General features: G+C 67.6%; 49 protein-coding genes (1 of these 49 only partly in view). 19 read left to right on the top strand and 30 right to left on the bottom strand.

Translation table 11 applies throughout. The features are described 5' to 3' along the window. Positions 1-352 precede the first annotated feature (352 nt). Positions 353-1,327, top strand: a complete 975-nt coding sequence (locus tag RTY46_RS10770; RefSeq protein ID WP_312708318.1) for an MBL fold metallo-hydrolase — start codon at positions 353-355, stop codon at positions 1,325-1,327. Positions 1,328-1,424: 97 nt separating this feature from the next. On the opposite strand, the gene yihA is transcribed toward RTY46_RS10770, so the two are convergent. Further along, on the bottom strand, positions 1,425-2,027 hold the full coding sequence (gene yihA / locus RTY46_RS10775) for a ribosome biogenesis GTP-binding protein YihA/YsxC (protein ID WP_108750547.1): 603 nt from the start codon (positions 2,025-2,027) through the stop codon (positions 1,425-1,427). Positions 2,028-2,184: 157 nt separating this feature from the next. Here yihA and RTY46_RS10780 point away from each other — a divergent pair, with 157 nt between their 5' ends. From RTY46_RS10780 to RTY46_RS10795, 4 genes are all read left to right on the top strand, one after another. Then, positions 2,185-2,985, top strand: a complete 801-nt coding sequence (locus tag RTY46_RS10780; protein WP_312708320.1) for a c-type cytochrome — start codon at positions 2,185-2,187, stop codon at positions 2,983-2,985. Positions 2,986-3,091: 106 nt separating this feature from the next. Continuing rightward, entirely contained in the window at positions 3,092-3,742 is a 651-nt protein-coding gene (locus RTY46_RS10785; RefSeq protein ID WP_312708322.1) for a thiol:disulfide interchange protein DsbA/DsbL, read from the top strand. A gap of 106 nt (positions 3,743-3,848) precedes the next feature. Next, a complete protein-coding gene (locus RTY46_RS10790) occupies positions 3,849-4,676 on the top strand; it encodes a thiol:disulfide interchange protein DsbA/DsbL (protein WP_312708324.1) in 828 nt (275 codons plus the stop codon). A gap of 22 nt (positions 4,677-4,698) precedes the next feature. Next, positions 4,699-5,466: an endonuclease/exonuclease/phosphatase family protein gene (locus RTY46_RS10795; protein ID WP_108754145.1), complete on the top strand. Its 768-nt coding sequence runs from the start codon at positions 4,699-4,701 to the stop codon at positions 5,464-5,466. A 78-nt stretch (positions 5,467-5,544) separates the two neighbouring features. Here the strand turns inward: RTY46_RS10795 and RTY46_RS10800 are convergent, their stop codons facing one another. After that, on the bottom strand, positions 5,545-6,420 hold the full coding sequence (locus RTY46_RS10800; RefSeq protein ID WP_312708326.1) for an EamA family transporter: 876 nt from the start codon (positions 6,418-6,420) through the stop codon (positions 5,545-5,547). Positions 6,421-6,492: 72 nt separating this feature from the next. On the opposite strand from RTY46_RS10800, the gene RTY46_RS10805 reads away from it, so the two are divergent. From RTY46_RS10805 to RTY46_RS10820, 4 genes are all read left to right on the top strand, one after another. Continuing rightward, the gene (locus RTY46_RS10805; RefSeq protein ID WP_312708423.1) at positions 6,493-6,969 is read left to right on the top strand and encodes an Lrp/AsnC family transcriptional regulator; all 477 of its coding nucleotides are present in this window, start codon (positions 6,493-6,495) and stop codon (positions 6,967-6,969) included. A gap of 167 nt (positions 6,970-7,136) precedes the next feature. Further along, the gene (locus tag RTY46_RS10810; protein WP_312708328.1) at positions 7,137-7,688 is read left to right on the top strand and encodes a M23 family metallopeptidase; all 552 of its coding nucleotides are present in this window, start codon (positions 7,137-7,139) and stop codon (positions 7,686-7,688) included. A 181-nt stretch (positions 7,689-7,869) separates the two neighbouring features. Next, complete coding sequence (gene fhuE / locus RTY46_RS10815; RefSeq protein ID WP_312708330.1) at positions 7,870-10,035, top strand: ferric-rhodotorulic acid/ferric-coprogen receptor FhuE; 2,166 nt, start codon at positions 7,870-7,872, stop codon at positions 10,033-10,035. Positions 10,036-10,188: 153 nt separating this feature from the next. Further along, positions 10,189-10,614, top strand: coding sequence for a hypothetical protein (locus RTY46_RS10820; protein WP_312708332.1), 426 nt, complete (start codon positions 10,189-10,191; stop codon positions 10,612-10,614). An 81-nt stretch (positions 10,615-10,695) separates the two neighbouring features. Here the strand turns inward: RTY46_RS10820 and RTY46_RS10825 are convergent, their stop codons facing one another. Next, positions 10,696-13,554, bottom strand: coding sequence for a TonB-dependent receptor (locus RTY46_RS10825; protein WP_312708335.1), 2,859 nt, complete (start codon positions 13,552-13,554; stop codon positions 10,696-10,698). Between the two features lie 259 nt (positions 13,555-13,813). Between RTY46_RS10825 and RTY46_RS10830 the strand changes: the two genes are divergently transcribed. After that, positions 13,814-14,704 (top strand): hypothetical protein, encoded by an 891-nt coding sequence (locus RTY46_RS10830; RefSeq protein ID WP_312708337.1) that lies wholly within the window; start codon positions 13,814-13,816, stop codon positions 14,702-14,704. Between the two features lie 52 nt (positions 14,705-14,756). Here RTY46_RS10830 and RTY46_RS10835 read toward each other — a convergent pair whose 3' ends face one another. Beyond that, positions 14,757-15,164: a biopolymer transporter ExbD gene (locus RTY46_RS10835; protein ID WP_312708339.1), complete on the bottom strand. Its 408-nt coding sequence runs from the start codon at positions 15,162-15,164 to the stop codon at positions 14,757-14,759. A gap of 164 nt (positions 15,165-15,328) precedes the next feature. Between RTY46_RS10835 and RTY46_RS10840 the strand changes: the two genes are divergently transcribed. Both RTY46_RS10840 and RTY46_RS10845 read left to right on the top strand, forming a co-directional pair. Next, positions 15,329-17,302, top strand: coding sequence for a transglycosylase SLT domain-containing protein (locus tag RTY46_RS10840; RefSeq protein ID WP_312708341.1), 1,974 nt, complete (start codon positions 15,329-15,331; stop codon positions 17,300-17,302). 126 nt (positions 17,303-17,428) lie between these two features. Further along, on the top strand, positions 17,429-18,649 hold the full coding sequence (locus tag RTY46_RS10845; protein ID WP_312708343.1) for a multifunctional CCA addition/repair protein: 1,221 nt from the start codon (positions 17,429-17,431) through the stop codon (positions 18,647-18,649). A gap of 6 nt (positions 18,650-18,655) precedes the next feature. On the opposite strand, the gene RTY46_RS10850 is transcribed toward RTY46_RS10845, so the two are convergent. From RTY46_RS10850 to RTY46_RS10895, 10 genes are all read right to left on the bottom strand, one after another. Continuing rightward, positions 18,656-19,090 carry an SseB family protein gene (locus RTY46_RS10850; RefSeq protein ID WP_312708345.1) on the bottom strand — a complete coding sequence of 145 codons (435 nt, stop codon included), beginning with the start codon at positions 19,088-19,090 and terminating at the stop codon, positions 18,656-18,658. A 50-nt stretch (positions 19,091-19,140) separates the two neighbouring features. Continuing rightward, on the bottom strand, positions 19,141-19,476 hold the full coding sequence (locus tag RTY46_RS10855) for a hypothetical protein (protein WP_312708347.1): 336 nt from the start codon (positions 19,474-19,476) through the stop codon (positions 19,141-19,143). A 3-nt stretch (positions 19,477-19,479) separates the two neighbouring features. Beyond that, the gene (locus RTY46_RS10860; protein WP_312708349.1) at positions 19,480-20,433 is read right to left on the bottom strand and encodes a S41 family peptidase; all 954 of its coding nucleotides are present in this window, start codon (positions 20,431-20,433) and stop codon (positions 19,480-19,482) included. A 139-nt stretch (positions 20,434-20,572) separates the two neighbouring features. Further along, positions 20,573-21,607 carry a S41 family peptidase gene (locus tag RTY46_RS10865; RefSeq protein WP_312708350.1) on the bottom strand — a complete coding sequence of 345 codons (1,035 nt, stop codon included), beginning with the start codon at positions 21,605-21,607 and terminating at the stop codon, positions 20,573-20,575. Between the two features lie 110 nt (positions 21,608-21,717). Continuing rightward, a complete protein-coding gene (locus RTY46_RS10870; RefSeq protein WP_312708352.1) occupies positions 21,718-24,801 on the bottom strand; it encodes an autotransporter domain-containing protein in 3,084 nt (1,027 codons plus the stop codon). A 218-nt stretch (positions 24,802-25,019) separates the two neighbouring features. After that, complete coding sequence (locus RTY46_RS10875) at positions 25,020-26,087, bottom strand: heparan-alpha-glucosaminide N-acetyltransferase domain-containing protein (protein WP_312708426.1); 1,068 nt, start codon at positions 26,085-26,087, stop codon at positions 25,020-25,022. Next, complete coding sequence (gene nagA, locus RTY46_RS10880) at positions 26,087-27,250, bottom strand: N-acetylglucosamine-6-phosphate deacetylase (protein WP_312708354.1); 1,164 nt, start codon at positions 27,248-27,250, stop codon at positions 26,087-26,089. The genes RTY46_RS10875 and nagA overlap by 1 nt, the downstream gene beginning before the upstream one ends. Continuing rightward, a complete protein-coding gene (locus RTY46_RS10885; protein ID WP_312708356.1) occupies positions 27,250-28,278 on the bottom strand; it encodes an SIS domain-containing protein in 1,029 nt (342 codons plus the stop codon). Before RTY46_RS10885 ends, nagA begins: the two co-directional genes overlap by 1 nt. 7 nt (positions 28,279-28,285) lie before the next feature. Then, a complete protein-coding gene (locus tag RTY46_RS10890) occupies positions 28,286-29,353 on the bottom strand; it encodes a LacI family DNA-binding transcriptional regulator (protein WP_312708358.1) in 1,068 nt (355 codons plus the stop codon). A gap of 39 nt (positions 29,354-29,392) precedes the next feature. Beyond that, positions 29,393-30,682, bottom strand: coding sequence for a sugar MFS transporter (locus RTY46_RS10895; protein ID WP_312708360.1), 1,290 nt, complete (start codon positions 30,680-30,682; stop codon positions 29,393-29,395). Between the two features lie 373 nt (positions 30,683-31,055). Between RTY46_RS10895 and RTY46_RS10900 the strand changes: the two genes are divergently transcribed. From RTY46_RS10900 to RTY46_RS10910, 3 genes are all read left to right on the top strand, one after another. Beyond that, positions 31,056-32,072, top strand: coding sequence for a glucokinase family protein (locus RTY46_RS10900; RefSeq protein ID WP_312708361.1), 1,017 nt, complete (start codon positions 31,056-31,058; stop codon positions 32,070-32,072). Between the two features lie 135 nt (positions 32,073-32,207). Then, the gene (locus RTY46_RS10905) at positions 32,208-34,832 is read left to right on the top strand and encodes a TonB-dependent receptor (protein ID WP_312708362.1); all 2,625 of its coding nucleotides are present in this window, start codon (positions 32,208-32,210) and stop codon (positions 34,830-34,832) included. A 128-nt stretch (positions 34,833-34,960) separates the two neighbouring features. Continuing rightward, positions 34,961-37,294 (top strand): family 20 glycosylhydrolase, encoded by a 2,334-nt coding sequence (locus RTY46_RS10910; protein WP_312708363.1) that lies wholly within the window; start codon positions 34,961-34,963, stop codon positions 37,292-37,294. 186 nt (positions 37,295-37,480) lie between these two features. On the opposite strand, the gene RTY46_RS10915 is transcribed toward RTY46_RS10910, so the two are convergent. Together RTY46_RS10915 and RTY46_RS10920 are read right to left on the bottom strand one after the other, a co-directional pair. Then, positions 37,481-37,885, bottom strand: coding sequence for a VanZ family protein (locus RTY46_RS10915; protein WP_312708364.1), 405 nt, complete (start codon positions 37,883-37,885; stop codon positions 37,481-37,483). Next, the gene (locus RTY46_RS10920) at positions 37,882-39,066 is read right to left on the bottom strand and encodes an SAM-dependent methyltransferase (protein WP_312708427.1); all 1,185 of its coding nucleotides are present in this window, start codon (positions 39,064-39,066) and stop codon (positions 37,882-37,884) included. Before RTY46_RS10920 ends, RTY46_RS10915 begins: the two co-directional genes overlap by 4 nt. Before the next feature lie 58 nt (positions 39,067-39,124). On the opposite strand from RTY46_RS10920, the gene RTY46_RS10925 reads away from it, so the two are divergent. Next, positions 39,125-39,862 (top strand): pteridine reductase, encoded by a 738-nt coding sequence (locus tag RTY46_RS10925; RefSeq protein ID WP_312708365.1) that lies wholly within the window; start codon positions 39,125-39,127, stop codon positions 39,860-39,862. A gap of 44 nt (positions 39,863-39,906) precedes the next feature. Here the strand turns inward: RTY46_RS10925 and folK are convergent, their stop codons facing one another. Next, positions 39,907-40,392 (bottom strand): 2-amino-4-hydroxy-6-hydroxymethyldihydropteridine diphosphokinase, encoded by a 486-nt coding sequence (gene folK / locus RTY46_RS10930; protein ID WP_312708366.1) that lies wholly within the window; start codon positions 40,390-40,392, stop codon positions 39,907-39,909. A gap of 88 nt (positions 40,393-40,480) precedes the next feature. Between folK and RTY46_RS10935 the strand changes: the two genes are divergently transcribed. Next, positions 40,481-41,233, top strand: coding sequence for a 20S proteasome subunit A/B (locus RTY46_RS10935; RefSeq protein WP_312708367.1), 753 nt, complete (start codon positions 40,481-40,483; stop codon positions 41,231-41,233). A 27-nt stretch (positions 41,234-41,260) separates the two neighbouring features. On the opposite strand, the gene RTY46_RS10940 is transcribed toward RTY46_RS10935, so the two are convergent. From RTY46_RS10940 to RTY46_RS10955, 4 genes are all read right to left on the bottom strand, one after another. Then, the gene (locus RTY46_RS10940; RefSeq protein ID WP_312708368.1) at positions 41,261-42,772 is read right to left on the bottom strand and encodes an ATP-binding protein; all 1,512 of its coding nucleotides are present in this window, start codon (positions 42,770-42,772) and stop codon (positions 41,261-41,263) included. 4 nt (positions 42,773-42,776) lie between these two features. Beyond that, complete coding sequence (locus RTY46_RS10945; RefSeq protein ID WP_108750515.1) at positions 42,777-43,217, bottom strand: response regulator; 441 nt, start codon at positions 43,215-43,217, stop codon at positions 42,777-42,779. Beyond that, positions 43,214-45,031: an ATP-binding protein gene (locus RTY46_RS10950; protein WP_312708370.1), complete on the bottom strand. Its 1,818-nt coding sequence runs from the start codon at positions 45,029-45,031 to the stop codon at positions 43,214-43,216. Before RTY46_RS10950 ends, RTY46_RS10945 begins: the two co-directional genes overlap by 4 nt. A 127-nt stretch (positions 45,032-45,158) precedes the next feature. After that, a complete protein-coding gene (locus RTY46_RS10955) occupies positions 45,159-45,545 on the bottom strand; it encodes a BON domain-containing protein (protein WP_312708372.1) in 387 nt (128 codons plus the stop codon). Positions 45,546-45,717: 172 nt separating this feature from the next. On the opposite strand from RTY46_RS10955, the gene RTY46_RS10960 reads away from it, so the two are divergent. Further along, on the top strand, positions 45,718-46,761 hold the full coding sequence (locus RTY46_RS10960) for an oxidoreductase (protein ID WP_312708373.1): 1,044 nt from the start codon (positions 45,718-45,720) through the stop codon (positions 46,759-46,761). A 108-nt stretch (positions 46,762-46,869) separates the two neighbouring features. Here RTY46_RS10960 and gnd read toward each other — a convergent pair whose 3' ends face one another. The 8 genes from gnd to RTY46_RS11000 all read right to left on the bottom strand — a co-directional run bounded on the left by gnd (position 46,870) and on the right by RTY46_RS11000 (position 55,495). Further along, entirely contained in the window at positions 46,870-47,775 is a 906-nt protein-coding gene (gene gnd / locus RTY46_RS10965) for a phosphogluconate dehydrogenase (NAD(+)-dependent, decarboxylating) (protein ID WP_312708375.1), read from the bottom strand. A gap of 10 nt (positions 47,776-47,785) precedes the next feature. Then, entirely contained in the window at positions 47,786-49,042 is a 1,257-nt protein-coding gene (locus RTY46_RS10970) for a hypothetical protein (RefSeq protein ID WP_312708377.1), read from the bottom strand. Between the two features lie 2 nt (positions 49,043-49,044). After that, positions 49,045-49,704, bottom strand: coding sequence for a DUF2242 domain-containing protein (locus tag RTY46_RS10975; RefSeq protein ID WP_312708378.1), 660 nt, complete (start codon positions 49,702-49,704; stop codon positions 49,045-49,047). Between the two features lie 219 nt (positions 49,705-49,923). After that, entirely contained in the window at positions 49,924-52,101 is a 2,178-nt protein-coding gene (locus RTY46_RS10980; protein ID WP_312708379.1) for a carboxy terminal-processing peptidase, read from the bottom strand. 226 nt (positions 52,102-52,327) lie between these two features. After that, the gene (gene lipA / locus RTY46_RS10985) at positions 52,328-53,338 is read right to left on the bottom strand and encodes a lipoyl synthase (RefSeq protein ID WP_108762914.1); all 1,011 of its coding nucleotides are present in this window, start codon (positions 53,336-53,338) and stop codon (positions 52,328-52,330) included. 18 nt (positions 53,339-53,356) lie between these two features. Further along, positions 53,357-54,067: a lipoyl(octanoyl) transferase LipB gene (gene lipB, locus RTY46_RS10990; protein ID WP_312708380.1), complete on the bottom strand. Its 711-nt coding sequence runs from the start codon at positions 54,065-54,067 to the stop codon at positions 53,357-53,359. Beyond that, positions 54,055-54,333 (bottom strand): DUF493 family protein, encoded by a 279-nt coding sequence (locus RTY46_RS10995; RefSeq protein WP_108750506.1) that lies wholly within the window; start codon positions 54,331-54,333, stop codon positions 54,055-54,057. The genes lipB and RTY46_RS10995 overlap by 13 nt, the downstream gene beginning before the upstream one ends. Before the next feature lie 169 nt (positions 54,334-54,502). Beyond that, positions 54,503-55,495 carry a CsgG/HfaB family protein gene (locus tag RTY46_RS11000; RefSeq protein ID WP_312708381.1) on the bottom strand — a complete coding sequence of 331 codons (993 nt, stop codon included), beginning with the start codon at positions 55,493-55,495 and terminating at the stop codon, positions 54,503-54,505. A gap of 341 nt (positions 55,496-55,836) precedes the next feature. Between RTY46_RS11000 and RTY46_RS11005 the strand changes: the two genes are divergently transcribed. Further along, a complete protein-coding gene (locus RTY46_RS11005) occupies positions 55,837-56,910 on the top strand; it encodes a lipid A deacylase LpxR family protein (protein WP_312708382.1) in 1,074 nt (357 codons plus the stop codon). 202 nt (positions 56,911-57,112) lie between these two features. Here the strand turns inward: RTY46_RS11005 and RTY46_RS11010 are convergent, their stop codons facing one another. Then, positions 57,113-57,333 carry the final stretch of a D-alanyl-D-alanine carboxypeptidase family protein gene (locus RTY46_RS11010; RefSeq protein WP_312708383.1) on the bottom strand. Its footprint extends 994 nt past the window's final position, so 221 of the gene's 1,215 nt are visible here — the last part of the coding sequence; the start codon falls outside the window, past its right edge; its stop codon occupies positions 57,113-57,115.

Below are 57,333 nucleotides of genomic sequence, written 5' to 3' on the forward strand. Positions count from 1 at the left end.
TGGGTCCGGTTGCGGGGGCGTGAGCGCCATGGATGGCGCGACCGAGGCTACATGGGTGAGGGCGCTTTGCTTGCGAAGCACTGCTTCGCAAGCGCCCGAACGCACAGCCGCCAGCGGCTGGGCCGGGCCCCGGAGGGGGACTTGCGCCGCCCCCCGCAACCGGACCCACCCCGCCATCCCACGGATACCCAGCTTTTGCCGTTGCCGTTGCTCTGAGCAGGTGCAGGGCTGCAAGCCCTGCAAACAAACTCCCCAACCCTGAGCATTGCGCGCACTGCTTTGAGCGCATCGCGCGCCGCCCACACGGCACGCTGCACAGCGACGGAATCCTCCGCCTCATCCAGGACATCCCATGACCCCGCGTCACCTGCCGCTGTGCGGCGCCCTGCTGCTGGCCGTTGCCGGCCTGCCCACCGATGCACATGCCGAAGCCACCACCCCCGCCCCCACCCAGCAGGTGCCCGGCGTCTACCACCAGCGCATCGGCAACCTGCAGGTCACCGCCCTGTTCGACGGCGTGGTGGCGCTGGGGCGACAGGAAGTGGTGGACGTACCGCCCACCCTGGTCAGCCGCCTGCTGGAAGGCCGCTACGTGCCCGAAGACAGCAAGGGCCTGCAGACCGCGGTGAACGCCTACCTGGTGCGCCAGGGCAACCACCTCACCCTGGTCGATACCGGCACCGCGCAGTGCTTCGGCCCCGGCCTGGGCCAGGTGCTGGCCAACCTGCGCGCCGCCGGCATTGATCCGGCCCAGGTCGATGACATCCTGCTGACCCACGCCCACCCCGACCACATGTGCGGCGTGCTCGATGCCCAAGGCCACCCGGCCTACCCCAATGCCACGGTGTGGCTGACCCAGGCCGATGCCGATTACTGGCTGGACCCGGCCAGCGCGGCCAGCGCACCGGAAGGCGTGCGCTTCGCCTTCCCGCTGGCCCGCAACGCGGTGGCGCCGTACCAGGCCGCCGGACGCCTGCGCACCTTCCAGCCCGGCACCGCGCTGCCCGGCGGCGCGGTGGCGATGGACACCCACGGCCATACGCCCGGCCATGTCTCCTACCGGTTCGACAGCCAGGGCCAGTCTTTGCTGGTGTGGGGTGATGTGCTGCACTTCCACGCGGTGCAGTTCGCGCACCCGGAAGCAGCGTTCGAAGCCGATGCCGATCGCCCGGCAGCGACGGCCAGCCGGCGCAGCGTGCTGCAGCAGGCCACCGCCAAGGGCTGGTGGGTGGCCGGTGCGCACCTGCCGTTCCCCGGCCTGGGCCACGTGCGCAGCGAAGGCCAGGCCTACGCCTGGGTGCCTGCGGAGTATTCGCCGCTGAAATGAGGTGCCGCCGGGCATGGCCCGGCGCTACCGGTACCCTTCAGCAGATGCCGCCCACGGCTGGCGCCGGGCCATGCCCGGCGAACGCAACGACAGCCGCTTATTCCAGCCCCAGCCAACCGCCGATCACCCCGCGCGCTTCTTCCACGCCGGTGCGGTCTTCGCCGGAAAACACCTGCACGCTCACCGTATCGCCATAGGCCGAATGCAGTTCCTTGCGCACCTTCTGCAGGGTCTGCATCTGCTGGCTGCGGCTGAGCTTGTCGGCCTTGGTCAGCAGCGCATGCGCGGGCAGGCCACGCTGCACGGCATAGGCCAGCATCTGCCGGTCGTAGTCCTTCAGCGGATGGCGGATGTCCATCACCACCACCAGGCCGCGCAGTGCTTCGCGGGTGCGGAAGTACTTGTCGATGAAGGCCTGCCAGTGCGCCTGCAGTTCCAGCGGCACCTTGGCGTAACCGTAACCGGGCAGATCGACCAGGCTGGCTTCCGGGGTGATCTGGAAGAACACCAGCTGCTGGGTGCGGCCGGGCGTCTTGGACACGCGGGCCAGCGCGTTCTGCCGGGTCAGCGCGTTGAGGGCACTGGACTTGCCAGCGTTGGAGCGGCCGGCAAAGGCCACTTCGGCCCCTTCATCGGGCGGCAGCTGCCGCGCGTTGTGGGCCGAGAGGTGGTAGCGGGCGCGTTCGATGAGCAATGACATGTGCCTAGGATCGCATGTTGCGGCGCCGCGCGCCCGCCCCGGGGCACGGGGGTCCGAAAAATGCTGCGCTGCTTCGTTGACCGTGCGCGGAAACGGCGTTGATAATCCGGGCGATGCCGGTCGCTGCCGCCCGGCCCGGTCCAAACGGAGCTTCAGCATGCGCCACGCTCGCGTTCTTGCCGTATCCGCCCTTGCCATGGCCGTGGTGGTCGCCGCCGCTGCCTTTGCGCAGACCACCCTGGTCCCGCTGCCCGACAATGGCCCGATCCAGACCGCCTCGCTCGAGGTGGATTTCAGCAAGACCACCTGGGGCAACGCCAAGGAAGGGCAGGGCAAGGCGGCCGCCTGCGCGGCCTGCCACGGCGCCGATGGCAATTCCACGGTCGAGATGTACCCGTCCATCGCCGGCCAGAGCGAACGCTACGTGGCCCAGCAGATGGCGCTGATCGCCAACGGCCAGCGCAGTTCCGGCGCCGCCGTGGCCATGGTGCCGTTCGTGCAGAACCTCAGCCCGCAGGACATGCGCGACATCGGCGCGTTCTTCGCCACCCAGAAAGCCACCGCCGGCATTGCCGACGACACGCCGGTGGCCGATGGTCCCTACAAGGGCATGAAGTTCTACGAGATCGGCCAGCAGCTGTACCGCGGCGGCGATGCCCAGCGCGGCCTGCCGGCCTGCATGGCCTGCCATGGCCCCAGTGGCGCCGGCAACCCGGGCCCGGCCTACCCGCATATCGGCGGCCAGCACGCCAGCTACGTCGCACGGCGGCTGCAGGAATACCAGGCCGGGCAGACCCATGAAAGCGACAAGGCCCACTTCCAGATCATGGCCGCCATTGCCCAGAAGCTGACCGAACAGGAAGTCCAGGCCCTGTCCAGCTACCTGCAGGGCCTGCACAACCGCGCCGACGACGTGGCCGCGCAGACCACCGCCATGCCACCGGCCGCCGCCCCCTGACGGCCATTGGTCGGCGCAGGTCGCCACGGCGGCCCGCCACTGCGGTATGTTTCCTTCACGCCGGCGGCTGCGCCGGCGTTGTTATTTTCAATGGAGATGCACGTCGATGAGGTTGATGTCCCGCCTGTTGCTGTCCCTGCTGGTGCTGCTGCCGCTGGCGGCCTGCGCCGCCACTCCCGCCAATGCGCCGCTGGTGGAAGGCAAAGATTACGAGCGCATCGCCCAGCCGGGCCCGTTCCAGCCGCTGGCCGGCAAGATCGAAGTGGTGGAAGTGTTCGGCTACACCTGCCCGCACTGCGCCCACTTCGAACCGCAACTGGCCGCCTGGGCTGCCAAGCTGCCGGCCGACGTGCGCTTCACCCCGGTCCCGGCCGCCTTCGGTGGCGCATGGGATGCCTGGGCCCTGGCCTATTACGCCGCCGATGAAGTAGGCGTCGCCAAGCGCAGCCATGCAGCGGTGTTCAAGGCCCTGCACGAAGACGGCTCGCTGCCCATGCAGAACGTGTCGGCCGATGAACTGGCGACCTTCTACACGGCCTACGGCGTGGCCCCGGACCGCTACAAGCAGGCCCTGCGCGGTGAAGCCGTGCAGCAGAAGGTCGCCGCCGCCCGCGCCTTCGCCAAGCGCACCCAGGTGCCGGGCACCCCGGCCATCATCATCAATGGCCAGTATCTGGTGCGCGGCAACAGCTTCGACGACCAGCTGCGCATTGCCTCGGCGCTGATCGCCCAGGCCCGCGCCAGCCGCGGCCGCTGAACCAATCCCGACCCTGCACACGGCGCATCCGCCGCCGCGTGTCATCATTTCCCCCTGGCCGGCGTTCGCCGCCGGCCCCACCATTCCAGATGCTGGAGACGTTTCCATGAAGACCCGTTACGCCGCCCTCGCACTCGCAGCGCTGCTGCCGATCCTGGCGGCCTGCAAGGCCGACGACGGCACCGCCAACACCACCGCACCGGCTGAACCGGCCGCCACCGAGACCCCGGCACCGGCCGCCGAGCCGGCCGCAGGCAGCGAAAGCGCCGCGCCCGCCGCAGAAGGCAGCACCACCCCGGCCGACGCCGCACCGGCGGCCGCGCCGGCCCCGACCACCACGGCGCTGACCGGCCCGGCCCCGGTGGAAGGCCCCGACTACCAGCTGATCCCGAACGGCCAGCCGTTCCAGCCGGCCGCCGGCAAGGTGGAAGTGGTGGAAATCTTCGGCTACGTCTGCCCGGCCTGTGCCGCCTTCCAGCCGCTGGTGGGTCCGTGGAAGGCTGGCCTGCCCAGCGACGTGAACTTCGTCTACGTTCCGGCCATGTTCGGCGGCACCTGGGATAACTACGGCCGCGCCTTCTATGCCGCGCAGACCCTGGGCGTGCAGGAGAAGTCGCACGAAGCCCTGTACCAGGCCATCCACGTGCAGAAGACCCTGAAGGGCGAGCGCGGTGCCGACTCGGTGGAGGACATCGCCAAGTTCTACGGCGCCTACGGCGTTGATCCCAAGCAGTTCGCCGCCACCATGGGCAGCTTCGCGGTGAACGCCAAGACCAACTCGGCCAAGCAGTTCGCCCAGCGCAGCCTGATTTCCGGCACCCCGTCGATCATCGTCAACGGCAAGTACCTGGTGAAGGGCAAGGGCTTCCCGGACATGCTGCGCATTGCCGACCACCTGATCGCCCGCGAGCGCGCGGCCGCCCTGGCTCACTGATTCCAGAGACGTTTCCCCGGCCGTGACTTCCCCCCACACACGGACCCTGCGCCTGCTGACGGCCAATATCCAGGCCGGCTCAAGCACCCGCCGCTACAGCGACTATGTGACCCGCAGCTGGTCACATGCGCTGCCGGCCGGGCGCAAGCGCAGCAGCCTGGATGCGATCGCCACCCTGGCCCGCAACCATGACATCGTCGGCCTGCAGGAGGCCGACCCGGGCAGCCTGCGCTCGGGCTTCACCAACCAGACCCACTACCTGGCCCAGCGCGCCGGCTTCAATTACTGGAGCCACCAGCCGAACCGGCGCATGGGCGGTGTGGCGTCCAGTGCCAACGGCCTGCTGAGCAAGCTGGAACCGGTGGAAGTACAGGACCACGCCCTGCCCGGCCGCATCGGCGGGCGCGGCGTGCTGCTGGCCAAGTTCGGCGATGGTGCCGACGGCCTGGCCGTGGCGGTGGCCCATCTGTCGCTGGGCGCCGGCTCGCGCATGTCGCAGCTGGGCTTCATTGCCGAACTGCTGTCCGATCATCCCAATGCGGTGCTGATGGGCGACTTCAACTGCTTGGCCGAACGCCCGGAAATGCAGGTGCTGTACCAGAAGACCCAGCTGCAACCGCCCGGCTGCGCGGTGCCCACCTTCCCCAGCTGGCGCCCGGACCGTGCGATCGACCACATCCTGGTCAGCAGCAACCTGCAGACCCGCAGCGTGGAAGCCGTGCCCGCCGCATTCTCCGATCACCTGGCCCTGGCCATGGCGATCGACGTGCCGGCCGACGCCCTGCGCTGACGGGTAGCGCCGGGCCATGCCCGGCGAACGGAATCCAATCCGCCGGGCATGGCCCGGCGCTACCAATACGGCCCGGCGCTACCCGGCCTGCACCACCGGGGTCCTCAGCCGCCGCGCGGTCATCGTGCTGCCCACCGAGGCCACCACCGTGCAGCCGATCGCCAGCCACTGCACGCCCTCCAGGTGCTCGTGCAGCAGCAGCATCGCCCACAGCGCGGCCACTGCCGGTTCCATGCTGATCAGGATGCCGAAGGTCTCTTTCGGCAGGCGCTTGAGCGCCATCATCTCCAGCGACATCGGGATCGCGCTGGACACCAGCGCCACCAGCAGGCCCGCCAGCAGGATCTTCGGCTGCAACAGCGCCATGCCGGCATGGGCCACGCCCACCGGCACCACCACCAGCGATGCGGCCAGCAGCCCCAGTGAAACCGTGTGGCCGGCATGCAGGTGGCCGGCGCGCTTGCCGAACACGATGTACAGGCCCCAGCACGCGGCCGCCCCCATCGCGTAGAGCACGCCGGCCGGGTCCAGCACCGGACCGCCGCCCAGCGGCAGCAGCAGCAACAGGCCGACCAGCGCACAGCCCACCCAGAGGAAATCGATCGGCCGCCGCGAGGACAGCATCGCCACCGTCAGCGGGCCGGTGAACTCGATGGCCACGGCGATGCCGAAGGGAATGGTGCGGATGGCCATATAGAACAGCAGGTTCATCAGGCCCAGGGTCAGCCCGTAGCGCAGGATGGTCATCGCATCCACGCGGCGGGTCTTCCAGCGCCACGGCCGCCAGAACAGCAGCAGCAACAGCGCCGAGAAGCCCACGCGCAGGGCGCTGGTGCCCTGCGCCCCGACCAGCGGAAACAGGTGTTTTGCGTAGGAGGTGCCGATGGCCAGCGCGGTAACCGAGCCGAGCACCGCCAGCGCCGGCAACATCGGCGCGAATCGGGACGTCTGCATGCGCACAGTCTATTGCGCCGGCGGCGAGCACTTGGCTCAATTGACGGCCCGTCCGTGCAATTTCTGCTCGCCATGGCCACCGCCCCCGTGCTGGACAGCTTCGACCACGCCATCCTCGACCTGCTGCAGCAGGACAACGCCCTGCCGCAGCGAGAGATCGCCGAGGCCGTGCACCTGTCCACCCCCGCCGTGCAGCGGCGCATCAAGCGCCTGCAGGACAGCGGCGTGATCGCTGCCAACGTGGCCGTGCTCGACGCGGCCAAGGTCGGGCGTCCGCTGACCATCATCGTCGAGGTGCGGGTGGTCAGCGAGCAGCGCGAAAAGGTCGCCCCGTTCCGCCGCCGCGTGCAGGACGATCCGGCCGTGCAGCAGTGCTATTCGATCACCGGCGATGGCGATTTCCTGCTGCTGCTTTCGGCGGCGTCGATGGAGGAATACGAAGCGATCACCGAGCGCCTGTTCGGCGGCGATGACAACATCGAGCGCTTCCGCACCTCGGTGGCGCTGGGCACGTTGAAGCGCAGCTTCTCGGTGCCGCTGACGTTGTAGAGTCGAGCCATGCTCGACTGCCGTTGCCCCTGCCGATGTAGAGTCGAGCCGTGCTCGACTGCATGGAAAAGCAGTCGAGCATGGCTCGACTCTACAAAACCGCCAGTCGAGCATGGCTGGACTCTACATTGCGGCCAGTCGAGCAAGCTCGACTCTACCTGGAAGCCATGACCACACCGCCCTCTCCTGCCCGACGCCTGCGCCGCTGGCTGCTGTCCGGCGTCCTGCTGCTGGCCGCCGGCATCGCCGCGCTGTCCCTGTGGAACAGCCCGTGGGCGGCGGCACCGAAGATGCTGTGGGCGCTGGGACGCATGCCACCGGCCACCGAGCTGCCCGTGCCCGTTGACGGCGTGCGCCCGCGGCAGATCGCCGACACCTTCGGTGCCCCGCGCGGCAGTGACCGCACGCATGCCGGCATCGACATCTTCGGCAAACGCGGCACGCCCGTGCGCAGCGCTACCGCAGGCGTGATCGCCGATGTGAGCGAACGCGGGCTCGGCGGCCGGCAGGTATGGGTGATCGGGCCCGGCCGCGAGCGCTACTACTACGCGCACCTGGAAGACTGGGCCGAGGGCCTGGCGCGAGGCCAGGTGGTCCAGGCCGGGCAGCTGCTGGGCCATGTAGGCGACAGCGGAAACGCCAAGGGCACGCCGCCGCACCTGCACTGGGGCATCTACGGCAAGGACGGCGCCCGCGACCCGTTGCCGCTGCTGCGTTGAGCCGCGCGTTGCCGCCACATTCCGCGCATGAATATGGGACGTTTGTAAACGGGAATTGTTCGCATTATTATTCCGGCCGTTTACGGTGGTGCCAGGACGGCCAACCATCCTCACTTCCCGATGCGCCAGGCCCCGCGGATCTCCGGCTGGCAGGACGCACATGCTCGTCCAGGAACCCCCAATGTCCCGTCTTGCTTCCCGTCTCCCGCAGCCGCGCCGGCTGTCGGCCGCCGTGTTCACTGCCCTGTGCCTGGCCGCCACGCCGGCCGCCTTCGCCGAAACCGCCGCCGACCCGACCACCCTCGACAAGGTCGTGGTGAAGGGTGAGCGTGCCGAAGGCTATTCGGTGCGCAAGACCTCGGCCGGTACCCGCTTCGATCTGGCACCGCGCGAGATTCCGCAGTCGGTCAGCATCATCAGCCACCAGCGCATCGAAGATCAGAACCTCGATGACATCATCGACGTGCTGGCCAACACCACCGGCGTCAGCAGCACCCAGTCCGATACCGAGCGCACCGAGTTCTATTCGCGCGGCTTCTACATCGACAGCTACCAGTTCGATGGCCTGCCCACGCAGATGGTGCAGAACTGGAGCTACGGCGATTCCGGCCTGGACCTGGCCCTGTACGACCGCGTGGAAGTGGTGCGCGGCGCCACCGGCCTGTTGACCGGTGCCGGCAACCCGTCGGCGTCGGTGAACCTGGTGCGCAAGCACGCCGACAGCGCCGAACTGACCGGCAGCGTGTCGGTGAACGTGGGCAGCTGGGGCCGCACCCGCAGCACCGTGGACGTGACCACTCCGTTGAACAAGAGCGGCTCGGTGCGCGCCCGCGTGATCGGCAGCTACCTGGACACCGACGCGCAGATGGACCGCTACAACCAGCACAAGACGCTGGGCTACGCCGTCATCGACGCCGACCTGACCCCGGACACCCAGCTGAGCGTGGGCTACGACTACCAGCAGAAGCGCGCCAACGGCGCCACCTGGGGTGGTTTCCCGATGCTGTTCTCCGACGGCACCAGCACCGGCTACGACGAATCGTTCAACGCCAGCCCGAACTGGACCTACTGGGACACCACCAGCAAGCGCGCGTTCGCCACGTTGGAACACGCCTTCAACGATGACTGGAAGATCCGCATCGGCGCGACCCATGACGAAACCAAGGCCGACGACAAGCTGTTCTACCCGGCCTACAACGACTGGGTCACCGGCGCTTCGTTCTTCGACAAGAACACCGGTGCCGGCATTTCGCCGTCGGCCGGCTTCTACAACACCGAACGCAAGGTCAATGCGGTGGACGGCTACTTCAGTGGCGCGTTCGAGCTGTTTGGCCTGAAGCACGAAGTGATGGGCGGCCTGAGCTACAACAAGCGCGAGTACGCCAACTACGGCGACTACCAGATCGGCGGCGCCGGTCTTGCCTGGGACCCCTTCTCCAGCTACCTGAACTGGAACGGCAACATCAGCGAACCGAACTGGAACCCGCTGGCCCTGGCCAGCGAAGGCACCATCACCCAGAAGGCCGCCTATGCCGCTGCACGCCTGTCGCTGGCTGATCCGCTGAAGCTGATCGTGGGCGCGCGCTACACCGACTGGAAGAGCGAAGGCGAAGGTGCCGACCGTTCGCACAAGGTCACCACCCCGTATGCCGGCCTGGTGTTCGACATCAACGACACCTACTCCACCTATGCCTCGTACACCGAGATCTTCCAGCCGCAGATGCTGAAGGACCGCAACGGCAGCTACCTGGACCCGGTGGACGGCAAGAGCTACGAAGTGGGCGTGAAGGGTGCCTGGTTCGACAACCGACTGAATGCCTCGGTGGCGGTGTTCCGCATCGAGCAGGACAACGTCGGCCAGTCCACCGGCGAGCCGGTCATCGGCGGCACCGGCGGCGAAACGGCCTACGTGGCCGCGCGCGGCACCGTCAGCCGTGGCTTCGAGTTCGAACTGAACGGCGAACTGGCCCCGGGCTGGAATGCCACCTTCGGTGCGTCGCGCTACGTGGCCAAGGACATCAACGACGCCGACATCAACACCAACCTGCCGCAGACCGCGCTGAAGCTGTTCACCAGCTACACCCCGCAGTCGCTGCAGGCGCTGACCGTCGGCGGTGGTGCCAACTGGCAGAACCGCATCTACTACGCGGTGCCGGCTTACGGCCGCATCGAACAGAGTGGCTACGCCCTGGTCAGCGCGTTCGTGCGTTACCGCCTGTCGCCGGAATGGAGCGTGCAGGCCAACCTGAACAATCTGCTGGACAAGAAGTACTTCTCGCAGATCAACGGCTACGGTGCCTACGGCGACGGCCGCAACGGCTCGATCACCTTCACCTGGTCGTTCTGATGCAGACGCGGCGCCGGGGCAGCCCGGCGCCGCGGTTGTGCAGTCGAGCCTGCTCGACTGGATCACGCAGCGCAGCCGAGCCCATGCTCGGCTTTTTCATCTCTGCGCCCCCCGTTATGCTGCAAGGCTCTGCCGCTCCGCCAGGAAGGCTGCATGTCACGACTCGCACGAAGCGTTGTTTCCCTGCTGTTCTGGACGCTGAGCCTGCCGGGCCTGGTCATGCATGTGGCAATGCTGTGGGGGCTGCTGCAACGTCTGCCGCGAGCCGTGCACGATCTGCCCTACCGCACGCTTGGGGATTGGGCCGAGGCCGGTATGGCCTGCCTGTTCGCCGTCAGCATCCTGTCCTGGCTGTTCCTGGCGTGGATGACCTTCGGCTGGATCTTCAACCGGCCGATCCGCCCGCTCTGGACCTGGGTGGGCACCATCCTTGCCGTGGCCTGGATGCTGCCCATTCCGGCGGCATGGATTTTTGCGGTGTGGGTAATGCCCGGCATCCTGTTTGCCACTTATCTGTGCCTGTGGCATCGCCACGCGCGGGTGCGCGATCCCTTCGGCGAAGCAGACCGCTCCCCGTAGAGGCTGTCCTGTTCGACGGCTCGACTCTGCCAAAGCACAGCAAGCACCGCGCCGGGTTGATCCCGGCGCGGTGCCCGCTCGTCAGAACCGCAGGTCCGCGCGCAGGTACCAGTAGCGGCCACGCGGAATGTCATACGTCGAGGCGTCGTAGCCGTTCAACGAGCACGACAGGCAGATGGGCGGATCCTTGTCGAACACGTTGTTCAGGCCTGCGGTCAACTGCAGCCCCTTCATCCATTCGATCCGGTAGCCCACCTGCGCATCATGGAACGTGGTGGCCGCCAGCTTGTTGGTGCCCGCAGCCTGGTCGCTGCACACCGCGAACGCCACCGCGTCGCCGCAGTCTTCGGTCAGTTCGGAGATGTGACGCATGGTCCAGTTCGCGCTCCAGTTGCCCAGCGTCCAGCCCAGCGACAGATTGCTGGTCCATTCGGGAATGGAACTGTCGGCCACTTCGATGCCCGGCCCCTGCGGCTGCTTCTGCCCGGCCGCGCCGGTGGCTTCGTAGCGGCCCACGAAGGTGTTCTGCCAGCCGATCTTGAACTGGCCGGCCGCGCTCTGCGGCAGCGTCCAATGCAGGTCCACGTCCCAGCCATCGGTCTTGATCGAGCCCAGGTTGGTCAGGCGGTTGTTGAAGCCGTTGATGCCGCCGGTGCTGGCGCGGGTGATGCCATCGCAGTACAGCGGGTCCAGCGTATCCACGCACAGGTCCAGCTGGGTCTGCGCGTTGATGGCCTGGATCGCGCCGTCAATGGTGTGCCGGTAGAAGGTCACGTCCACGTCGAAGCGTTCGGACCAGCTGGCGTTGTTGCCGAACCACGGGCTCCACACGAAGCCGGCGCTGAAGCTGCGCGAACGTTCCGGGTCCAGCTCACGGTTGCCGCCGGTGGTCACCGAGATCTGCGAATTGGCCTGCTGGAAACCGGCCGGCACGCCCAGTGCGGCACAGTTGGCCGCGCTGCCACGCGGTGCGGTGCCACCCAGCCCGATCGAGCACGGGTCGAAGATCTGCAGGTCGGCACGCGCGGCCGAACCATACAGCTCGCCGATCGACGGCGCGCGGAAGCCTTCGGCATAGGTGGTGCGCAGCACGAAGTCGTTGGTCACCTGCCAGCGCAGGCCGTACTTGGGTGTGAACTCACCACCGAAGGTGGAGTAATCCGAATAGCGGCCGGCCACGCTCAGGTCCAGCTTGCCGCCGTAGGACGGCGCGGCGAACAGCGGTACGTTCAACTCCAGGTACGCTTCATTCACGTCGTACGAACCGGACGTCGGCTGCGACGGCACGCCGTTGTAATGGCCGATCACCGTCAGCGGATCCGGCTGGTACCAGCCTTCGTACTTGCGGTGCTCCAGACCCGTGGCGAAGGACACCGCACCGGCCGGCAGGTTGAACAGTTCGCTGGACAGGTTCGCGGTGAACACGGTCAGTTCGTTCTGGCTGCGGTCGCGCACCACCGGCTGGATCCACTGCAGCATGGCCGGGGTGATCGAGCCCACACCGCCGAAGATGTCCAGCGGTACGCAGCCCGGCGTGGCCGCGCAGATGGCCGGATCGCCCAGCGCCAGGTTCACGTTGTAGATGTTGTAGCTGCCGTAGTTGGTCTGGGTGGCCTTGTTCTTGCTGTACATGCCGTTCACGTCCCAGTACCACTGGCGGTCGGCCGCCTGGAAATTGCCTTCCAGGCCGGTAGCGACGTACTGCGTGTCCACCTTCTGTTCGAATACGCGCGCACCGCCTTCCAGCGGGCGCCGGCCGATCATGATCAGGTTGTCCGACGAGTCCAGGGTGAAGCCGAACGGGTTGTAGGGGTTCAGCGCGGAAATGACGATGTTGTCGGCCAGCGGATTGCCGGTGCCCGCTTCGGGACCGAAGAACAGCGGCTCCGGCGCGGCCTGGTTGGTCGATTCGCGGCGGTTGCCCAGCGCTTTGACGTACCACTGCACGTTGTCGCTGAAGTTGAAGCGGAACTGGCCGAAGATGCCTTTGCGCTCCGACGGCGTCAGCACCATGTTGTATTCGGCGAAGTTGAAGCGGTCGGCCGTGCCGAAGCAGTGGTAGCCATCGGTACGGTCGCAGCCGTCGCCGCCGTTGTAGGTGGGCTGCGTGCCGGCGTTCGGGGTCAGGTCGTGGGTGGTGCCGGTGTTGGGGTCGGTGAAGATGAAGCGGCCATCGGGTGTGGCCGAACTGCCCAGGGCCAGACCGGTGCCCGGCACCGGGAAGCGCGACTGCTCGCGGTCACGCGCATACACCGCGTCCTGCTTGGTCCAGCTGCCGCCCACGAACAGGCTGTAGCGGTCACCGCGTGTACCCCAGGCCAGGTCCACGCCCTTCTGGGTGCCATCGCCCTTGCTGTACTCACCGTAGTTCAAGGTGACCTGGCCACCCTCGAAATCGCGACGGGTGATGATGTTGACCACGCCGGCAATCGCGTCGGAGCCGTACAGCGACGAAGCGCCGTCTTCCAGCACTTCGATGCGTTCAACAATCGCCAGCGGAATGGTGTTCAGATCGGTGGCCGCGCCCACGCCCGATGCAGACGATTCGTTGACCCAGCGGATGCCATCGACCAGCACCAGCACGCGCTTGGCACCCAGGTGTCGCAGATCGACCTGCGCCGAACCGGCGCCCACACCGCTGCCGTCCGGCGGGAAGCCGAAGTTGCCGGAGGAATTGAACTTGGCGTTGAGCGCCGAACCGGAACCGGTCAGCTGCTGCAGCACCTCGCCGATGGAGTTCAGGCCGGTGCGCTCGATCTCACTGCGGGTCAGGGTCTGGATCGGCACCTGGCCTTCCACTTCGGCGCGCTTGATGCGCGTGCCAGTCACTTCAACGCGGTCCAGATCGGTGGTGGATTGGGCCGCGGCACCCAAGGGTGCCAGTGCCGTCACGCACAGGGCGACGGCAACCGCCAGCGGGCGGTGATGCAGGTACTTCATTCGCTCTCTCTCCAAAGGAATGTCGGGACAGTGACTGCCGCGCTCCCTCCTGCATGGCGGCAGCGTCTCCTTTGTAAACAACCTGTAAAAATTACGACGTGATGAAGAACACTCTTTCACGTGCTTTTTACGAATGAACCAACCGTATCCTCAGCGGTGGCGAACGATTAGGAATTGTTTGAAACTCAAGTGTCCCAGCGAACTTGCGTGCAGCTTCATCACAGACTGATGCTTCCGACGCTAAACGCGAGGTCCCATCGTGAAAGCACTCAGTGCCGTGCTGCTGCCCGCAGCGCTCCTTGCAATTGCCCTGCTGTCATTGCCCACCAACGCCCGCGCGGGCGGGCTGGTCGAATGCAACAACTGTGTGTCCCCCCGGGATGCAGCGCTGCCATCGGGCGCTGGCCTGACGGTGGTCATGGACTTCGAGCGAGCACGACTTACTGCATTCAACGTCGAATACGATCGCGAGTTCAGAAAATGGCGGGCCCTTCCCACCCCGGTGCCCAATCAGATCCAGATGGCGTTCCTGCGCATCCTGGATGGCACCTCAGCGTTCGCAAAAGAGCGGAACCATGCCTCGCCAAACGCCGGCGGAGGGACCGTTGTTACACTGCACCCGGATAATCCCGGAAATTCGAACGGTGTGAACTTTCCGGATTCCTATAAATCATCCACCACGTTCGATATCGTCAATTCAGCCACAATGCGAACGCGACTTGGACAGTATCTGGCCACAGAACTTGCCGGCGCGAATACCGGCAGCCCGACCTGGAACGGCATTGCACTTTCAATTCAACAGGCCGCATTGAACTGGTCGAGCATGAAGGGCGGCGGATCGATCACCATTATCATTACTTGGCGGGACGGATCGAAGACGCTCTATCGAATCACGCCCGAGAATGTCGGTGAAGCCAAGTATCAGAACGGAGAGAGCCGCGACGGCACCGGAAACATGGTTCCTGACGAGTCCATTGCTGACCCGATCACCGCTCCATCGTATGCCGGCGAGTATTATTTTGGTCGAGAGGGCGATCTCGACAGGTGGGCGCGATCTGCCCAGATGTATGGCGTACCCGTGCAGCGTGGCGACAGCAGCCGCATGTCCTGTAGCTGGGACGGCCGGACGGTCTACTGCCGCCAGTACTGAGCGCCAGACCGGCGTTGAGGAAGCAGAACCCCTCAACGCCGGTCGTATCGTGTCAACGCACGAACGCGGTCCGCTGCATGCCCGTGGCCTCGACCGCGGCCAGAATGCGCGCCATGCCTTCGTACTCGGCCGAGGGGTCGCTGCTGATGCGCAGCTCCGGCAGGTTGCCTGCGTGCTCGCCGGCCTGCGCATGCAGGCGCTGCTGCAGATCACCCATGGCCATCGGCTGGCCGTTCCAGCTCAGCTGGCTGGACGCATCCAGGCGCAGCTCGATCGGCGGCGGTGGGTCGGGGCGTTGCACCGCCTCGTCGGTGGCCTGGGGCAGATCCACCGCGATCGGCCGCGCCACGATCGGTGCGGTCACGATGAAGATGATCAACAACACCAGCATCACATCCACCAGGGGCGTTACGTTGATCTCAACCAATGGTCCGCTTCGTCCTGCGCTACCGAATCCCATGTGCCGCTCCCTGCAGCCGGGCCGGTTGCCCTGCGGCTGAACTTACCGGGCCGATTGCCCGCGCTGGCAGTGCTGCGCACGCGGGCGTTCAGCCGCCGTTTGCCTGCGCCACACGTGCACGCTGCGCGAAACTGAATTCAGCCAGGGCCCGCTATGCTGGGCCCATGACCCGACGCTCTTCGACCGCCCTGATCCTGTTCCCGCTGGCCACCACGCTGCTGATCGGCTGCGCCAATGCCCAGTCCCTTGATGCCCAGAGCGGCCAGTTGAAGGCCGCGCTGGACGCCGCCGAACGCGGCCAACTGGTGCCGTCCCAGGCCGCCGCGCTCAGCCGCCATCCGGCCTATGGCTGGGTCGAGTTCGCCCAACTGCGGCGCAACATCGACAGCGTGGACACCGGCCAGGCGCAGGCCTTCCTGAAGCGCTATGACGGCCAGGCCGTGGCCAACAGCTTCCGCAGCGTGTGGCTGCCGTCGGTGGCCCGCCGCCAGGACTGGCCCACCCTGCTGGCCAACTGGGCACCGACCGAAAACCTGGGCCTGCGCTGCGCGCAGCTGACCGCCCGCCAGGCCACTGGCAAGGTGGACCCGCAGTGGATCAGCGAAGCGCAGGATCTGTGGCGCAGGAACGGCAAGTCGCTGCCCGATGCCTGTGACGCCGTGTTCGCCGTACTGCAGGCCCAGGGCGGCATGAGCGATGCCCTGCGCTGGGAACGCATCGATGCGGCCGCCGATGCGCAGCAGCCGGCAGTGATGCGCAGCGCCGCGCGTGGTCTGCCGGCCGCCGAGCTGGCCCAGGCCAACAGCTACGCCGCCTTTGTCGACCGCCCCAACGCCAGCGCCCTGAACTGGCCGCGTACCGAACGCAGCCGCCGCATCGCCACCGATGGCCTGGAAAAACTGGCCAAGGCCGACCCCGGCGCCACCGAACAGCAACTGCCGCAGTACGCGCAGGCACTGGGCCTGAGCGCCGAGCAGCAGGGCAAGGTGCGCTACCAGATCGCGCTGTGGACCGTGGCGTCGTACCTGCCGGATTCGGCGCGCCGCCTGAACGCCGTGCCCGAATCGGCCTACGACGAACGCCTGCACGAATGGCGCGCCCGCGAGGCGATGTCACGCGGCGATTGGCCGGCCGCGCTGGCCGCGATCCGCAAGATGGGCAGCAAGCAGCGCAGCGACTCGCGCTGGGCCTATTTCGAAGGGCGCATGCTGGAAAAGACCGGGCAGGCGCAGCAGGCGCAGACGTTGTTCCGCGATGCCGCGCGCGCGCCCACCTTCCACGGCTTCCTGGCCGCCGACAAGCTGCAGCAGGCGTACACGCTGTGCCCGTGGAAGCCCAACGACAGTGCCCAGGCGCAGGCCGCCGTGGCCCGCGATCCGGCCATCCAGCGCGCCATGGCGCTGTACCAGATCGACCGCACCGGCTGGGCCGTGGCCGAATGGAACAGCGCCCTGTCGCGCTTCGATGACACCCAGCGCCGGCTGGCCGTGCGCGTGGCGCAGGACAACGGCTGGTTCGACCGCGCCGTGTTCGCGCTGGGCAAACAACCGCAGGAGCAGCGCCTGTACGACCTGCGCTTCCCGCTGCACCACGACAGCACCATCCGCCGCGAATCGGCACGCAACGCCATCGACCCGGCCTGGGTGGCCGCCGAGATCCGCGCCGAGAGCACCTTCACCCCGCGCGCGCGCTCGCCTGCCAATGCCATGGGCCTGATGCAGGTGCTGCCCACCACCGGTGCCAGCGTGGCCAGGTCGATCGGCCTGACCGGCTACGGCGGCGCCGACAGCCTGTACGACCCGGACACCAACATCGCCATCGGCACTGCGTACCTGCGCCAGCTGATGAACAAGTACGACGGGTTGCCCTACGTGACCATTGCCGCCTACAACGCCGGGCCGACCCCGACCGCACGCTGGCAGACCCAGCGCCCGGGCTTCGACCCGGACCTGTGGATCGAGACCATCAGTTACAAGGAAACGCGCGAATACGTCGCCCGCGTGCTGGCCTTCAGCGTGATCTACGACTGGCGCCTCAACGGCAATGCCCTGCCGCTCAGCGACCGTTTGATGGGCCGCCTGGTGGACAAGCGCAAGGCGTTTGCCTGCGCCACCAATGCCGAGCAGGGCGGGGATTGATCGACGCGGTGGGTGCCGCCGGGCATGGCCCGGCGCTACCCCGCAATGCCATCCGAACCGGTAGCGCCGGGCCACGCCCGGCGAGCGCGCAGCGCGGCACCATACGCCCGTGCGATCATCCTCACCATGAAGATCTATCTTGTCGGCGGCGCCGTGCGCGACCGCCTGCTGCAGCGCCCCGCCGGCGACCGTGACTGGGTGGTGGTCGGCGCCACCCCCGCGCAGATGGAAGCGCAGGGTTACACCGCCGTGGGCCGCGATTTCCCGGTGTTCCTGCATCCGAAGACGGGTGAGGAATACGCACTGGCGCGCACCGAGCGCAAATCCGGCCGCGGCTATCGCGGTTTCGTGGTCGATGCCGATCCGGCAGTCACCCTGGAAGAGGATCTGCAGCGCCGCGATTTCACCATCAACGCCATTGCCTGCGACGAAGACACCGGCACCCTGGTCGACCCCTACGGCGGCGCGCGCGATCTGCAGCAGCGCGTGCTGCGGCACGTCGGCCCGGCATTCGTGGAAGACCCGCTGCGCGTGCTGCGCGCGGCACGCTTCATGGCGCGCTTCGCGCCGCTGGGCTTTACCGTCGCCGATGAAACCATGGCGCTGATGCGTGAGGTGGCCGCCAGCGGTGAACTGGATGCCCTGGTTCCCGAACGGGTGTGGCAGGAACTGCGCAAGGCGCTGGTCTGCGAACGCCCCTCCGCGTTCCTGCGCACGCTGCACGACGCGCAAGCGCTGGGCCCGATCCTGCCGGAACTGGAAGCGCTGTACGGCGTGCCGCAGCGCGCCGAGTTCCATCCGGAAGTCGACACGGGCATCCACCAGGAAATGGTCAGCGACATGGCCGCACGCCTGGCACCGGGCGATGATCTGGTTGGTTTCGCTGCCCTCACCCACGACCTCGGCAAGGGCCTGACCCCGCAGGACGAATGGCCGCGCCACATCATGCACGAGCAGCGTGGCCTGAAGCCGCTGAAGGAACTGTGCGCACGGCTGAAGATTCCCACCGAACACCAGCAGCTGGCTGAGGCGGTCTGCCGCGAGCACTTGAACGTGCACCGCATCGACGAACTGCGCGATGCCACCGTGCTGGAACTACTGGGCCGCTGCGATGCCCTGCGCCGGCCCGAGCGCGTGGCGCGCATCGCGCTGTGCTGCGAGGCTGACAAGCGCGGCCGGCTGGGTTTCGAAGACAGCGATTACCCGCAGGGGGAAACGCTCAAGCGCCTGCACCAGGCCGCGTTGTCGGTGCAGGCGCGCGACCTGGATACCACGCAGCTGAAAGGCCCGGCCATTGGCGAGGCGTTGGCCAGGGCGCGGGTGAAGGCGATTGCGGCGGCGCGCTGAGCGCGGTCAGTGCGCCATGCCGCGGGTAATCGCCGCGGCGCGCTCCTTCAGCTGGGCCACCGCATCGGGAATCATCTCCATGCCCACGTCCAGACCAGGGTTCAGCACCAGGCCAACCCCCTCGCCAATGCCTGACAGCAGCGCGTGCACGGCAATCGGCATGGCATGGGCGAACTGCGGCAACTGTTCGTGCCACAGCCCGGCCCGCTCGGGGGCGGTGAACACGGCAAACATCGGCTCGCCGCTCTCGCTGGTCAGCACCAGCGGTGAAATGCTCTCGTCCCAGGCGCCATCCTCGCCAATGGCCTTGTCCAGCAGCACGAACACCGGCGCGGTCAGCAGGCCGTCCAGGAACTGGGCAGCGGTCAGCGTGCCGTCCTGCGCCTGCAGCAGGCGGACCTCCAGGTCGTTGGTGGGTTCAAACGGCGTGTCGTGGTCCATGGTCGCTTCCGGTACGTGATTGCTGGGCACCACTTTAGCAGGCCGGGACCTCAGGCCAGATAGCCCTGCCGCCACAGCCACCCCGCCATCGCCAGCCCAGCCACCAGCACCAGCATCAACGGCAGGCCAAAACGGTGCCGGAATGGAATCGGCGCCCCGCCAAGCTGCTGGTCCAAGGTGTCTGTGTCCAGTACCCAGCCATGTCCGCAGCGGGTGCACGCCAGTTCGTAGCGGCGCTGGTAGACGAAGCCGAACAGCAGATCAATGCGCGCCATGCGGTAGCGCAGCTGCGGCACGAACTCGGTTTCCGTCCGGCAGCGCAGGCAGTGGTGGGCCTCGGTCGGGCCGACCACCACCACCCGTTCCTGCTGGCCGATCAGCAGCATCAATCAACCGCCCCTGCAGGCGGGCTGCGCCAGCAGCCAGGCCTCGGCGGCAGCCAGGGTGGCCGGTCCGCTGGCGGTCGCCTGGTCGGGCTGCAGCTGGGCGCCGTCGCCCTGGCCGCTGCGGTCGGTCATCACGTTGTGGGTCACCAGCAGAGTCGTGCCGTCCACCAGCGTCATGGGCCGATTGCCGGTGGACAAACCCGCGCTGGGTTGGCCGAAACTGCGGCTGGTCGCCTGCCCACGGAAGGCAAGCGCCACCGCCTCCCCTGCGCTCGCGGTACGCGCTCCCATCACCACGGCGACCGGCGCGCTTCCCGCACGCAGCGAATAGGCGGCCTGGCGCGAGCGCAAGGTCTCCCCACCGTCCTGCCTCACTTCGCCTTCCGCTTGCCGCCACCACTGCGGACCATCGGCACTGCGGAAGGCACCGATCCGTGCCCCCTGTGCATCCGGCGTCCCCTGCAGCAATGGCAGCAGCCCCAGCAACATGGGCCACATGTTGCCGCCACCGTTGCTGCTCACATCCACCACCCAACCGCAGCGCGTACCGTCATCCAGATCGACGATGCGCTGCTGCAGCGCCAGCGCGTGGGCCTTGCGTGCCGCATAGCGCTCCTGCGCGCTGCGCTGCAGATCCTCCAGGAAGGGGCCGACCTTCAGCACCCCGATGCGCGCGTCGACCTTCGGCGGGTCCGCCAATGCAGTGCCCTGCGCCGCATTCAGTCGCTGCGCACGCGCAGAGCGCTCGCGCTGCTGGCCGGGTGAGATCCAGCGGCCATGGCCACCGCTGCTGCGTGCGGCGGCGCCATCCAGTATCCGTCGTTGGTCTGCCCGGTCATCAACTGCGGCCGCCAACTGCATGCGAACCTCTGCCCAGTCGACGCGGTCACGGTACAGGGACTGGGTTTCCAGCACGTGCAGCATCTGTTCGCGTGCTTCGGCAGAAGGCAATTCCACGGTCGCATCCGCGGCTGCAGAGGCCGGACCAGAAAAAGCCAGGAACACGGCCATTGGCAGGATCGCGCGTGCGCATCCGTGCAGACTCATTGACGACTCCTTGTCCATGGTGAAGGCCGCAGCGTAGCGGTGAACGCCGTCAGTGACCAGCACAGGCCGGCTGGGCCAACAGCCATGCCTGTGCAGCGGCCAGAGTGGCTGCACCGCTGCGGGTGTGCTGGTCAGGCTCGATCTTCAGCCCATCGCCGTGACCGGTGCGATCCTGCATCACATGGGTGGTGAGTACCAGCGAACTGCCATCGACCAGCGATCGCAGTACGTTGGCCGTGGACACGCCGCGGGTGGGTTCACCGAAGCTGCGCGTCTGCGGGCGGCCACGGAACGCCAGTGCCGTCGCTTCGCCGGCGCTGGCGGTGTGCTGCCCGGTGAGCACGGCCACGGGCGCTGCGGTGTGTTTCAGCTGATAGCCCGGCTTGCCAAGATCAGCGATGACGCGCGTGCCCAGACGCACGTCAGAGGGTGACAGCTGCCAGCGGGACGGGCCATTGGCGCTGGCGAACGCGCCCACGGTCTCGCTGTCGCCAGCGGTGATCCGGAGCAGCGGCGCCACGCCCAGCAGCATGGGCCACATGTTGCCGCCGGTGTTGCCACGCAGATCCACGATCCAGCCGCAGCGCGTGCCGCTGTCCTGCTCACGGATCGCAGCCTGCCAGCGCGACGCGCGTTCCTGCATCTGCTGCTGCGCGGCCGCACTGGGAACAATGGCGAATCCGCCGATGCTGACCCAGCCGATACGCGGATCCAGACGCGGGGGGTCGACGGCGGGGACTGGCACAGCACGCGCATCAGGCGCAGCTGCGCCCTCGGCGTTGGCGCGGCCAGAGCGCTGGCCCTCCCGTCGCATCCGCTCCGCGCTGATCCAGGCGCCGTGCCCGCCTGAACTGCGGCCGACGGCCTCTTTCAGCACGTCGCGGATCTTTCCCGGGTTGCCCTGTGCCGCGCTCATGCGCGCACGGATCTCCGGCCAGTCCACCCGATCACGGTAGAGCGCCTCGCGCTCCAGCATATCCACCAGCTCGATCTGGGCCTGCCGCGTGGGCAGTTCGATGGCGTGGGCAGGTGCCGCCATCGTTGCGGCCAGTGCCAGAATCGTGGAGCGGAAACGCATGGGCATGCGACGGTCCTTCGCCGAAGATGGAACGAGCATACGCCCATGGACGTCGCGCGACGTGGTGTGTTCAGACCGAGGTCGACACCTGAGATTCCGCCGGGCATCGCCCGGCGCTACCAGTCGGCGCGCAGGCCGATGTTGCCTTCGATCACGCGCCGTTCTTCGTTGCGGCTTCCGCCCAGCTCACGCGTGTAGTCGGCCACGGCGTACGCGCTGATGCTGCGGTTGAAGCGCGCGACCACACCCACGCCGGCTTCCAGTGCGCGCGAGCGTTGCGTGCTGGTGATCACATCGGCATCGAACTGCACGCGATCCTCGCCGGAGCGGCCGTGCCAGTAATTCAGCTTGAAATACGGCTGCCAGCCGTTGTCGGCCAGCTGATAATCACCGGCCAGGCGCAGGCCGGCGCGGCCGGTCCAGGCGTTGTCACTGTCGAACGAGACGGCAGACACCGCGTCGCGCTGGTCATCCAGCGAACCGCGTTGCCAGATCACCTGTACCTGCGGCTCCAGCCACCAGGCCGATTGCCCGAACTGCAGCATGGGCTTGCCGGCTTCCAGCGACAAGGTCGTGCCGTCACCGCGCACATCGATGCCCAGCCCGCGCGCTGAGCGCATGCGGCCGTCGTAGCGGCTCTGCATCGCCACCACATCCAGGTAGCCTCCGTCGCTACCGCTCAGCGTCCAGTACAGGCCCACATGCTTGTCATCCAAACGGCTCTGGCCGACCTGCACGTTCTCCCAGCCCAGCGCCAGGCCGGTGACGCGGCCATCGGCGCGGGTGCGGCCAACGAACACGCCGATCTGGTTGCGGTGTGCATCACCGGCCGCGGCCCAAAGGTCCAGGCCGGCCTGCACGCCCATCACATCACCGTTGAAGCCAGCGTGTGCATCCCCCTTCCAGTGGACGTCACTGCTCTGTCCGACCAGTCTGCCCCAGGCCGTACGCAGGGCACCGTTGTTGTACAGCAGGCGCTGCTCGCCCTGGCGTTCGTGGAAGGTGCCCAGGCTTGCCAGCGACGCCTCACGCAGCAGCGGCGGCGCCACCGCATAGGCGGCGGTTTCAAGTCGGTACAACGGCACTACGTCGCCCTGCGCAGGCCGCGCACCCGCACTGGGCGGTGCCCCCAGACCCGGCAGCGCGCCACCGGTGACCGGCACCTCGGGCACCGGCAGGTCGCTGGGCGGGGCAACGTCGGCTGGCTGCGGCGGCGGTGGCGGTGGGGCGGACTCGGCCGCGGTCAGGTCCGGGTCCGCGGCCCCCTCCGGTGGCGGCGGCGGGGCCGGGGCCATCGCGGGGGGCGGTGCCACCGGCGGCGTGGGCGGCGGTGGCGCGGCGCTCACGCCGGTACCGGTGGCAGCGGCCACCGGTCCGGACACCCGCGTGGAGCGCAGGTACCAGTTTTCACCAGTGCCTGCGCTCACCCCACCCTTGAACAGGAAGTACTCGTAGGCCCCGGCCGAGACCGGGGCAAACAGTGAGAACGCACCGGGCGCGGTGGTGGCACCGTTCAGCGCCTGCACCACCAGGATGCCATCGGCGGCGGTGGTCGCGCCGCCGCCGCCGGCATTGAGGATGCCGATACCGGTCGTTCCGCTGGCCGCGCCGCCGTCGATCTCCAGGCGGTCCGTAACGGAATCGTCCGCGCCCAGCACGGTGCGCAGATACAGGGCGCCACCTTCACCACGGTAGTTGCCGCGTATCGTGAACACATCGCCGGCACCCACGCCGGTCAGATCGATGCGCCCGGCGTTGACCACGTTCACCAGCGCGCTTCCGCTGAACGGACGAACCGCATGGGAGCCACTGCCCGCGTACAGCGTGCTGGTGTCATCCAGTGTGAGCGTGCCGGTGCCGGTTACACTGTCGCCCAGCCGCAGATCGCCCTCGAAGGTCAGTTCGGTGCTGCGGACCAGGGTGATCGATTCCCAGTTCTGCACGCGGCCCACGCCGGTCATCTTGACGTTGCTGAGCACAAGCCGGTCGTTGCCACTGCCGCCGTCGAACAGCGGCACCGCGCCCAGGTTGCCCTGGTTGAGGTTGGTCAGCGTGGCGAGATCATCATCGGGACCGGCATCGATGGCGCCATAGACAATGCCACCGCCGTTCCAGTCGAAGGTATCGTTGCCGGTGCTCAGCAGCAGCTGCCCGCGCACCGTCCCTCCGGTGATGATGACGCTGTCGGCGCCACCACTGACGCTGATGTTGCCACCGATGTAGGCCGTGCCGGAAACGATGACGGTGTCGGTGTCGAAGCCGGTCACCACGTTGCCGTCCACGGTGCCGCCGGACATGTCGAACAGGTTCTTGTCCAGTTTCATGTTGACCCGGCCGATGCGGCCGCCGGTCATCCAGGCCTGGTCGCCGTCCTCGAAGGCTCCCACGATGCGACCGCCGCTCATGCGGAACGTGTCGATGTTGTCACCCTGCTGCAGCGCGCCGATGATGCCGCCACTCATGACGAAATCGTCGGCACCGCCACCCTGCACGACCAGGCCGTTCACAGTGCCACCGCGAACGGTCATCTGGTCATCGCCATCACCCTGGTCGACGCTGTCGATGGTGCCGCCACTGAGCAGCAGCACGTCGTTGCCCTCCTGCTGGCGCACGAAGCCCACCTGACCCGCCTGCATATCGAGACGGTCATTGCCAGCGCCGAATGAAATACCCCCCTGTGGCGCGCTGATCGTGCCCCGGTTTACCACGCTGCTGTCACCTGCACCATGGAAGTAGATGCCATAGTCCAGGCCGCCCTGGATCACGCCATCGTTGACCACACTGCTGCCGGCCCGCATGTATGCACCGCGGTTGGTCACTGACCGGATGATGCCGCTGGCCGTGTTGTTGAGCGCTGCCACGCTGCTGGTGTTGACGCCTGCAAAGGGCCCGGTGAGCGCCTCGATGGTGCCGGCATTGTTGATCGTGCCGCTGCTGCCGGGGTCGAAGTAGATGCCGTTGTCGCCTGTCTTGCGCTGGATCGCGCCAGGCAGCAGGTTGATGGTGACGTTGCTGACCCCAACGCCCACCCGGATCAGCACTTCATTGGGATTGGGCGCCTCTGCGGCGCAGGTGACTGTCTGGCCGCTGGCAGGCGCGGTGATGTCACAGCCCGCCCAGGCCTGTGGTGCTGCCAGCGCCAAGGCCGACGCCAGAAACAACGGCGAACGACGCACGCGGTAGAGTTCTGCATGGGACATACGGCACTCCTGGAACGGAAAGTCAGGAACTGCGGATACGGCCACTGCTGGCGCTGCGGGGGCGCCGTGAAACATTCAGATCTGACGTTATGCCGGATGCACCACGCCTCACGCGTGAGGCAATGCATGCATCACGTGGCGTGCATGTGCATGAAAGCGTTCAGGCCCATCCAGGGCAGATGTCCACCTGGGTTGGCACACAGTGCCTCCTGCCCGCGTCAGATCTTCAGGTAGATGCGTCGCCGGTCCAGCCACCACACCACGCCCCACCACAGCGCCACGAACGTGGCCGCCTGCAGCAGCGATGCCAGCTCCAGCGCCCCAGGCATCGCGATGGACAGCTGCTGCCACACCCAGCCCCAGGCTCCGCTTGCGAGCAAGGCCACCGACATCACCGACGCGCCCAGGTAGGCGGTGATCGCGTTCACCCCGAAACGTCGCCCCAACGCAGGCCAACCGCGGCGGTCGATCAGCACGTGCCCCAGCCACAAGGCGACCGCGGCCAGGCCACCCGTCCACAGCACATAGCTGGGCGTCCACAGCTGCTTGTTCAACGGCAGCACGATCGCCAGCAGCAGACCCAGCACGGCACCGCTTACGCCCGCCCCAGCCAGCGCAGCGGCGCGGCCAGCGCGCAGCAGGCCACCGGCCAGCAGGCCCAGCACAGTGGTGGCCAGCGCCCCCAGCGTGCTCAACAGGCCTTCCGGGTCGTGTCCCAGGCCGGTTTCAGGCTGCCATTGGTAGATCCACGGTGCGAACCACGCCGTGTCCAGACGACTGGCCGGGTTGGTGAACGGCGCCAGATCGCCGCTGCCCAGCAACAGCAGCGTATAACCCACCAGCAGTGCCAGCAGCAGCGCCAGTTGCGTGCGCGGCCGCGCGTACACCGCCAGCACGCCGACCAGTGCCGCACACAGCGCAATCCGCTGCAGCACGCCCCAGATGCGGAAGTGATGGGTATGCAGCGCCCACCACACCAGCAGGTGCAGCAGCACGCCGGCGATGGCGATGCGCAGCGCGCGCTCCAGCACGCCCTTGGCCAGGGCCGGGCGCGCAGCGGCGTCCTGCGCGCGTGGGGCCACGCTGAAGGCCATCGACACGCCCACCAGGAACAGGAAAAACGGGAACACCAGATCGGTGGGCGTGCAGCCGTGCCATTCGGCATGCTGCAACGGTGCGAACACCGCGCTCCAATCACCGGGGTTGTTGACCAGCAGCATGCCGGCCACGGTCAGGCCACGCAGGGCATCGATCGAGCCCAGCCGCACCGACGGCGCTGCCCCCATCATGCGGCCTCGTAGTGGCCGGCAATCCAGGTACCGCGCACCTGCAGCGCCTCGTCCAGCAGCACCAGGTCCGCCTGGTAGCCCTCGGCGATGTGGCCCAGGCGGTCATCCACGTTGAGGAACTGCGCCGGGTAGGTGGAGGCCATGCGCGCGGCCTCGGCCAGCGGCTGGCCGAGCAGCTGCACGGTGTTGCGCACGGCGGTGGCCATGTCCAGCGCCGAACCAGCCAGCGCACCGGCGGCGTTGCGCACCACGCCATCGACGGCGGTGATGGTTTCGCCGTACAGCACGTAGCTTGGGTCGTCGGCACCGACCGGCGGCATCGCGTCGGTCACCAGCAGCAGGCGGCCGCGCGGTTTGGCCGCCAGCGCCACGCGCAGGCTGGCCGGGTGCACGTGCACGCCATCGACAATGATGCCGATCCAGCTGTCACGGTCTTCCAGCGCGGCACCCACTGCACCGGGCTCGCGCCCCTGCAGCGGCGACATCGCGTTGTACAGATGGGTGAAGCCGCGCACGCCGGCATCCAGGCCGGCGCGGATCTCTTCATAGCTGCCGGCCGTGTGCCCGGCGGCCACGATCACCCCGCGCTCCACCAGCGCGCGGATCGTCTCCAGCGGCACTCGCTCGGGCGCCAGGGTCAGCAGGGTCACACCGTTGTCCAGCGAGGCGGCCAGCGCGATCTCGTCGGCATCGGGCACGCGGAACTTGCTGGCATCGTGCGTGCCCTTGCGCGCCGGGGCGATGTACGGGCCTTCCAGATGGATGCCGATCACGCCCGGCACGCCCTGCGCGATGGCATCGCGCATCGCCGCGATGGCCTCGCGCATCACGGTCACATCGTCACTGATCAGCGTCGGCAGCATCGCGGTGGTGCCGAAGCGCCGATGCGCCTGCGCGATGGTGCGCAGCGCGGCCACGTCGGGCGTGTTGTTGAACAGCGCACCGCCGCCGCCGTTCACCTGTACATCGATGAAGCCGGGCAGCAGCCAGCCACCGCCCAGGTCCACCTGTTCACCGGCCGCGCCCAGCTGCGGGGCGGCATCGGGCAGCAGACCGGTGATGCGACCGTCTTCGATCACGACCGCCAGATCGTCACGGAAATCATCACCGGTCAGGATGCGCGCGTTGCGCAGCACCTGTTTGTGCGGGGCAACCGCCATCAGACCGTCTCCGTAACCTTGTTCAGATGCGGCGGCAGGTCCGGGTTGAAGCCACGGCGCAGCGCCAGCGCATTGATCGCGCGGTAGAAGCTCTGCACCGTCAGCAACGGCGCGCACAGCGGGTGCGGTGCAGCGGCCACCGGCAGGTTGCCACCGGCACCGGCCAGCCACACCTGGGCACCGCGTGCGCTGAACTCATCCACCACGGCACGGGTACCGGCGCCGGTTTCATCCGGCTGGGCAAACGCCAGCACCGGGAAGCCGCGATCCACCAGCGCCATCGGGCCATGCTTCACTTCGGCCGAACTGTAGGCTTCGGCGTGCAGGCTGCAGGTTTCCTTGAACTTCAGCGCCGCTTCCTGGGCCGCCCCCAGGCCCAGGCCGCGGCCCAGCACGAACAGGTTGTGCGCATCGACCAGGCCGTCGGTCAGGGCCGTCCAGTCGCACTGCCATGCCTCGCGCAGCGCGTCGGGCAGCAGGTCCAGGGCATTGCGCAGCGCGCTGTCCTGCTTCCAGTACGCGGCCAGCTGCAGCAGCGCGGCCAGCGACGCCAGGTAGCTCTTGGTCGCCGCCACGCTCTTTTCAGCACCGGCGTGCAGCGGAATGACCGTGTCGGCCAACTGCGCCAGCGGCGAATCTTCCACGTTCACCAGCGCCACCACGCGTGCGCCGGCGGCCTTGGCGGCTTCGGCATTGCGCAGCAGGTCCGGGCTCTTGCCCGACTGCGAAATGACGATGAACAACGCACCGCGCAGCTGCAGCGGAGCGGCATAGACCGAACCCACCGACGGCGAGGCCGACGCCACCACCAGGCCCAGCTGGGTTTCCAGCAGGTACTTGCCGTAGGTCGCGGCGTGGTCGGAGCTGCCGCGCGCGCAGGTCACCACGAACGGCGGCGGCGCCGCGCGCAGGCTGGCGGCCAGGGTTTCCAGGGTGGCGTGGTTGCGGGCGAACTGGCGTGCGACCACATCGGACGCTTCGGCGGCTTCGGCAAACATCAGGGTGGCGGTGGGGTCTGACAGCGACATGGCGGACTCAGGCGGGTTCGGAAGGAAGGGGACGGGCACCGGACGGGCGCATCGGCGCCGTGGAACCGCGCACCACCAGCTGCGGCACGAAACCCTGGTTGTGCAGCGGCGCGGGCGCTTCATCGTAGGCATCGCTGCGCAGCTGGCCGATCAGCAGGCGGGCAGCATGGCGGGCGATATCTTCGGTGGCCTGCTTGGCGGTGGTCAGCGGCGGCCACGACTGGCGCGAGAACGGGCTGTCCTCGAAACCGGCGATGGACAGATCGTAGGGCACGCTCATGCCGGCCGACTTGGCCGCAGCCAGCACGCCGGCGGCGATTTCATCGTTGGAACCGAAGATGGCGGTGGGCGGTTCGCGCAGCGCCAGCAGGCGGCGCGCACCACGGAAACCATCGTCGAAGGTGTAATCGCCCTGCACCACCAAGTGCTTGTCCACGGTCATGCCGTAGTCCTTCAGCGCCGCCTCGTAACCGGCGTAACGTTCGCCGGAGGAACGGTGCGAAGTGCCACCCCAGAGGAAACCGATGCGCTGGTGGCCGAGCTGGATCAGGTGTTCGGTGATCTCGTAGGCGGCTTCGCGGTCGTCCACGAACACGCACGCGCCGTCGGCCGGGTCTTCGGTGGCGGCAATGATGCGCACCAGCTTGATGCCGCGCGCGGTCAGCGCCTGGATCAGGTCGCGGCGCTCGGACATGGGCGCGGTGAGCACCAGCCCGGCCAGGCGCGAACGCTGCACCCAGTCGGCCAGCTCGTCGGCCAGCAGCGGCGAACTGGAATCGCAGGGGTGGATCTGCAGGCCGAAGCCGGTTTCGCGGCAGGCCGCCAGCACACCGTTCTGAACACCGATGATGTGGTACGGGTTGGGGTTGTCATACACCAGCCCGATCACGAAGGTGGTGCCGCTGCGCAGGTTGCGCGCGGACGGATCGGGCTCGTAGTCCAGCTCGGCGATGGCACGCAGCACCCGCGCGCGGGTGGCCTGCATCACCGACGGCTCGTTGTTGATCACCCGCGATACCGTCTTCAGCGAGACCTTGGCCTTCTCGGCAACGTCCTTGATGGTCGCTCTGCGCATCGGTTTTTCCTGGGGTTGGCTGCCGTCCATCATCGCCGATCAGCCCTGGTCCTGCGGCAGGCCCACGCGGTGGCCCACCACCGAATAGAACAGGATGTACAGGTAGCACGGCACCATCAGCAGCACGAAGGTGAGCTGGAAATCAATGTGCTGCTTGAGCAGGGCGAACAGCTGCGGAATGATCGCGCCACCAGCAATGCCCATTACCAGCAGGGCCGAACCGGTTTCGGTGAAGCGCCCCAGGCCGCGGATGGCCAGCGGGAAGATGGCCGGCCACATCATCGCGTTGGCGAAGCCCAGCAGGGCCACGAAGGCCACCGAGACATAACCGTGCGTGGCCCAGGCGCCCAGACAGAACACCACGCCCAGCACCGCCGACAGGGTCAGGTAGCGCGACTGCGAAACCACCCGTGGAATCACCAGCAGGCCGACCACGTAACCCACCAGCATCGCGCCCAGGGTGAAGGCGGTGAACATCTTGGTCTCGTCCAGCGGCAGGTTGAAGCCGTGGCCGTAGGTGCCGATGGCATCACCGGCCATCACTTCCACGCCCACGTAGACGAACAGGCACAGCACGCCCAGCCACAGGTGCGGGAACTGGAAGATGCTGCGGCGCTCGACCGCGCCGGCGGTCACCGGCGTGGCATTGGCTTCGGACGATTTGATTTCCGGCAGCGGCGAGAAAAGCACTGCCACCGCCAGCACTACCAGCAAGCCGGCCATGGCCAGGTACGGGGCATGGATCTTGGCGGCAAACTGGTTCAGCAGCACCGCCTTGGTGGCGGCATCGGCGGCCTGCACCTGCGCGTCCAGATCACCAATGCCATGCAGCACCACCGTGCCGATCAGGATGGGCGCCAGGATGCCGGCAATCTTGTTGCAGATGCCCATCAGCGCGATGCGCCGCGCCGCCGTTTCGATCGGCCCCAGGATGGAGATGTACGGGTTGATGGCCGTCTGCAGCAGGGCCAGGCCACTGCCGATCACGAACAGGCCGCCCAGTGCACCGGGATACCAGCGCTGGGTGGCGAACTCGCCGAACAGCGCCGCGCCACCGGCCATCACCAGCAGGCTCAGGCTCAGGCCTTTCTTCATGCCGGTGCGGCGCAGGATCCACGACGACGGCAGCGCCAGGAAGAAGTAGGACAGGTAGAACACCATCAGCACCAGGAAGGCACCGACCTCGCTCAGTTCGAAAGCGAGCTTGACGAAGGTGATCAACGGGCCGTTGAGCCAGGTGAAGAAGCCGATCAGGAAGAACAGCACGCCGACGATGGCGATGGAGGTGGCCACGTTCGGGCGCGCGCTTGCAGCGGGGACGGCGGACATCAGGAAGGCTCCTGCGGCGACGGCCGCAGAACACGGCGTCGGAGAGTGGCTGGGAACAACGTTGTCACATTCTTTCGATGGACAGCGCCGGTTTGTCAACTTCCAATCTGCGCCCCGTATGCGGGGTGCTGCGCTGCGGGATGACAGGAGGAGCCGTACCGCTGAATGCGCGTCAGGCCTTGACGCTTGTAGCGCAAGGCGGCGCGGGGTGGATGGATCATCACGCGATGTAAACGTTTTCGCCGCACTTGATTCGTTGCGTCGCAGCAACGAAAGTGTCACGAACTCGTTGACATCGTTGTCAGCGCAGTTACAGACTCCGCCCCATCGCCGGGTCTTTCGTGGCCGGCCCCCACCTGCAGCAGGAGCCCGCGTGACCGCCAGCCATCCCGCCCCGGCCCATGTGCTTTCCCGTCACGCGCCCTCGTTCCTGGCCGCTGACGTGGGCGGCACCCATGTGCGCGTGGCGCGGGTGCAGGCCAGCGGCGATGCCGCCCATCCGGTGCAGGTGCTGGACTATCGCAAGTACCGCAATGCCGACCATGCCGGCCTTGCCGCCATCCTTTCCGACTTCCTGGGCGACAGCGCGCGGCCTTCGCACTGCGTGGTGGCCACCGCCGGCTACGCCCGCGAAGACGGCACGGTGATCACCGCCAACGTGCCGTGGCCGCTGTCGGCGCGGCAGATCGAAGCCGAGGTGGGCGTGCAGCGGGTGCACATCGTCAACGACTTCGAAGCGGTGGCCTATGCCGCCGCACAGGTCGATGCCAGCGGCGTGCTGCACCTGTGCGGTCCGGACAGCGCAGCGCGTGGCCCGACCCTGGTGGTCGGCCCCGGCACCGGCCTGGGTGCGGCATTGTGGATTCCCACTCCGAATGGTCCGGTCGTCCTGGCCACCGAAGCCGGCCAGCCCACGCTGGCGGCCAGCACCGCGCTGGAAATGGACATCGTGCGCCACATGCAGCACGAGCGTGCGCATGTGTCGATCGAACACGCCCTGTCCGGCCCCGGCCTGATGAACCTGTACCGCGCCGTCTGCGCCCTGCAGGGCGCTGCCCCGCAGCTGGGCAGCCCCGATGCAGTCACCGCGGCGGCCATGTCCGGCAGCGATGCGCACGCACGGCAGGCGCTGGATGTGTTCTGCGGCCTGCTGGGCAGCACCATCGGTGACATGGCGCTGTTCTACGGCGCCCACGGTGGCGTCTACCTGGCCGGCGGCATCCTGCCGCAGATCCGCGAATACCTGCGCGCCAGCACCTTCGTCGAACGCTACCTGCAGAAGGGGCCGATGGGCGAAGCGCTGGCACGCATCCCGGTGAAGGTGGTCGAGCATGGGCAGCTGGGCGTGATCGGCGCCGCCAGCTGGTTCCTGCTGCACCACCCCGCCTGATCGGCAATACGCAGTACGCAACACGCTGTACGCGCTGTATCCGCACCACCGCGCAGGTTGCTGCAGAGGCAGCCGTGCGCGTTCCTACCTACCGCACGCCGCCGACACCGCAACCCAGTGATGAGGAGAGACATCATGAACACCCGCAAGACTCTGCTTTCGGCAGCCATCGTTGGCTGCCTCGCCTTCTCGGCGCATGCACAGCAAACGACCCCGCAGGACCTGGACACCGTGCAGGTGGTGGGTATCCGTGCCAGCCTGGAAAAGTCGCTGGACACCAAGCGCAACAACGTGGGCGTGTCTGAAGCGATCACCGCCGAAGACATCGGCAAGTTCCCGAGCACCAACGTGGCCGAAGCGCTGTCGCAGATTCCGGGCGTCACCCTGGACCGCCGCTTCGGCCAGGGCGAGCGCGTCAGCATCGACGGCACCGATCCCAGCCTCAACCTGTCCTTCCTGGACAACCACCCGGTGGCGCAGGCCATCTGGCTGTACGGCGAACAGCCCAACCGCGGCTTCGACTACACCCTGCTGGCGCCGCAGATCCTGGGCCGCGCCGAGATCATCAAGTCGTCCGAAGCGCGCCTGACCGAAGGCAGCCTGGGCGGCACCGTGCTGATGCACACCCGCCAGCCGCTGGACCTGAAGCAGAACGAAGTGGCCGCCTCGGTGGGCTACAGCTACAGCCAGCAGGCCAGCGAAGGCAAGCCGAACGCGGCCGTGCTGTACAGCTGGAAGAACGATGCCGAGACCTTCGGCGTGGCCGTGTCGGCGCAGCACTATGAAGAAGCCGTGGACCGCCAGGGCAAGGAAGTGTTCGGCTACGTGAAGGCCAGCACCTTCGCCAACGCCACCGGCGTGGCCGCCGACGTGGACGTGCCCAACTCGTTCAACGCCGCCTGGTTCCAGCAGGAACGCAAGCGCGACAGCGCCGTGGTGAACCTGCAGTTCAAGCCGACCGACGAACTCGAGTTCAACCTGAGCGGCCTGTACATCAAGGAAAAGTTCGACAACTACAACCAGTCGCTCTACTCCTTCCTGACCTGGAACCCGGGCACCGTGAACGCGGTGGACCAGCTGGGCACCGTGCGCAACGGCGTGGCCACCAGCGGCCATTCCGATGCCAGCGCCACGGCCAACAGCGGCACGCTGATCTATGACAACAACGTGCGCCTGTCCGAGGTGACCACCAAGGGCGTGGACCTGCGCGGCGCGTGGAAGAGCGAATCGTGGGGCGTCAGCGGCCAGCTCGGCCAGAGCAAGTCGGAAAACAAGGATCTGGCGCAGTACTTCATCGAGCCGTTCTACAACGGCGGCTACAGCTGGAACATGGACAAGGGCATCACCTTCGATGACCCGGCCGGTGCCCGCGATCCGGCCAACTGGGGTTCGGCCGGTGGCTGGTTCGGCAACAACGGCGTGTTCTCCACCGAGAGCAAGGACACCTACGCCCAGCTCGACTTCAACGTGCAGTTCGACAGCATCTTCAACCAGCTGCAGTTCGGCGTGCGCCACGGCAAGCACGAAGAAGCCTTCACCCTGAACGTGTACGGCGGCGTGACCCCGGGCTCGCTGGCCGACGTGGGCACCATCGGCCTGACCAACATCCAGGGCTTCACCGACGACCAGGGCCGCCACGTGCAGGCCGGCCGTGACAACGTGCTGAACTGGGTGCGCAACAGCCCGATCGACTACAGCAACCCCGATCCGGCCAGCTACCTCAACAACAGCTGGGCGCTCACCCAGACCAACAACGCGGCCTACGCACAGTTGAACTTCTCCAACGGCCCGCTGCGCGGCAACCTGGGCGTGCGCTACGTCGATTCCAAGACCGAAGGCAGCGGCTTCGTCTACGGTGGCACCCCCACCCTGACCGACCTGGACAGCAAGTGGCAGACCCGCACCAAGAAGGAAGACTTCGTGCTGCCGTCGCTGAGCCTGGCCTGGGACACCGACAATGACTGGGTGTTCCGCTTCGCCGCGGCGAAGGTGATCGCCTGGGCGCCGTACAACCAGATGGTCAACAACACCTTCCTGAACGACACCACCCTGACCGGCTCGGGCGGCAACGCCGATCTGTCGCCGTATGAATCGTGGAACTTCAACGCATCGGCCGAGTACTACTACGCACCGCAGTCGGTGGTGGCCTGGTCGGTGTTCTACAAGAAGATCGACAACTACATCGACACCTCGGCCACCATCGAGCGCCAGTACAACTCGATCCGCGATACCTCGCCGGCCACCTGGGCGAACATCGTCGGTACCAGCGGCTGCACCGCCGACGGCTACTGCGATTACAGCATCCAGCGCCCGCGCAATGCCGGCAGCGGCCACGTGAAGGGCTTCAACATCAGCCTGCAGCAGCCCTTCGGTGAAAGCGGCTTCGGCCTGACCGCCAACTACACCTATGCCAACGGTGAAAACAACACTGGCGATCCGCTGCCCTACCAGTCGCGCAACGCCATCGCGCTCAGCCCGTACTTCGAAAAGGGCCCGGTCAATGCCCGCCTGACCTACAACTGGCGCGACAGCTACCTGGCCGGTGGCTACGTGGCCGGTGCGGCCCCGGCCAGCGTGGACGACTACGCTGAACTGGGTGCCAGCTTCGGCTACACCTTCAACGACAACTGGTCGTTGAACATCGACGCGCAGAACCTGCTGGACGAGACCTACTTCCAGTACCTGGGCGACAAGGAACACCTTGCCGGCAAGTACAAGAGTGGCCGCCGCTACATGGCCACCGTGCACTTCAAGTTCTAAGCCAGCGCAGTGCAACACGCGCGACGGGCCCGGTCTTCCGGGCCCGTCGTACGATGGGATACCGGTGGGCGCCCGCACAGGCGCCTGCGCGGCGGCCACTGCAGGCCGCCCACCACAGGAGTGACACGATGCGATTTTCCCCGCTTGCCCCGCTGCTGCTGGGCACCCTGTTCGCGGCCCTGCCGGCGCTGGCCGCCGATGCGCCGGCCCTGGATGCCGGCCCCGGCCCGCAACTGCGTGATGGCAGCCTGATGCTGATTCCCGCGCCGGCGCAGGTACAGCGCGGCACCGGTGCGGGTATCACCGTGCGTGCCGACACCCCGCTGCTGGCCGACGGCGAAGCCGCACAGCGCGTGGCCGCGCAGTTTGCCGACCTGCTGGCGCGCAGCGGTGGCCCGCGCCTGGCCGCAGCGCGTGAGGGCGCAGTGGCGAACACGGGCAGCATCCAGTTCCAGATCGTGCCGACCTTCCGCGACAGCGGCGAAAGCTACACGCTGGAAAGCGACGCACAGGGCGTGCGGGTGCAGGCCGGCAACGAAACCGGCCTGTTCTACGGCGCCACCACCCTGGCCCAGCTGGCCACCGGCGGCAGCAACGGCGTACTGCCGGCCGTGCAGATTTCCGACGAACCGCGCTTCAGCTGGCGCGGTTTCATGCTCGATTCGGCGCGCCATTTCCAGAGCCTGGACGAGATCAAGCGCGTGCTCGATGCGATGGCCGCGCACAAGCTCAACACCTTCCATTGGCACCTGACCGACGACCAGGGCTGGCGCATGGAAATCAAGCGCTACCCGAAGCTGACCAGCGTCGGCAGCTGCCGCCTGCCCGCCGGCGATGGCGGCGTCGATCCGGTCAGCGGCAAGCAGTACCCGTACTGCGGCTATTACACCCAGGACCAGATCCGCGAGGTGATTGCCTATGCGGCCAAGCTGCATATCCAGGTGATTCCGGAAATCGACGTGCCCGGCCACGCCACCGCCGCCATTGCGGCCTATCCCGAACTGGGCTCGATCAGCACGCCGCTGCAGCCGATCAGCGAGTGGGGCGTGTTCCCCAACCTGTTCAATACCGAAGACAGCACGGTGCAGTTCCTGGAAAACGTGCTGGAAGAAGTGATCGCGCTGTTCCCCGCGCGCTACGTGCACGTGGGCGGCGACGAAGCAGTGAAAGACCAGTGGATCGCCTCGGCGCGCGTGCAGCAGCGCATGCGCCAGCTGGGCATCAAGGATGAGATGGCCATGCAGAGCCACATCATCAAGCGCCTGGAAACCTTCCTGGAAAACCACGACCGCCGCCTGATCGGCTGGGACGAGATCCTCGAAGGCGGGCTGCCGCCGCAGGCCACGGTGATGTCCTGGCGCGGTACCGAAGGCGGCCTGGCCGCGGCCAGCGCCGGCCACGACGTGATCATGTCGCCGGTCACACACCTGTACCTGGATTACCTGCAGACGGCTTCGCCGAACGAACCGCCGGGCCGCCCGGCACAGGTGAATCTGGCCAAGCTGTACGCCTTCGAGCCGGTGCCGGCCGAACTGGCCGCCGACAAGCGCGGGCACATCCTGGGCCTGCAGGCGAACATGTTCACCGAGCACACGCGCAGCTACGCGCGCCTGCAGCACAACCTGTTCCCGCGCCTGGCAGCGGTGGCCGAAACCGGCTGGAGCCCGGTCGCGCAGCGCGACTTCCGCGATTTCCTGGCCCGCCTGCCGGCGCAGCTGCAGCGCTACCGTGCCTGGGGCCTGGCCTACGCGCAGACGCCGTTCCAGGTGGCCGTGGGTCAGACCGACAACCGCGCCGCCAACACGGTAACGGTGTCCCTGTCCAACCCGCTGGGCTACGAGGTGCGTTACCGCACCGATGGCAAGCCGGTGACCGCGCAGTCGCCGCTGTACACCACGCCGCTGACCGAAACGCTGCCGGCCACCGTGCAGGCGGCCGCGTTCTACCAGGGCCAGATGCTGGCCGCCGCCCCCACCGTGGCGGACTACAGTGCGCAGTCGCTGCTCAGCCGCCGCAGCCAGCAGCTGCTCAGCTGCGTGGGCGAAAAGGGCCTGGTGCTCCGCCTGGAAGACGACGGCCCGCGCGAAGGCGAGCGCGCGGTGTTCAACGTGGACATCTTCCAGCCGTGCTGGCGCTGGGCCGACGCACAGCTGGCCGGCATCCGCAGCATCGACGTGCGTGCCGGGCGCATTCCCTACTACTTCCAGCTGGCCCATGACGAACCGGCCCGCAAGTTCGAAAAGGCCACGCGCGCGAACGGTGAGATGCGCATCCGTCGCGGCGACTGCAGCGGCCCGGTGCTGGCCGAAGTGCCGCTGCCGGAAAAGCCCGATGCCGATGGCTTCGTGACCCTGCATGCCGCGCTGCCGGCCGGCATCACCGGTACCGATGATCTGTGCATCAACTTCACCGGCGACACCCGCCCGGCGATGTGGGTGCTGGATGAAGCCACGCTGCGGTAAGCGCCCCTGGGGTCGGATCCCTTTCCGCAGGAAAGGGCGCTGACCCCGCAGGTCGCGTTGACCCATCCACGCATGGCGTGGATCTACTACGGGGTCGCGCTGCCCCCCATCCACGCATGGCGTGGATCTACTACGGGGTCGGATCCCTTTCCGCAGGAAAGGGCTCTGACCCCGAGCCAGGAGCCCTCACCCGCGCCAGCGCAGCAGCAGGTCGCGCAGCGGGGTGAACGCGGTGCCCATGCCCGCCAGCACGCCGATCGTGTTGGCGATGGCATCCATCGCGTCGGCACTGCGGTTGCTGGTCAGCGCGCCCTGCGCGAACTCGATGCACACGCCCATCAGCACCAGGCCTACACCCGCCCACAGCAGTGGGCGGCCACGGAGGAACAACTGCACGGCGCTGCCGGCCAGGATGAAATAGGCCAGGACGTGCTCGACCTTGTCGCTGTTCTTCGGCAGGTCCAGCGGCGGCGGTGGGATCAGGCAGACCACGATCACCACCAGCACCGCCAGCGCCCACAGCGCCGCCCACAGCCGCGGCCGGCGCAGCGGCTTGAGCAGCGGCTTGAGCAGCGGCGGCGCCGCACTCACAGGCGCCAGCTCAGGTCACCCAGTTCGAAGGCCGGCTCGAAATCCACATCGCGCTGCAGGCCGATCACCTGGAAGCGCTCGCCCATCTCGGTCGGCAGGGTCAGCTTCTTCACCTGGTCGCGCAGCTGGATGCGGCCCACCTCATCGGTGCGCTCTTCGGCCAGCACCAGCACCTGGTCCAGGCCGTTGCCCAGCAGGAAGCTGGCCTGGCTGCAGTAACCGGCCAGATCGAAGCCGGCGTGCAGGCCGGCCTCGGCCATCGCGGTGAAATCCACCGACGCGGTGATGTCCTGCAGGCCCGGCCAGCGGTACACCTCGTTGTGCACGTGGTGGCGGTAGAACGCGCGTACCGTGCCGTCGTCGCGGTCGTGCTGGTAGAACTCGGCGCGGCTGTAGCCGTAATCGACGAACAACATCGCGCCACGCTGCAGGCCACCGGCCACCGCCTGCAGCCAGTACGGCAGCTGCGGCAGCACTTCGGAGCGATAGCCCTCGGCGAAGGGCTTTTCCAGATAGCGTTCGATGTGGCGCACCGCGCCGTTCAGCAGCACATCGGCAGGTTGGGCGCCGCGCATGAAGTTGCCCTGGCCATCCAGCTCCACGGTTTCTTCGTAGACCTCGCCGTCCTTCATCAGGAAGCGCGGCGTGGGCAGCGCGTCGATCACCTCGTTGGCGAACACCACGCCTTCCCAGTCATCGTCGAACGGGCGGTCGACCCACTCCACGCGCGCGGCCAGCTCGGCCGGCAGGTTCTGCTGCAGGCGCTGCTGCTGGCGCTGGCGCAGGTCGGCACTGGGCTCCAGGATCGCGTAGCGCGCCGGCAGGGCGTCCAGCTCGGCCAGGCGCAGCAGCACGGCTTCGGCGAATGCACCGGTGCCACCGCCCAGTTCCAGCAGGCGGGCGTGCGCGCCCAACTGGCCGAACACCGGCGCCAGCGCATTGGCCACGCTGCCGGCGAACAGGCCGCCCAGTTCCGGCGCGGTGGTGAAATCGCCACTGCCGCCGAACTTGCTGGCACCGGCGCTGTAATAGCCCCAGCCCGGCGCATACAGGCACAGTTCCATGAAGCGGGAGAACGGCATCGCCCCCCCCTGCGCAAGGATTTCAGCGCGCAGGGCGGCGGCCAGCTGGTCGCTGTGGGCCAGGGCATCGGCTTCGGGCAGGGGGAAGGTGGGCTGCATGGCGTCTTCGAATGCGGTGACAATGGTGCACAGGATAGCCGAGCCTTGGAGGACCCTCATGAGCGACACCGCCCCCGTGGCCCTGATCACCGGCAGCGCGCGCCGGATCGGTGCGGCCATCGCCCGCCAGTTCCACGCCTGTGGCTGGTCGGTGGTGCTGCACGCCCATACATCCAGCGCCGAACTGCAGCAGGCCGCGTTCGATCTGGAAAACGTCCGCCCCGGCAGCGTGCTGGCCCTGCAGGCCGACCTGCGCGACGCCGCCGCCCTGCCCGACCTGGTGGACCAGGCCGTGGCCCACTTCGGCCGCCTGGATGCGCTGGTGAACAACGCCTCCAACTTCTTCGCCACCCCGCTGGGCCAGGTCACCGCCGAGGCGATGGACGAACTGTATGCGGTGAACGCACGCGCCCCGCTGCTGCTGGCCCAGGCCGCGGCCCCGCACCTGCGCCGCCAGCAGGGCAGCATCGTGAACCTGACCGATCTGCATGGCACCGACCCGATGCGCGACCACGTGGCCTACACCATGGCCAAGGCCGCGCTGGAAATGGCCACCCGTTCGCTGGCGCTGGAGCTGGCACCGAAGGTGCGGGTGAACGCGGTCGCCCCCGGCGCGATCCTGTGGCCGGAACAGGGCAAGGACGATTTCGCGCGCGAAGCGCTGCTGGCGCGCACGCCATTGGCGCGGATCGGCACCGTGGAAGAGATTGCCGAGGCGGTCTATTGGCTGGTGGCCGATGCGCACTTCGTGACCGGCCACACGCTGCGCGTGGATGGCGGCCGCACCGTCAGTTGAACGTTCCGCCGGGCATGGCCCGGCGAGCGCAGCGGGAACCGCCTTTACGCGAGATCGACCACCTCGAACGCTTCACCATGCTGCCGGTGTGCCCGCCACAGCGTGGCCAGGTCCTGGCCACTGACCGGATCGATGAACCCCGGCGCGATGTCGGCCAGCGGCTTCAGCACGAAGGCATGTTTCAGTTCCGGCCGCGGAATGCGCAGGTGGCCGGGGCCTTCCACGATCAGGTCGCCGTAGAACACCACGTCGATGTCCAGCGTGCGGTCGGAAAAGCGTGGCCCGCTGCGATCGCGGCCATGCGCGTCTTCCAGCGCATGCAGCCAGTCGTCCAGTTCCTGCAGCGGCAGGTCGGTCTCGATCGCCACGGCATTGTTGAGGAAGGCCGGGCCTTCGAAGCCGACGGCGGCGGTCTGGTAGGCCGGCGACACCCGCACGGCGCCGAAACGCTCGCGCAGGGCCGCCACCGCGGCGTGGAGATAGCGGCGGGGCTGGACGTTGCTGCCCAGGCTCAGGAGCACGGTGGTCATGTGGCGGCGTTCTGGGGGGGGGGACGCGGGCATGCCGTCATCACGGCGGCCTGCCTACACTCCGGGACGCACATGATAGGGCACCGACATGACCTATTGCGTTGGAATCGAGGTGGATGAAGGCCTGGTCTTCGCTGCCGATACGCGCACCAATGCCTCGCTGGACGACGTGCGCGTGCACCGCAAGCTGCACGTGTTCGACTACCCCGGCCAGGCCGCCTTCGTGCTGATGGCCGCCGGCAACCTGGCCACCACCCAGCTGCTGGTCTCGCGCCTGACCCGCGATGCCGCCGAACGACGCACGCCGAACCTGCGCGATATGAGCCACCTGTTCGAGGCCGCGGCCTACGTCGGCCAGCTGCTGGTGGACAGCCAGGTGAAGTGCCAGCACAGCGAACACGGCCACGATGGGGTGAACACCCAGGCCACGCTGATCTTCGGCGGCCAGGTGGCGGGCGAGCGGCCCGGCCTGTACATGGTGTATCCGCTGGGCAACGCCATTGCCGCCTCACCAGAGACACCGTACCTGCAGATCGGCGAATCCAAGTACGGCAAACCAATCCTGGACCGCATCCTCAGCCCGGCCACACGCCTGGGCGATGCCGCGCGCACGGCCATCGTGTCGCTCGATTCCACCATCCGTTCGAATCTTTCGGTGGGCCTGCCGATCGACCTGGCCCTGATCCGCGACGGTGAGCTGCGGGTCGGCCAGCAGTTGCGGCTGGGCGCCGATTCGGCGCTGTATGCCGACATCCACCAGAACTGGTCGCGGCGCCTGGAACAGGCGGTGGAGAGCCTGCCGCGTTTTCCGTGGGAAACCTCACGCGGCGAAGGGGGGTAGCGCCGGGCCAGGCCCGGCGACCTGCGCTCAGGCCAGCGCCTCAGCCACCGCGCGGAACACCTGCTGCATCTGCAGCGGCTTGCGCAGCACATGCACCTGGATGCCCTGCGGAATGTCGTCGACAGGCAGCTCCACCTGCACGTCTTCCAGCACCAGCGCCGGGCCCTGATAACCCAACGCGGCCATTTCGCCCAGCAGCTCGCTGGCCGGCAACAACCGTGATCCTGCGTCGGCAATCACCAGCGCCGGCATCGCCTCCTGCTGCATCCAGCGCAGCGCCGCCGGACCGTCCGAGGCCAACTGCAACTGGTAGCCCTGGCTGGACAGCGCATTGCCCAGCAGCGACAGCCGCGTGGCTTCGCCATCCACCACCAGGATCGACTGGCCACTGCCCAGCGCCACCAGCTGTTCCACCGGTTCGCTGCGCTCGGCACGGTCGTGCATGGGCAGGTGCAGTTCGAAACAACTGCCCTGACCCGGCTGGCTGCTGACCTGGATGCTGCCGCCGGCGCCTTCCACGATGCGCTTGCACGACATCAAGCCCAGACCGGTGCCTTCGGACTTGGTGGTGAAGAAGGGATTGAACAGGTGCGACAACGTATCGGCATCCATGCCGATGCCTTCGTCGGTCACGGCAATGCGCATCCAGTCCACGCCGTCGCGATGGCCATCATGGCGCGCGGTCAGGCTCAGGCGGCCGCCGTCGGGCATGGCCTGGATCGCATTCAATGCCAGGTTCAGCAGCACCTGCTGCAGCTCGGTGGAATTGGCATCCACCGCCAGCCCGGCGTCCTGCACCTGCACGTCCAGCATCACCGCGTCGGGCACGCTGCTGCGCAACAGCAGCGCCACCGCCTGGAACAGGTCATCAATGCGGACGTGCTCGCTCGGCTTGCGCGAACCGCGCACGAACGACAGCATCGATTCGGCCATCTCGTGGCCACGCCGCCCGCACTCGGCAATCACATCGGCCAGGTGATGCAGCTGCGGGTCCTGGGTGCGTGCCTTCAACAGGTCCGGCATGATCAGCAGCGGCTGCAGGATGTTGCGCAGGTCGTGGCTCAAGCCCGCTGCCAGCAGCGACAGGCTTTCCAGACGCTGCGCGCGCATCAGTTCGGTTTCCACGCGCATGCGTTCCACCGCGCTGCGTGCCTCGCGCACCGCACGCGCCACTGCCGACGGCAAACGCGCCGGCTGGTGCTTGATGATGTAATCGTTGGCGCCCTTCTGCAGCGCTTCCACCGCATTGTCTTCGCCCATCGTGCCGGAGACGAAGATGAAGGGAACATCCGGCGCGCTCTCACGCACGATGCGCAGCGCTTCATCGCCGGAAAAACCGGGCATGCTCAGGTCTGACAGCACGATGTCGGGCAGGAATCCGGCCAGCGCCTGGCGCAGCTCGCCCGCGCTTTCCACGCGTTCGAAACGGGCCTCCAGGCCCGCATCCAGAATCTGCTCGGACATCAGCTCGGCATCTTCCGGCGAATCTTCCACCAGCAGGATGCGCAGGGGGCCGAGCGCGTGCGCGGTCAGGACCATGGCGTTACTCGCGCTCCGGCGCCTGGTTGATCAGTGCCCAGAACTTGCCCAGGGTCTGCACGGCACCGAAGAACTGGTCCACGTCCACCGGCTTCACCACGTAGGCATTCACGCCCATGTCCCAGCTGCGCGCCAGGTCACTTTCCTCGCGCGAAGAGGACAGGATGACCACGGGCAGGCGCTTGAGTTCTTCGTGTTCGCGGATCTGCCGCAGCACTTCCAGGCCATCCATGCGCGGCATCTTGATATCCAGCAGCAGCACCGCCGGCAGGCCTTCCTCGCGGTCGGCGAAGGCGCCACGGCGCAGCAGGTAATCCATCACTTCCACGCCGTCTTCCACGTGCACGATGGGGTTGGCCAGGCGCGCTTCCTGCAACGCGTCGATGGCCATTTCAGCGTCGGCCGGGCTGTCTTCGGCCAGCAGGATGGTACGCAGAGTCGTCATGCGGAAGGACCTTGGTTGACCGCGTCCAGCGCGGGAGGCAGGTAGAAGTGGAAGGTGGCGCCGGCATCGGGCTCGGCTTCGGCCCAGATGCGGCCGCCATGGCGGGTCAGCACCCGGCGCACGCTGGCCAGGCCGATACCGGTGCCCGGGTAATCGCTGGCCTTGTGCAGGCGCTGGAACACGCCGAACAGCTTGGCCGCGTAGGCCATGTCGAAGCCTGCACCATTGTCGCTGACTGTGAACTGATGACCGCCATCGGGCTGCGCCTGGTAGTCCACGCGGATCTTCGCTGGGTTTCGGTTACCTGAATACTTCACCGCGTTGCCCAGCAGGTTCAGCCACACCTGGCGCATCATGTTTTCATCGGCCACCACGATCGGCAGCGGTGCGATGGACCACTCCACGCTGTGCGCGGGCGCGCCGGCTTCAGCATCGGTCTTCAGGTTGGCATCGAGCATAGCGCGGGTGTCGGCCACCAGCGTCTGCATGTCCACGGCCTGCTGACGCATGGCCGCGCGGCCCAGCCGCGAATAGACCAGCAGATCGTCGATCAGTGCGGCCATGCGCCGCGCCGAACTGGAAATGACGTCCAGGTAGTGGCGGCTCTTCTCGTCCGCGTCGTCGCCCAGGTGGCGCGTCAGTTTGTCCGAGAAACCGGCCACGTGGCGCAGCGGTGCGCGCAGATCGTGCGATACCGAATAGCTGAAGGCTTCCAGTTCACGGTTGACCTCGGACACCTGCGCGACCTTGCCTTCCAGCTGGCGGTTCAGTTCTTCCACGCGCCACTGCACGGCACGTTGCACGGTCACATCGCTGATGGTCAGCAGCACCACTTCATCGTCGCTGTCGGGCAGTGGCATGCGCCGCGCGTTCAGCAGCATGTAGCGCACCATGCCATCGGCGGTGCGCTGTTCGTGTTCGAAATCCCACAGCTCGCGCCCGCGCAGCAGCACGTCGGCCAAGCGCTGGCGCACCACCGGGTCCTTCCACGCACCGTCGCCGACATCGCCCAGCAGCATGCCGTCGGCGCGTTCATCCTGCAGGTCGTACAGCTCGGAAAAGGCCGGGTTGTGCAGCTGCACGCGCAGTTCGCGATCCAGCAGCACGATCGGTTCACGCACGGTCTGCAGCACCGACGCCGCACGCCCGGCCGCGCGCAGCGACTGCCGCTCGGCCTGCAGGCGGCGCCCGATCTGCCGTTGCAGCAGCCACAGCACCAGGCCCAGCAGGCCCAGCTGCACCGCCAGCGAGCTCCAGGAAACGAATTCGGTCTGCCGGCGCTGGCGGCTGGCCTGCTCGGCGCGCTGGGCCAGCAGCTTCTGTTCGCTGGCCTGAAGTTCTTCCACCAACCCACGGATCGGGTAGCGGGTGCTCATGTCCTGCACCAGCTCGCGCTGGTCGGTGTTGGGTTCGGCCCGGGCCAGTTCGCGGGCCAACGCCATGCGCCCGTCCAGCATCGATTCGATGCGGCCGATGCGGATCAGCTGTTCGGGGTTGTCGCGGGTCAGGCGGCCCAGTTCGGCCAAGCGGCCGGGGATGTCCTGCGCCTTGGCCATGCGCTCGCGGAGGCCCGGCGCATCCACGCCCTTGGACAGGGTCAGCGCGGCCGACTCCACGTCGCGCACATCGGCCTGCAGCTGCTGCAGGGCCACGCCCACGGCCTGGGTATGGGTGACCCAGGCCATCGCCGCGTCGTTGTCCTGCTGCAGTTTGCGCAGGGTCAGCCACGGCACCACGATGATCGCGGCCGCCGCCAGGGCCAGCGCCGGCAGTCGCCAGCGGTCCCAGACCTCATCACTGAACACCAGCGCCATAGCCCCTCGTCAGCACCGCAGCGGAACCGGCAATATAGCGCAGACGGTCACAAGGTTCGCCGCAGCCGACAAAAAACGGGGGCGCCCGGCGGACGCCCCCGTCGTGTTGCATGGCCTGGCGCTGGAATCAGCGCTTGGCTGCGGCATTTACCTTCAGCGCCGCCGCATCCACGCGGGTCACGCCCTTGATGCCCTTGGCCGTGGTCACCGCCTTGTCATGCTCGGCCTGGGTGGCCACGGTGCCGCTCAGGCTGACCACACCGTTCACCGTTTCCACTTTCACTTCGGTGCCCGGCACGTTGCTGCTGGCCAGCAGGTCCGCCTTCACCTTGGTGGTGATCCAGCTGTCGGTCACCGGCTCGTTGGAATCGTGGCGGTCGGCATGGGTCATCGCCGAATGGTCGGTCTTCGGCGGGTTCTTCGCGGCCGGGTCCTTGGCGAAGGCAGCGGAGGAGGACAGGGCCAGGCCCAGGGTGAGGGCCGAAGCAATCATCGTGCGGGTCAGGGTGCTCATCGTGCGGTGCTCCTTCTGTGTGTGGCCCCAGTGTGCGCAGGGCCATGTGTGGCAGGCGTGGCGCCGCGGTCATGCCGCCGTGAATCAGTGCATTTCCACGGCAAACCGTTCAGTTTTGCGCAGCGCGCGTGCTCGTTTACCCTGCCCTTCCCGCCCCCAACGGAGTCGTGCCATGCGCCCGGACCTGCAACTGGCCCTGATCGGCTACGGCCTGGCCGGCCGTGTATTCCATGCACCGCTGATCCAGCACACGCCGGGCGTGGCCCTGCACAGCATCGTCAGTTCGCAGCGCGACACGTTGCTGCGCAGCTTCAGCGATGTGCACATCCGCGATACGCCGCAGCAGGTGTTCGATGATCCCGCCGTGGATGCAGTGGTGATTGCTACGCCGAATGCGCAGCATGCGCCGCTGGCGATCGCGGCGCTTGCGGCGGGCAAGCACGTGCTGGTGGACAAGCCGTTCGCGCTGGACATGGCCGAAGCCAATGCGGTCGCGGCTGCGGCCCGCGATGCCGGACGCATCGTCAGCGTGTTCCAGAACCGGCGCTTCGATGCCGATTTCCTCACCCTGCAGGCGTTGCTGGCGCAGGGCGCGCTGGGCGACGTGGCCGAATGCCATGCGCACTTCGACCGCTACCGGCCGCAGGTACGCGATCGCTGGCGCGAACAGGACGGGCCCGGCAGCGGCCTGTGGTACGACCTGGGGCCGCACCTGCTCGACCAGATGCTGGTGCTGTTCGGCTGGCCGCAGGCGATCGATGCCGACCTGGCCGTGCAACGCAGCGGTGGCAGCGGCGTGGATTATTTCCACGCGGTGCTGCACTACCCGCGCCATCGCGCCATCGTGCATGCCGGTTCGCTGGTGGCCGCGCCGACGCCGCGTTTTGCCGTGCACGGTGAACAGGCCAGCTGGGTGAAATACGGGTTGGATGTGCAGGAAGCGCAGTTGCGCCGTGGCGTGGCGCCGGGTGCGCCGGGCTGGGGCATCGACCCGCGGCATGGCGAACTGCTGCGCTGCGAGGCCGATGACAGCGTGCAGCGCAGCACCGTGGACAACCTGCCCGGCGACTATCGGCACCTGTATGCGCAGTTCGCCGCCGCGCTGCACGGCGATGGCGAACCCACGGTCAGCCTGGCGCAGGCGCTGCAGGTGATGCAGTTGCTGCAGGCGGGCATGGACAGCGCCCAGCGAGGGCGGAGGATCGAACTGGGGTGACCGGCAGGGCTGCGCCCTGCCCCCCTGTAGAGTCGAGCCATGCTCGACTGGCTTCTGCACCATGGGGTCAGAGCCCTTTCCTGCGGAAAGGGATCCGACCCCGATGGCTTACGACTTCTTGATGGCGTGGCCGCCGAATTCGTTGCGCATGGCCGACAGCAGGCGGTCGGTGAACGAGTTGGATTCGCGCGAGCGCAGCCGTTCCAGCAGCGACAGGGTGATCACCGGCGCCGGCACGTCCAATGCGATCGCTTCGGCAACGGTCCACCGGCCTTCGCCGGAATCTTCCACGTACGGGGCGATGCCATCCAGCGATGGATTGCGCTTCAGCGCTTCGGTGCTCAGGTCCAGCAGCCACGAACGCACCACGCTGCCGTGGCGCCACACTTCGGCCACCTGGGCCAGGTCCAGCTGCAGCTCGTCCTTGCGCTCCATCAGCGCGAAGCCTTCGGCATAGGCCTGCATCATTCCGTATTCGATGCCGTTGTGGACCATCTTGGTGAAATGGCCGGCACCGGACGGACCGACACGCCCCCAGCCACGGTCTTCGGCCGGCGCCAGCGTGCGCAGCAGCGGCGCGATCTGCTCGACCACCGCTTCATCGCCGCCCACCATCAGGCTGTAGCCTTCCTGCAGGCCCCACACGCCGCCACTGGTACCGCAGTCCACGTAGCCCAGGTCATCTTCGGCCAGCGCCTTGGCGCGGCGCATCGAGTCCTGGTAGTTGGAATTGCCACCGTCGATCACGATGTCCCCTTCAGCCAGGTGCGGGGTCAACAGGCCCAGCGTCTGGTCCACCGTTTCACCGGCCGGCACCATCAGCCACACCACGCGCGGCACCGGCAGCGCGGCCACCGCGGCGGCCAGCGAATCGACCACCTGCAGGCCGCCCTCGGCCGCGCGCTGGCGCGCGCCTTCGCCGGGGTCGTAACCCACCACGCGGTGGCCGCCGCGATGCAGGCGCTGGGCCATGTTGGCGCCCATGCGGCCCAGGCCGATCATTGCAATATCCATTGTTTCACCTTCAGTTGTTGTCGGAAGTCAGGCTGCCTGGCCGGCCGGTCGTCGCGCAGGCACGCAGCTGCGCCTGGCGCCAACGCCGGTAGAGCGTGGTATGCAGATTGTGCAACGCCAGGTCGATGGAAAACGCGGTACGCGGGTTCCGGTCGAGCAGGCGCACGATGTGGTAGCCGATGGGACGTATACCGCGTGGGTGCACATAGATCACGAACTGCTGGTAGAACGGATCGTCCAGCAACTGGTCCATGCGTTCCAGGGTGGGGCGGTAGCGCGGTGCCAGCTGCGCGCGCAGCGCCGGATCGCGTTCGTACAGCAGCCGCTCGAAGTAGCGCCGGCCGACCCGCGGAATGCCCTGCGCCAACCGCCACAGCTGTGCGTTGCGCTGGTCGTACCAGGCAAACCCGCCGTGGGCGGCCAGCGCCTGCGCAGCGTCGGCGCCCACATCCACCACCACGAAGTTCTCGGCCTGGTTGTTCAGATCATCCAGCAGCGCCTTGTCGTCCACGTGTTCAATGAAGCCGGGCAGGCCCATGAAGGCCTGCCGCCCCTGTGCCGACGCGCGCACCGCTTTGCCGTCGGCCACGAAGTCGCCGGCGTGTGCGCCCAGCAGGATGCTGTCGGTAGCATGCAGGCCCAGGAAGGTGCCGATGGACAGTTCGTCCGGGCTGAACTCTGCATCGAAGGCCGCATCGCCATACAGCGCGCGCTGGCTGGCCAGCTGTGCCACCTGCCGGCCCACCCCGCATTCGGCGCGCACCCGGCCGTTCTGGAAGGCCTGCAGGGCTGCGCTGTTGCTGCCCTGCGGAACATACCCACGGCCGAAACTGCGCGTGCGCTGCCAGCCCTGGGCCGGGGCGCCACCCGCGCCGAAGCCGATCCATCCCAGTTGCAGGCCGGAGAAGCGGAAGCCGGGATTGTCCTGCAGCGCCTGGGTGGCGCTGCGGGTGGCGGCGCCCAGAAGGAAGCTGTACGCACACACCGTGGCGGGGTCGTCCATCAGCTGATGCAGCAGCGCCTGCCGCGCGGCCTCGGGAAGATCCGCGGACCAGCGCACGCGCAGGTCGCCGGCAGCCTGCGCATCGGCCAGCGAGGCGCGCTGGCATACCGGCCCGCCGTGAATGTCCGGCGCTTCCAGCGCGGTGGTTTCGAAGCGCCAGCCCAACCGTTGCAGCAGGCCCTGCGTGCAGTCCACCGCCGGCGCTGCGTGGCTGCCCAGCGGCCCGGCCAGCAGCAGGCCCAGTACCAGCGCCCGCCTGCGCACCGTCAGCCCTGGACCGCCGCCGGCGCCGGCGCATCGGCCGGGATGGGTTCGGGTGGCGCAGGCTGGGCGGCGGGCGCCGCAGCAGGCACTGGCGCCGGCTCCGGCGCGCTGGCGGCCGGCGGCGCGGGTTTCGCTGCCGCCACCGGCAGGTACTGCTGCAGGCGCTGGAAGAAGCGCCGGTAGAAATCGGCATCGGTGATCGTGCTGCTGGCCACTTTCACCAGCGAATCGTCGTTGCTGCCGAACGGCAGCGACACCGAGCCCAGTGCACCCACGCCCACACTGGCCGAGGTCGGGCTCTTCTTCAGTGCGTAGCGGTCCTGCACCGCGCTGACGAACACCAGCGCCTGGTCGGCGCCGCGCGGGGCACAGGAAATGCGCAGCACCAGCTGCTCGTGGTCGTCTTCGCGCGGCTGGAAGTTCTTGTTGCCCTCCACCTGGCCGTCGTCGGCGCGGGCAATCGCGTAGCCCTGGCTGAGCAGGGTGCGGCGGGCGGCTTCGCAGGCCTCGGCCGGGCGGCCATCGACGGTGCGCGAGAAGGTGTCGCCCGAATCGAAGGATTCGCGCAGCAGCGCGTTGTCGGCGGCGCGAGTGCCACAGCCGGCCAGAGCCAAGGTACCGGCCATCGCCAGCAGGGGGAAACGGAAGCGCGGGGCCCGCATGGGTGCTCCTGCGAGAACGGAAGCCCCAAGGGTAGACCCGGCGCCGTGTGCGGCGGGTCGAGGACGGCCGGCCCGTTGCTGCCGGTTCATGCATCGATCTTCAGGCCGCTGCGCTCGCCGGGCATGGCCCGGCGCTACCGCCAGGGCGCCGACGCGCGACCGCCGAACGCAGACGGGGCCGGCATTGCCGGCCCCGTCGGGTATCACAGCGCGGTGCGATCAGTCAGCCCAGCGGCCCACGCCGGTGGACTGCGGCAGCACCTGCGCCGACAGCGGGCGGTCGCTTTCCAGCAGGTTCACTGCGTCGGCCAGGATCGCCGCCGATTCACGCAGCAGCGGGTCCGGGCGCTTCTCGGCAGCCTTCTCGCGGGCGGCATCCTTCACGATGTCGCGCTCGTTGCCGGTCAGGCCGTCATCGCTGCTGTCGTCAGCCAGAGGATCCAGGGCCAGCCCCAGTTCCTTGCGGATCACCTGGCGTTCCTTGCGCTGGGCATCCTGGCGCTCGCGCTCGGCACGGCGTGTCGCCTCGTTCAGCGACACGTACTTCTTCGCGGCCTCCGTGCGGAACTGCTGCACATCCTCGTTCCACCACTGGAATTCCTTGTCAGTGGCAATACGGGTGTCGTGGCGGGTTTCCAGCTTCGGCAGCAGCGGTGCGAAGTTGCCGTACTGGGTATGCGGCACGGCGGCGATGCGGGTCCACGGCAACGCATTGTCGTAGGTGCTTTCGCCGAATTCGGTGGCATCCACGCTGGCCGGGAAGGCCAGGTCGGGCACCACGCCCTTGTGCTGGGTGCTGCTGCCGCTGATGCGGAAGAACTGGGCAATGGTCAGCTTCACCTGGCCGAAGCGCTGGGTTTCGCCGCTCGGCCAACGGTCCAGGTCGACGATGTTCTGCACCGTGCCCTTGCCGAAGGTGGTCTCACCGATCACCAGGCCACGACCGTAATCCTGGATGGCGCCGGCGAAGATTTCCGAGGCCGAGGCCGAACCGCGGTTGATCAGCACGGCCAGCGGACCGTCCCAGGCCACGCCCTGGTTGCGATCGTTGTTCACCGTGACCCGGCCGCCGGATTCGCGCACCTGCACCACCGGACCCTGTTCGATGAACAGACCGGTCAGTTCAATGGCTTCGTCCAGCGAACCGCCGCCGTTGTTGCGCAGGTCCAGCACCACGCCGTCCAGCTTGTCGTTCTTGAAACCGGCCAGCAGCTTGGCCACGTCGCGGGTCGCCGAGGCGTAATCGGTGGCGTTGCGGCGGCGGCCTTCAAAGTCCTGGTAGAACGTCGGCAGCTTGATCACGCCGACCTTGCGCTCGGGCTCGCCGTCCTTGCCCGGAATGGTCATGGTCTCGCCCTTGGCGGCCTGCTCGGCCAGGCGCACCTTCTGCCGGGTCAGCACCAGAGTGTGATGCTTGCCGTCGGCACCTTCTTCGGCCGGAATGAATTCCAGCTTGACCTGGGTGTCCTTGGCGCCGCGGATCTTGGCCACCACATCGTCGATGCGCCAGCCGATCACATCTTCGATGGTGCCCGACTTGCCCTGGCCCACGCCCACGATGCGGTCGCCCGGCTTCAGCGTGCCGTCCACGGCCGCGGGGCCGCCGGCGATGATCTCGCGGATCACAACCACGTCGTCCTGGCGCTGCAGCTGGGCACCAATGCCTTCCAGCGACAGCGACATGGCCTGGTTGAAGTTCTCGGCCGTGCGCGGGGTGAAGTAATCGGTGTGCGGATCGACCGCGCTGGTGTAGGCGTTCATGAAGAACTGGAAGACATCTTCGCCCTTCAGCTCGTTCACCGACTTTTCCATCGTGGCGTAACGCTTGTCCAGCGTCTTGCGGATGTCGTCGGACTTCTTGCCGGCCAGCTTCAGCCGCAGCCAGTCATTCTTGACCGACTTGCGCCACAGCTCGTCCAGCTCGGCGTTGCTGGCGGCCCACGGCACGTCCTTGCGGTCGTACTCGAAGCGCTCGTCGGTGGTGAAGTCCGGCTCCTGCTTCAGCAGCTTGCGCGCGTACGCCACGCGCTCGCCCACGCGCTGCTTGTACACGGCGAAGACCTGGAAAGCCGGTTCCATCTCGCCGCCACGGATGGCGTTGGCGATGTTGGCCTCGAACGGCGCGAACCGGGTCACGTCGGCCTGGGTGAAGTACTGCTTGCCGCCATCGAGGGTGTCCAGGTAGCGCTTGAACACATCCTTGGCGGTGGCTTCGTCCAGCGCGCGCGGCCGGTAGGCGTAGCGGCTGTCGGACAGCAGGCCGTAGACCAGCTTGGAGGTGGTCACCTGGTCGGCGGTCGCCGCGGCCGGCAAGGCCGGCGAATCGGTCTTGGCCGCCAGCGCCAGCGGCGCTACCAGCGCCAGGGCCATCAGGAATGCGGGGGCTTTGAATTTCATGAACGTGCTCAAGGGCGGCTTGCCAAGGGGGAGACTGCGCGGTGCTCAGACACCACGACAGTGCCGAAAGTTGCCGGATTTGTCATCCGCCCACGATCAGTGGAAATCCAGCCTAGCCGGGCCGGTGTAGCAAATTGTGAATGGCTGGGAAGCGTCCCCCGGAACGCCGACCGTCAGATTGCCGATGGCGTCGGGTGGAGAGCCCCCTGAGTCAGGGGGCGGCCGCTTACCGGACGCCGGCGCCCTTGGCCTGCACGTCAGCGTGGTACGACGAGCGCACCATCGGGCCGGAGGCCACGTGGCTGAAGCCCAGTTCGTAGCCGTAGTCTTCCAGCGCCTTGTAGTCTTCCGGCGTCCAGTACTTCAGCACGGGGTGGTGGTGGGCGGTCGGCTGCAGGTACTGGCCGATGGTGATCATGTCCACGTCGTGGGCGCGCAGGTCACGCATGGTGGCCTTGATCTGCTCGAATTCCTCGCCCAGGCCCAGCATGATGCCGCTCTTGGTCGGCACCGACGGGTGCTGCGCCTTGAAGTTCTTCAGCAGGTTCAGCGACCACTGGTAATCGGCACCGGGGCGCACGTTGCGGTACAGGTCTGGGACGGTTTCGATGTTGTGGTTGAACACGTCCGGCGGGTTCTGCGCCAGGATCTCCAGCGCGCGCTCCATGCGGCCCTTGCCACGGAAGTCCGGGGTCAGCACTTCGATGCGGGTGCCCGGGGACTTTTCGCGGATGGCGGTGATGCAGTCGACGAAGTGCTGGGCACCGCCGTCGCGCAGGTCATCGCGGTCGACGCTGGTCACCACCACGTACTTCAGGCCCATGTCGGCCACGGTCTGGCCCAGGCTGGCCGGTTCGTTGGCGTCCGGCGGCTTGGGGCGGCCGTGAGCCACGTCGCAGAACGAGCAGCGGCGGGTACAGACCTCGCCCAGGATCATGAAGGTGGCGGTGCCGTGGCCGAAACATTCATGGATGTTCGGGCAGCTGGCTTCTTCGCACACCGTCACCAGACGATTCTCGCGCAGCTTGGCCTTCAGGTTCTGCACGGCATTGCCCGAAGGAATGCGCACGCGGATCCACGACGGCTTGCGCAGCACCGGAGCATCGGCGAACTGCACCGGCGAACGGTTGATCTTGTCCCCGCCCATCTGCTTCACGCCCACCTGCAACGGTGCGGCGGTCGGCAGGTCGGCCTGCACGATCTGCAGGGGAATGGTGCGGGCGGTGGTCTCAGTCATGGCAGTTCCGGGGGGCGGTCAGGCGGCCGCAGAAAGATCGGGCAGTTCGGGCGTGGGCTGCAGCAGCAGGCCAAACTGGCGGGCCAGGTTGTCCAGCAGCACCGGCTTGACGGCGTCCATCCCGGACGGACCGCCCAAGTCTACCACCGAGGTCACCTGCAGCCCCTGGTAGCCACAGGGATTGATGCGGTGGAAGGGTTCCAGGTCCATCGACACGTTGAAGGCCAGGCCGTGGAACGTGCAGCCGCGGCGCACGCGGATGCCGAGCGCGGCGATCTTGGCCGCCCCCACGTACACGCCGGGCGCGCCATCACGGCGCTCGGCGCCGATGTTCCAGTCGGCCAGGGTGTCGATGATGGCCTGTTCAATGCGGCACACGTAGTCGCGCACGCCAATGCCCAGCCGCGGCAGGCGCAGCAGCGGGTAGACCACGATCTGGCCGGGGCCGTGGTAGGTCACCTGGCCGCCACGGTCCACGTGCAGCACCGGAATATCGCCCGGGGCCAGCACGTGTTCGTCCTTGCCGGCCTGGCCCAGGGTGAACACCGGATCGTGTTCGACCACCCACAGTTCGTCGGCGTCGTCGTCCGTACGCTGGTCGGTGAAGCGCTGCATGGCGCGCCAGACCGGTTCATAGGCCTGGCGGCCCAGGTCACGGACCACCGCCGGGCGCGCCGGGCGGTTTTCGGGGGCGGCGTCGGCCGGGCAGCTGGCGGCTACACCGTCCACTTCACTTCCGGGTGGCCACGCAGCGCCTCATGGGCCACGTCGTACTGTTCACGGTTCTCGGCCTGGAACACCAGGCGGACCGAAACATACTTGCCGTTGGTCGAATGCTTCCAGCTGATGCGCTCGTTCACCACGGTGATGCCCGCAGCCTGCAACAGGCGCGGAAGCTCGTGCTCGAGGCCGCGGTTGGCGGCGCCCATGGCACTGAGCTCGAACTGACCGGGGAACTGGAAGCCGTGGTCGGGGTTGTCGGACTTGATTTCCATGGGCCCATTATCGGGCCGGAAGGCAACAAACCCAAGAGTATTCATCAAAGTCGAGAGCGGCACCGGCGAGCCGCTGCGTTGCGGGGGGCGCATTTACTGGACAGGCCCAGCCTGCCGGGCCGGCCCCGGCAGGCAACGCGTGCCGGCCCGACGCCGGCACGCCGGCGGCCTATTTGGCCGTTTCCATCAGGGTGGAATTGACCCACCCCTTGTTGCCCATTTCGTCTTCCACTTCCCACATGGTGCCTTCCTTCACACCGGTGGGGTACAGCAGCATGCCCGGCTCCAGCGCGCGTACCGGCGCGCCGCTGCCCTTGGCGTTGGCCAGCAGGCGGCCAGGCTTCAGCATGGTGACGGCCTGGCCCGCATTGGCGGCGGAGGCATTGGCCGGCAGGCCGCCCAGCTCGGTCACCATGTTGGTGTAGGCCTGCAGGTACGCCAGGGTGATCACCTGGCCGATTTCGGTGTTGGCATAGCCGCCCACGCCCATCGCGCCAATACCGCCCCCGCCGAACAAACCGCCACCGGCGCCCCAGCCCAGATCAGTCTTCCTGGAGTTGCCTTCAACAACCGCGACCTGCTCGGAGGAGCGCACGTCGGTCAGGGTCAAGGTCACATCTGCGGTCTTCCTGCGGAAATTCAGGCCACTGACCACCGAACCGGCCTTGCCGCCGATCAGGCCGCCCACCAGGCCCCCGATGGCAGAGCCGCCGGCGTTGCTGTTCTGCGAGATCAGGTCCGGCACCAGAACGTAGTCGGCGGCACGGATCTGGCCCTTGCCGATGTTGGAGCGACGGCGCAGCTGGCCGTCGCTGGCCAGCGCGCGCTCGGCCTGGGCCGCCGCCATGCCGACGCCACGATCGACCAGCGTGAAGCACCTGGACTTGTTGACGAATACCTTGATCAGCTTCGAAGGTGCCTGCAGCTGCTGGCCGGTCCACCAGTTCACCGTATCTTCCGATTCGATCACCGAGATGGAACCCAGCGGCTTGGCGCAGACCGGAATCTCGGCCTGGCCCTTCCTGCTCTGCTGCTGGGCGGAGGTACGGCTGCTGGCGAAGCTGTCGCGCAGGCCGGCCGACGCCGGGGCACTGACCGCCAGCAGAACACCGCCCAGCAGCGCGCAAGCCATCGCAGGAGGGAGCGAATTCAATTTCTTCATGTTCGTCATCCAGCACTTCGCCGACGGCGAAGCACATTCCATGGGTTGAGAAAGGGTCGTGGACCCGCATCCGTTGCGACGCCCCCCTCAGGCGTCGGCGAAGGAGATATGGCATGCCCCCACGCCACGCCACAACCGCAGCAGATAAGCCGTGCAGATGACGACGCGCGCGCCCTCCCCCTCCCGCGCGGTCGCCGTCCCGGCCGCGCCCCCGCCCCATATGACTGTGTCAGTGGGACAACGTTGTTTTCGGAACAGACATGTGAGCGTCATGTGGTCGTTTCCGACGCTGCCTGGTTGTACCGTGTCGCGGCATAAAACGACAAAAGAACCCGCACCCGATGAGCTCCCCTTCCCAACACCGTCTCGCAGCCCTGGGGCTGTCGGGCCTGCTTGCTGCCACCTTCCCCCTTTCCGCGCAGGCCGCCGAACAGTGCGGCCCGGATGCCATGCGCGACCACCCGCCACAGGTGAACTTCCGCGTCGACAACGATCTGTTCGGCGGCAAGGACCAGGACCAGGGCTACACCAATGGCGCCCAGCTCACCCTGGTGTCACCCAACCTGGTGGACTACACCGACGACCCCTGCCTGCCGAAGCTGGCACGCTGGGTGAACCGCCACCTGGAGCGCCTGCACCCGGGTGAGTTCGAGCAGCAGAACATGATCTTCAGCCTGGCCCAGGGCATCTTCACCCCCACCGATTTCACCCGGAAGGACCTGATTGAAGACGATCGGCCCTATGCCGGCGTGCTGATCGCCAGCTTCGGCTACAACGCCCGCCGCGGCGACCGCCTGCAGACCACCCAGCTGGCACTGGGCGTGGTGGGCCCATGGGCGCAGGGCAAGCAGGTACAGAACGCGGTGCACGACGTGCTGGGCGACGAAAAATTCCAGGGCTGGGACAACCAGCTGCACAACGAACCGGTGTTCATGCTGACCCATGAACGCATGCGCCGCTGGCCGCGCGATGCCACTGAAAACGCGGGCGGCTGGGGCTGGGATGCGATCACCCACTACGGCGGTGCGCTCGGTAACCTGGCCACCCACGCCAATGCCGGTGCCGAAGTGCGGTTCGGCTGGAAGCTGCCCGATGATTTCGGCAGCACCCCGCTGCGCCCGGCCGGCGAGAACACGGCCCCGACCCGCGGCGGCCGCCCGGCGGGCTGGTCGTGGCACCTGTTCGCCACCACCGATGCCTCGTGGGTAATCCGCGATATCACCCTGGACGGCAACACCTTCCGCAACAGCCACAGCGTGGACAAGCGCAACTTCGTGGCGCTGGGCGGCTACGGCCTGGCGGTGATGAAGGGGCGCTGGAAATTCGCCCTGGCCCGTTACCACAGCACCCGCGAATTCGACGGCCAGCGCGAAGCGCCGGTGTTCGGCAGCTTCACCATCAGCCGCTCGCTGTAAGCAAGCGGCTGATGGTGAAGCGGGTAGGTGCCGACCGTTGGTCGGCACACCGGTTTGAATCGCTCGCTGTAACCGGGGCGTCATTCCGCCGGGCATGGCCCGGCGCTACCGACGACGGCGTAGCGCCGGGCCATGCCCGGCGGAAATCCACGAAAAAGGCCGGCTTTCGCCGGCCTTTTCATTCACCACACCGCGGCGTGGATCATTCCGATTCCCACCACATCCAGAAACTGTCCCACAGGCGCTTGAAGAAGCCGGCCTGTTCGACAGCCGCCACGGCCACCAGCGGGGCTTCCGCCACCACCTTGCCGTCCAGGGTGACCTTCACGGTACCGATCTGCTGGCCAGCGGTGAACGGGGCTTCCAGGGTCTTGGGCACGTCGATGCTCGGCTTCAGGTCGTTGTAGCGGCCGCGCGGCACGC

The sequence above is a fragment of the Stenotrophomonas sp. genome (genome assembly GCF_032056425.1).
Taxonomy (GTDB): Bacteria; Pseudomonadota; Gammaproteobacteria; order Xanthomonadales; family Xanthomonadaceae; genus Stenotrophomonas.

What these genes read in the sequence shown, in the direction of transcription:
- RTY46_RS10800 (WP_312708326.1), bottom strand. Translation starts at nt 6,420, where the DNA reads ATGCAGACGTCCCGATTCGCGCCGATGTTGCCGGCGCTGGCGGTGCTC.
- RTY46_RS11005 (WP_312708382.1), top strand. Translation starts at nt 55,837, where the DNA reads ATGAGCTCCCCTTCCCAACACCGTCTCGCAGCCCTGGGGCTGTCGGGC.
- RTY46_RS10945 (WP_108750515.1), bottom strand. Translation starts at nt 43,217, where the DNA reads ATGACGACTCTGCGTACCATCCTGCTGGCCGAAGACAGCCCGGCCGAC.
- lipA (WP_108762914.1), bottom strand. Translation starts at nt 53,338, where the DNA reads ATGACTGAGACCACCGCCCGCACCATTCCCCTGCAGATCGTGCAGGCC.
- RTY46_RS10920 (WP_312708427.1), bottom strand. Translation starts at nt 39,066, where the DNA reads ATGCAGCCCACCTTCCCCCTGCCCGAAGCCGATGCCCTGGCCCACAGC.
- RTY46_RS10820 (WP_312708332.1), top strand. Translation starts at nt 10,189, where the DNA reads ATGTCACGACTCGCACGAAGCGTTGTTTCCCTGCTGTTCTGGACGCTG.
- RTY46_RS10925 (WP_312708365.1), top strand. Translation starts at nt 39,125, where the DNA reads ATGAGCGACACCGCCCCCGTGGCCCTGATCACCGGCAGCGCGCGCCGG.
- RTY46_RS10935 (WP_312708367.1), top strand. Translation starts at nt 40,481, where the DNA reads ATGACCTATTGCGTTGGAATCGAGGTGGATGAAGGCCTGGTCTTCGCT.
- RTY46_RS10950 (WP_312708370.1), bottom strand. Translation starts at nt 45,031, where the DNA reads ATGGCGCTGGTGTTCAGTGATGAGGTCTGGGACCGCTGGCGACTGCCG.
- RTY46_RS10940 (WP_312708368.1), bottom strand. Translation starts at nt 42,772, where the DNA reads ATGGTCCTGACCGCGCACGCGCTCGGCCCCCTGCGCATCCTGCTGGTG.
- RTY46_RS10785 (WP_312708322.1), top strand. Translation starts at nt 3,092, where the DNA reads ATGAGGTTGATGTCCCGCCTGTTGCTGTCCCTGCTGGTGCTGCTGCCG.
- RTY46_RS10890 (WP_312708358.1), bottom strand. Translation starts at nt 29,353, where the DNA reads ATGCGCAGAGCGACCATCAAGGACGTTGCCGAGAAGGCCAAGGTCTCG.
- RTY46_RS10835 (WP_312708339.1), bottom strand. Translation starts at nt 15,164, where the DNA reads ATGGGATTCGGTAGCGCAGGACGAAGCGGACCATTGGTTGAGATCAAC.
- RTY46_RS10810 (WP_312708328.1), top strand. Translation starts at nt 7,137, where the DNA reads ATGACCACACCGCCCTCTCCTGCCCGACGCCTGCGCCGCTGGCTGCTG.
- RTY46_RS10780 (WP_312708320.1), top strand. Translation starts at nt 2,185, where the DNA reads ATGCGCCACGCTCGCGTTCTTGCCGTATCCGCCCTTGCCATGGCCGTG.
- folK (WP_312708366.1), bottom strand. Translation starts at nt 40,392, where the DNA reads ATGACCACCGTGCTCCTGAGCCTGGGCAGCAACGTCCAGCCCCGCCGC.
- RTY46_RS10975 (WP_312708378.1), bottom strand. Translation starts at nt 49,704, where the DNA reads ATGCGGGCCCCGCGCTTCCGTTTCCCCCTGCTGGCGATGGCCGGTACC.
- RTY46_RS10885 (WP_312708356.1), bottom strand. Translation starts at nt 28,278, where the DNA reads ATGTCGCTGTCAGACCCCACCGCCACCCTGATGTTTGCCGAAGCCGCC.
- RTY46_RS10790 (WP_312708324.1), top strand. Translation starts at nt 3,849, where the DNA reads ATGAAGACCCGTTACGCCGCCCTCGCACTCGCAGCGCTGCTGCCGATC.
- RTY46_RS10855 (WP_312708347.1), bottom strand. Translation starts at nt 19,476, where the DNA reads ATGCTGCTGATCGGCCAGCAGGAACGGGTGGTGGTGGTCGGCCCGACC.
- RTY46_RS10845 (WP_312708343.1), top strand. Translation starts at nt 17,429, where the DNA reads ATGAAGATCTATCTTGTCGGCGGCGCCGTGCGCGACCGCCTGCTGCAG.
- RTY46_RS10905 (WP_312708362.1), top strand. Translation starts at nt 32,208, where the DNA reads ATGAACACCCGCAAGACTCTGCTTTCGGCAGCCATCGTTGGCTGCCTC.
- RTY46_RS10865 (WP_312708350.1), bottom strand. Translation starts at nt 21,607, where the DNA reads ATGCCCATGCGTTTCCGCTCCACGATTCTGGCACTGGCCGCAACGATG.
- RTY46_RS10895 (WP_312708360.1), bottom strand. Translation starts at nt 30,682, where the DNA reads ATGTCCGCCGTCCCCGCTGCAAGCGCGCGCCCGAACGTGGCCACCTCC.
- RTY46_RS10995 (WP_108750506.1), bottom strand. Translation starts at nt 54,333, where the DNA reads ATGGAAATCAAGTCCGACAACCCCGACCACGGCTTCCAGTTCCCCGGT.
- RTY46_RS10910 (WP_312708363.1), top strand. Translation starts at nt 34,961, where the DNA reads ATGCGATTTTCCCCGCTTGCCCCGCTGCTGCTGGGCACCCTGTTCGCG.
- RTY46_RS10955 (WP_312708372.1), bottom strand. Translation starts at nt 45,545, where the DNA reads ATGAGCACCCTGACCCGCACGATGATTGCTTCGGCCCTCACCCTGGGC.
- fhuE (WP_312708330.1), top strand. Translation starts at nt 7,870, where the DNA reads ATGTCCCGTCTTGCTTCCCGTCTCCCGCAGCCGCGCCGGCTGTCGGCC.
- RTY46_RS11000 (WP_312708381.1), bottom strand. Translation starts at nt 55,495, where the DNA reads ATGAAGAAATTGAATTCGCTCCCTCCTGCGATGGCTTGCGCGCTGCTG.
- nagA (WP_312708354.1), bottom strand. Translation starts at nt 27,250, where the DNA reads ATGGCGGTTGCCCCGCACAAACAGGTGCTGCGCAACGCGCGCATCCTG.
- gnd (WP_312708375.1), bottom strand. Translation starts at nt 47,775, where the DNA reads ATGGATATTGCAATGATCGGCCTGGGCCGCATGGGCGCCAACATGGCC.
- RTY46_RS10875 (WP_312708426.1), bottom strand. Translation starts at nt 26,087, where the DNA reads ATGGGGGCAGCGCCGTCGGTGCGGCTGGGCTCGATCGATGCCCTGCGT.
- RTY46_RS10980 (WP_312708379.1), bottom strand. Translation starts at nt 52,101, where the DNA reads ATGAAATTCAAAGCCCCCGCATTCCTGATGGCCCTGGCGCTGGTAGCG.
- RTY46_RS10805 (WP_312708423.1), top strand. Translation starts at nt 6,493, where the DNA reads ATGGCCACCGCCCCCGTGCTGGACAGCTTCGACCACGCCATCCTCGAC.
- RTY46_RS10770 (WP_312708318.1), top strand. Translation starts at nt 353, where the DNA reads ATGACCCCGCGTCACCTGCCGCTGTGCGGCGCCCTGCTGCTGGCCGTT.
- RTY46_RS10870 (WP_312708352.1), bottom strand. Translation starts at nt 24,801, where the DNA reads ATGTCCCATGCAGAACTCTACCGCGTGCGTCGTTCGCCGTTGTTTCTG.
- RTY46_RS10825 (WP_312708335.1), bottom strand. Translation starts at nt 13,554, where the DNA reads ATGAAGTACCTGCATCACCGCCCGCTGGCGGTTGCCGTCGCCCTGTGC.
- yihA (WP_108750547.1), bottom strand. Translation starts at nt 2,027, where the DNA reads ATGTCATTGCTCATCGAACGCGCCCGCTACCACCTCTCGGCCCACAAC.
- RTY46_RS10960 (WP_312708373.1), top strand. Translation starts at nt 45,718, where the DNA reads ATGCGCCCGGACCTGCAACTGGCCCTGATCGGCTACGGCCTGGCCGGC.
- RTY46_RS10840 (WP_312708341.1), top strand. Translation starts at nt 15,329, where the DNA reads ATGACCCGACGCTCTTCGACCGCCCTGATCCTGTTCCCGCTGGCCACC.
- RTY46_RS10850 (WP_312708345.1), bottom strand. Translation starts at nt 19,090, where the DNA reads ATGGACCACGACACGCCGTTTGAACCCACCAACGACCTGGAGGTCCGC.